This is a genomic window from Shewanella sp. DAU305, assembly GCF_026802235.1.
Classification (GTDB): domain Bacteria; phylum Pseudomonadota; class Gammaproteobacteria; order Enterobacterales; family Shewanellaceae; genus Shewanella; species Shewanella baltica.
The window spans coordinates 3,344,947-3,402,617 of record NZ_CP113808.1 but is presented as its reverse complement, the minus strand read 5'-3'; the positions used below and the strand labels follow the sequence as shown (position 1 = coordinate 3,402,617).

Genomic DNA, 57,671 nt, shown 5'->3' with positions numbered 1-57,671 from the left:
TTAGCATTGATTGGTGAAAAGTTAGGCCACAAGGTTTACATCGTTTTAGAAAAACTGTCTGAACTGAAAATGGTGTTAGCGGAATCTAAACGTCTTGGTGTAACACCGCGTTTAGGTCTGCGTGCGCGTTTAGCGTTCCAAGGCAAAGGCAAATGGCAGGCGAGCGGCGGTGAGAAGTCTAAGTTCGGTCTATCAGCTGCGCAAATTTTGCTGGTTGTAGAGCAACTTAAGCAAAACAATATGCTGGATTCGCTGCAATTGCTGCATTTCCACTTAGGTTCGCAAATCGCTAACATCCGTGATATTCGCCAAGGTGTGAGTGAAGCGGGTCGTTTCTATTGTGAATTACGTGCATTAGGCGCAAGCGTTAACTGCTTCGACGTCGGTGGTGGTTTAGCGGTGGATTACGATGGCACACGTAGCCAAAGTAATAACTCGATGAACTACGGCCTGACCGAATACGCCAACAATATCGTTAACGTATTGACCGACATCTGTAATGAATACGAGCAGCCTATGCCACGTATTATTTCAGAGTCTGGCCGTTACTTAACCGCGCACCATGCTGTGCTGATTACCGATGTTATCGGTACTGAAGCTTATCAGCCGGAAGATATTCAACCGCCAGCGGAAGAGTCACCACAGTTATTGCATAACATGTGGCATTCATGGTCAGAGATCAGCGGCCGCGCCGATCAACGTGCCTTGATTGAGATTTATCACGATAGCCAAAGTGACTTACAAGAAGCGCATTCGCTATTCGCTTTAGGTCAATTGAGCTTGGCAGAACGTGCTTGGGCTGAACAAGCTAACCTGCGTGTGTGCCATGAAGTGCAAGGACTATTGAGTGCGAAGAACCGTTATCACAGACCTATCATTGATGAACTCAATGAAAAGTTAGCCGATAAGTTCTTTGTTAACTTCTCATTATTCCAGTCATTACCGGATGCTTGGGGTATTGACCAAGTGTTCCCAGTATTGCCGTTATCGGGTTTAGATAAAGCCCCTGAACGCCGTGCTGTGATGCTCGATATTACCTGTGACTCTGACGGTATTGTTGATCAATACGTTGATGGTCAAGGGATTGAAACCACATTGCCAGTACCAGCCTGGAGTGCGGATAGCCCGTACCTGATTGGTTTCTTCCTTGTGGGCGCATACCAAGAAATCTTGGGTGATATGCATAACCTGTTTGGTGATACTAACTCTGCAGTTGTTCGCATCGAAGATAACGGTGTGACTAATATTGAATCGGTATTGGCGGGTGATACAGTCGCTGATGTATTGCGTTACGTTAACTTAGATGCAGTGGCCTTTATGCGCACTTACGAAGAGTTAGTGAATCTGCATATTGCCGAAGATGAACGCGCACAAATTTTAGAAGAACTGCAAGTTGGCCTGAAAGGCTACACTTACTTGGAAGATTTTTCTTAAGATATTTTTCTTAAGATCTAGTGTGTTAAAATAAATCAGCCTAAGGTAACTTAGGCTGATTTTTGCTTTCTGGACGATATTTATTTATCGTTCGTGGGAGCCAAATTGGTATAAAGGATGTCGACAGCAAGGGCGCATAGCGTTTAATGGGGTTAAGGATTTGATGTTTTTTGAAGGCTCAGAAAAGAAACTTGAGATCATCGTGGTGGCGTCTGCGCCGAATTTACGCGAACTCGATGTGAGCTTTTGGTCAGCCTTAGTCAATTGTGCCCATGCCGAGATTTTGTCGCAGTTAAGTAATGCTGACTGCGATGCCTACCTGTTGAGCGAATCCAGCTTATTCGTGTGGCACGACAGATTTGTCATACTCACCTGCGGCAATAGCACTTTAGTGGATGCCGCTTGTTATTTTATCGATGCGCTTGGCGTATCTGCGATGGCGCTGGTGAGTTATCAGCGTAAAAACGAATACCAAGCCCACCTACAAGCCAGCAGTTTTGCCGATGATGTTGGCAAGTTGCGTCAGCGTATCGCGGGTAAGGCAATGAGAGTGGGGCATTTAGACAGTCACCATCATTATTTTTTCTGCTCTGACAGTGATTATCGAGTACCAAAGGATGATCAAACCAGTGAGCTGTTGATGTACCACATTCGTGGCAAGTTAGCCGATTATCTAAATGGTGGCTCGCAACGCAAAGATGAAATTTGCGCCGCACTCGAACTTAACGATTTACTCCCCGAATTTGAGATTGACGCCCATTTATTTGACCCCTCAGGTTTTTCGATGAATGGCCTCTGGGGCAAATATTATGTCACCTTGCATATCACGCCTCAAAGCGAGAATGCCTGCGCCAGTTCCTATGTGAGCTTTGAAACGAATCTTGATTTAGCCCAGTATCCGCAAGATCTCTTGGGACGGCTATTAGCGCTGTTTTCTCCCGTCAGCTGGGACACCATCCGCTTTAATACCGACGACTTAACGCAGGGATTTCCTGCCCATTTATGCTTAGGGCGTGGCTCATTAACGACCGAGCAAGGTTATGACATTAGTTTTAGTCACTATCAGCAGCTTGAGGCTGAAGTGCTGATCCCTGAATTCATGTAAATTTTTGGCATTTGCTTAAGGAAAACCCATGACAGATCTGAGTGATATCCGCCGCGAGTATGCTAAAGGCGGCTTAAGACGTGCCGACTTACCGCAAAACCCGATGGACTTGTTTGAATTGTGGATGACGCAGGCGAGGGATGCTGAGCTTAGCGATCCAACCGCCATGTGTGTGGCGACTGTGGACGAACACGGCCAACCTTTTCAACGGATAGTGTTACTTAAGCGTTTTGATGACACTGGCTTCGTGTTTTTTACCAACTTAGGCAGCCGCAAAGCCCAGCAGATAGCCGCCAATAATAAAGTCAGTTTGCATTTCCCTTGGCATCCTTTAGAGCGCCAAGTCTCGGTTCTCGGAGAAGCGCAGGCGCTGTCTACCGCCGAAGTGCTTAAGTACTTTATGACCCGTCCTAAGGACAGTCAAATTGCCGCTTGGGTGTCGCAGCAGTCGAGTAAACTCAGCGCGAGACAAGTACTTGAAGGTAAATTCTTCGAAATGAAGGCTAAGTTCGCCAAGGGCGATGTGCCTTTGCCCAGTTTTTGGGGTGGTTACTTAGTCAGACCTTCGAGTATCGAATTTTGGCAGGGTGGAGAACACAGGCTGCATGATCGCTTTATTTATACTCGCCATGATGCTGAGTGGGAAATCGATCGTTTAGCGCCATAGTAGGGCGAATAGTACGGCATAGCACTGTGTATAATTGAGCCAGTGAACCTAACACCAACAGAGTTAAAAGACATTGAGTGATTATAAAATTTGGGTTGACGCGGACGCATGCCCCAATCCCATTAAAGAAATCCTGTTCCGCGCGGCGGAGCGTAAAGCTTTGCCGCTGGTGCTGGTGGCCAATCAAATGATCCGTATACCTCCATCGCCTTATATTAGCCAAATTCGTGTCGGTGCGGGTTTTGATGTGGCTGATCAATACATTGTCGACCATGTCGAGCCGACACATTTAGTGATCACCGCGGACATTCCCTTAGCGGCTTTAATCATCGAAAAGGGCGCCTTGGCACTCAATCCCCGCGGCGAGCTTTATACCGTCGATAACATAAAACAAAAGCTGACGATGCGCGATTTTATGGAAGATTTGCGGGGTTCTGGCGTGCATACCGGCGGGCCGGATTCGTTTTCCCAAGCGGATAAACAGGCTTTTGCCAATAGCTTAGATAAATGGCTAGTTAGAGTATGAAGCATAGTTTACTGGTCGCTAATGGATAAAAAGAGTATCTTTAGCTTAAGTTAGGTGATGTGGGTCACGTTTAACTGGGCAGGATTTTCGCCTGCTGCAGATGTCGATTTGCTTTACTGCATGGCTTTTAAACTCACTCTTTGAGGACAGATACGATGAAAAAATGGATGGGAATTGTCGCCTTATCGGCTATGGCCAGTTTTAGCTGCGCCGCGCAATGGCAAGTGATGGATCAAGATTCGCGAGTCAGTTTTATTTCGGTAAAGAAAGGTGACATTGGTGAAGTCCATCACTTTAAACAACTCAAAGGTACGTTAAAAGATGATGGTCAATTCGAATTAACCATTCCGTTAATTGGCGTCGCCACTGGTATTGATGTCCGCGATGAGCGGATGCAGAATTTATTGTTTGAAGTGTCTTTATATCCTGAGCTCAAACTGTCGTCTCATGTTGACACTAAGATGCTAAAAGGTCTTGGCGTTGGCGAGACTAAAGTTGTTGATATCGATGGTAAAATTGCATTGCATGGTAAATCGCAAACTAAGACTTTTTCGGTTATTATCACTAAAGTTTCTGATAACAAGCTGTTAGTGAACAGTTTTCAGCCGATAATTGTGAATGCTAATGAGTTTGATCTTGTCGCTGGGATTGATAAATTACGTGAAATTGCGGGTTTATCGAGCATTAGCCAAGCTGTTCCTGTGTCATTTGTACTAACCTTAACTCAGTAACTTCAATAAGATTGGTGTAGATCAATACGTCGGTTATCGAAGATAGGCTAGAGTTGAATAAGTGGCGTATGCTGGATCTCGATGAGAAGCCGAACTTTCGGCTTTTTTGATATTTCCGATTGTGGTATTAATAGCACCACAGTAGATATTAAGTTAATGAGTTTAAAGGGTAAAAAATGGTCACAGATAAAGATGGTTACATGCATTTGGTCCAGTATTTAACTGAACATCTTGGCTTATTTGAAACACCAAATTCTGAGGTGATTTCAGACGATACTGTGATGGAATTATTTGAAGAGCAATTGTCGGCGCAGATCATTATGGTGTGTGGTCAAAATCCGTCATTGTCTTTCACGCAGCGCAACATGATTATCCGCGAAGTGGATGCGATAGTATATGATTTAGAAGAGATTTTAGCTTCGGTTGCCAATCATAAAGCCACGCCCGCGCAGACGTTATTTATTACTGAATTTTCCGGTTTAATTAAGAATTTGTTCGATCAAGAAATCGCTAAACAGCAAGTCAGCGCCTAGTCAGAAGGGCGCTCTAGCTTTGAGTGGCAAGCGTGCTGGCATTAAAATTAAGGTGTAATTTCAGCTCGTTGTAACAGTTAGTGTTAACAGCCTATTTTAACCGTGATGTTTTTGCCGCTTGATTGCCACGCTTGAGTGCCATGTGTTTCCTCACCTTGAATCTAGTCTTAAGTCGCTGCGCGAGTTAGCGTTAAGCTTAAAACAATTGGTGTGAGGCTATATCTGCTATCCGTTTCCCTTCGAGTTATTCTACTTTTCATCACTTTTCATCACTTTTCAGTCTTGTATTGCCACTTCGCTTTGTGACTTTTTCTGCTGGCTGACACTTAGCTCGAGTGATTTTAAAACTTGAGTGGTGAGGACTAAATCGGCTTAGCGTAAAATAAACCACTCTCTTTTCCAGCATTTATGTCATTGTCTGTGTATCTTTAGTGTGTGAGCTTTAACTATTTTCCCCTTCGTGTATTGATAAGGAGTGTTCAATGCTAACGATCTCTTCGGGCCATGCCCATGATATATTGGCAGTCGTCGCTTCTGGTCGTGTTAACCATGAGGATGTTGAAGGCTATCTAGTTCCCGCCATTGAAGCTAAGCTGCAAGATCACGCCAGTATTCGCCTCTGGTACGAGTTTGCCCCTGAATTTGAAGGCATATCCGTCGCTGCCCTGTGGGACGATGCAGTACTTGGTTTATTTCATTTAAGTGATTTCTCAAGAGTGGTGATGATTGCTAACCAAGCTCAAACAAGCGCTATGGTCAATGCGCTTGCCTGCATGCTGCCGTGCCCTGTAAAGGTATTTGCTGCCGATGAGCAAACCCAAGCTAAGGCATGGCTTGATCAGTAAGCCGTCTGCTTTATTGTGACGCGAAGCTTGTACTAAGCGGCCAATGACACTGTATGTGTGTGCCTTGGTTTAACTGGCTGCTGATGGTCAGGCTGCCATTGAGATCGTTTTTGAGCCACAGATTGATGCAGGTTAAGGTTCCGAGGCAGAGTTCTTGCTCCAGTTCCTGCCGCAATTGTGTGAGCTGCGCCTCCGTCATACCAATGCCATTATCGATAATACTGATCTGCAGCACGTCGTTCGATTTGTCGATGGCGATGGTGATTTCACGCTGTTCGTTGTGAGTCTTAAAAGCATGATTCAAAGTGTTAGTGATTAAGCGATAGAAGAGTTGCAGATATTGCCAAGCAGGGCCATCGATGATGATGTTTTCCTCGCAATTGAGCACTATCTCTACGTTTGCTTTCGTTAATTGCACTTTTAGCAAACCTAAGAGATGGCGCATAAATTGCGCCAGATGTAATGGGCGAATATCGTTTTGATGATTGGTCAGCAGCTGGGCAATATGCCGTAATTTCTCTGCCTGAGTTACCATGATTTCGGTGATCTGAGTTCTGTAATTTGCCTCGTCCGTTTGCTGCAGTTGGCAAACTTTGGCGAGTAGCTGATCTTGCTCATGCATGATCTGCGTCATCATTTCAGCTAAGAAGTTTTGCATTAGCTGTTGGCTTTGTTCACGGCTGAGATTGAGTTGATGATGCTTCTCAAGCATTTTAGTTAATGCTTCTTGCTCTTGGTAAAGCTCATTATTATGTTGATTGATAAGGCGAACTTGCTCTTGTAGATGATTGAGCGTCTCGACTTGCCCTAAGAGTAATTTATCCTGTTCTTGCTCTTTAATCTTTTTCAACGTGATATCAAAGGCGATAGCGCCGACCGCAATCACAGTATCGTCATCATCTTTTATCTTAAATTTGGTCACGATATAAATAAGATTCCCCAGTGGCGAGGGGATGGCCTCTTCAAAATTAATGGCTTCGTTATTGTGCAGTACGCGCCGATCATTTTGTTGATACTCGTGGGCAAATTGGCTGGGAAATACCTCAAAATCCGAGGCGCCAATAATGCGTCTGCGTTCTATGCCTAAAATTTCACAATACTTGTCATTCACCAGAATATATTTACCGTGCAGATCTTTGACATAGATAAGGTTTTGGGAAAATTTCAGCAAAGCCCTTAGTTGTTCCTTATGTCGCTTTAATTCAAGTTGGAATAGGTTCTGACTCTGCAATTGTTGCTCTAGGGCAAGATTACTGGCATCTAAACTTGCCATCGCCACTTCAAGTTGTTGAGTGCGCGACAGGAATGTCTTGGCTAATAAGCCAATTTCGTCGTGACTGTCTTTGGCTTTAAGTTCGATAGAGGCGGAATCATTACGCTTTAGGGCTTGGACGATTTCAATAATCGGGGTAATAAACAGCCGATGTTGGAGTAAGAATAGGAGGATCAAGCCTAAAAGCTGGATGCACACTAAATAAATACCAACCTTTTCAACTAAGTGTTTGGCGGTATCTTGCAGCGGCGAAATCGGGGTGACAACTAACACTTTCCAATAGGTATTGGGCATCAAAAATACCGAAACCAGGGACGCCGTTTTTAAAATGGGATCATGGGCTAAGGTCAATGAGGTCAGTAATTTTGGGGTGGTGAAATGGTTTAAGGCATTGTTATTTACAATGGCGGCTAACATGTCGCGCTCATCTGGATGACTTAGCCGGGTCAAATGTTGCATCTGTTCTTGGGTAAAGACGCGCTCGGCCACGGCTTCTTCGATAAAGGCTTTATCCGTATTGTGTAATGCCGCTTCGATGCGGCTGAAGTCTGGCTGCTGGTCAACGAGATGATTAAAAGTGACAAAGGTGTGGCTGGTATTGGCTTGATACTGAAGATTATTATTGCCATGGGGATAGGCGAGTACTTGATTTTGATGATCTAAGGCAATGACATAACCCCTGACATCGACCATAGCATTGCGTAGTAGGGCATTGAGCTTTTCTAAACTGATATCCACAGTGGCGGCACCAATAAACTGATGGTCCATCCACATAGCACCAGAGGCCGTGATCATGGACTCATGGGTGGTGGGATCGAAATAAGATTTTGACCAGAAAATTTTGCCCGCAGGGAAATAGCGCGTCGGGCGATACCATTCTTCGGTGTGATAACTAGGAAACGTGTCCTTGTTATAGCTATCAATCGCGACTAACTCGTCGTTTACATTGTGGGCCCAGAATAGGCTATCGCGAAATTTTTGCTGATTAAACGCGCCGGGCTCCGGCCAGACGCCACCGCCAGAGATGATGCGTTGCTGGTTATCGAGCGTCAGCAAGCTGGGGATGGTTTTCACCAGTTGCTCATGATCATAGCGATAAAGTTTTGCAATACTGGAAATGGAGCCGACAACGGTTTCGACCTGTGAAGTCATTTCCTGCAGTTTGGCGATGATTAACTGGCCATAGTTCTGGTTTAACACGGCTTGTTGATCAAGCACTTGTTGACGCTGAATGCTCAGAATGACCCAAGCTGTGCTGCAAATCAAAATAGCGGCAATGACGAGTTGGATAAGGCTAAATTTGAAGGGCAAACTGTTTTGCCATTGGGTTAAGGCAGTGTGTGGCTCAGATGTCGAACTTTTTCCCATAATCACCAGTTTCCAAATCACCACTTTTCATTGAGCCAGTGTAGCGCGTTCTCGCTGTTTTGCTATTGGCATATGTCTAAGTTGCGGGGATTGAATGGGATTAGCGGCGGGGATAGGTCGTAAACTGTGAATAAAATCGCTAATAAAAAGGCAGGGTTGATCCCTGCCTTATCTCAAAGTCGTTATTTATAAAGAGAAGGTTTATTTGAACCACTCAGGATAGGCACAATAAAGAGTAACCAAGCCACTAAGAAGCCACTGAAAGCGACTACCATCCATTCGGCCATGGTTACACCCATAAAGACCCAAGGCACATCAGTACACATGCCAGTAGGCATCATAATGGAGGGGAACCATTCGTGTAATGGCATCCAAGCTGGGAATTCAGGTAAGAATGAACATGTTGAGAACGGCGATGGGTTGGTTTGCATGTCTACCAGCGATAGCGCCAGCTTTAATCCCCAAGTCGCACTGACTGCCCAAACAATAGCCGCGAGAATCCTTACGATGCGATACTTTGGCGCCGTCATGCCGATAAGGCCGGCTGCCAATAAACCAAAGACAGCAAGTCTTTGATAAATACACATAACACAGGGGTCGAGTTTCATTATATGTTGAAAATACAGTGCGCTTAACTCTAAGCCTAAGGCTGTGCCTGCGAGAATAAACCAAGATGAACGGGAATGGGCAAAGCGAGTAATAACAGTCAAAGTGAGCTCCATATCAACAAAAAACGCCCTCAGACATGGGGCGTTTTTTGGACTCTACTTATTTAATAAAGTTCAGTCAATAGAGAAGATTAATGTCCAGACACTGTGCCCAACACTTCTTTTGCACTGTGATGGATGATTGTATGGGAATCATAGAAATATTGTGTGGCTTGTTCTAAGAATCCGGTTTGGATCGCCATAACGCCCACAATGGATAGCACGATAGTGTAGGGCAATGCCATCCATACCATTCTGCCATAGGATAAGCGGATCAGCGGTGCTAAGGCTGACGTCAGTAAGAACAAGAACGCCGCTTGACCATTAGGTGTCGCCACCGAAGGTAAGTTAGTTCCGGTATTAATCGCAACGGCCAGTAAGTCGAATTGATCACGGGTGATTTGGCCGTTAATTAATGCCGCCTTCACTTCGTTGATATACACAGTGCCGACGAACACGTTATCACTCACCATAGACAGTAATCCGTTGGCGATATAGAAAATCACTAATTGGGTATTGCCTTCATAACCCAGTGCCCATTGGATAACGGGGGCGAATAAATGTTGATCGATAATTACGCCAACAACCGCAAAGAACACCGCTAATAATGCGGTAAAAGGCAGTGCTTCTTCGAAGGCTTTACCGAGGGCATGCTCATCGGTTACGCCGTTAAAGGCTGTGGTTAAAATAATCACAGAAAGACCAATTAAGCCCACTGAAGCCAAATGCAAGGCAAGACCTGCGATCAACCAGACACCCACTAGGGCTTGGACGATTAACTTCATGTTGTCTTTGTTAGTACGGCGCGCATCTTCATGGGCGGCATATTCACATAAGATCCGATGAACGGCCGTTGGCAATTTAGCGCCATAACCAAAAATACCAAATTTTTCAACTAAGTAGCAGGTTAAGATGCCAGAAATCAATACTGGGACTGTAACAGGTGACATACGTACGGCGAATTCACCGAACTGCCAATTGGCCTGTGCAGCAATGATCAAGTTTTGAGGTTCGCCCACCATAGTACATACGCCGCCGAGTGCAGTACCGACACCCGCATGCATTAACAGATTACGCAGGAAGCCACGGAATGCACCGAGTTCTTCTTCGTTTAACTGATCTTCGCCCGCAGCATTTTTACCTTCGGAGGTATGATCGTGATCGGCGCCGAAATCTTTTCCAGAAGCGACCTTGTGGTAAATAGAATAGAAACCCACAGCGACCGCGATAATCACGGCAATAACCGTTAACGCATCTAAGAAGGCAGATAAAAACGCCGATGCCAAACAAAACATTAGTGACACTAAAACTTTAGAACGCACTTTGGTAATAATTTTCGTGAAGCCAAATAGCAGCAATTGCTTCATGAAATAAATACCAGCGACCATAAACACCAAGAGTAATAATACTTCGAGGTTGGCTTCTATTTCATGTAAGACTTGGCTTGCCGATGTCATGCCAATAGCGACAGCTTCAATTGCTAATAATCCGCCAGGCTGTAATGGATAACATTTTAATGCCATTGCTAAGGTAAAAATAAATTCAAGCACCAATACCCAGCCGGCCACGAAGGGGTCGACATAGAAAAAGAGTAGTGGATTGATAATTAAAAATGACAGTATTGCGGTTTTGTACCACTTAGGAGAATTTCCTAAGAAGTTCCCAATAAACGCCTGACTCATTGTCGCCGGCATGGCAGCCTCTCTTCTAATTATGTTAAAAATTGCACGTGTTTAATATCAATACCTGCGTTTGTTAAATCAGTCTAGCCTAAAGAGAAAGCTAATGTAACGAGATACTGATACCCACATTTCAAAAAGCGGAGCTAATCGGCAAAATTGACGTTTGTTGCCTTGATCTTGGTCGTTTTTTTGAGCGATTGTGTGACATTTACACGGCGATAACACAGTGAATTTAAGTGAATGGTTTCCATTTTTTACCGCTCTGGTATGATCAGTGACCATTACGACGCACAACAACTGGATAAGTGGGCTGATGATTATCAATGCCAAAGGACCTGCAAGTTTTGCAGAGAAGTATATTGTGAGATCCATTTGGGATAATAAATTTCCACCAGGGTCCATTTTACCGGCTGAACGTGAGCTTTCGGAATTGATAGGTGTGACTCGCACCACTCTGCGTGAAGTGCTACAGCGCTTGGCTCGTGACGGTTGGTTGAAAATCCAACACGGTAAACCAACGCGAGTTAACAACTTCTGGGAAACCTCAGGCTTAAACATTCTAGAGACGATTGCCGATCTCAATCCCGAAGGATTTCCGGTATTGGTTGACCAACTTTTGTCGGCCCGTACTAACGTTAGCGCTATCTATTTCCGCGGTGCTTTGCGTTATAACCCAGATACAGCTGTGGATGTGCTCGCCAAAATTCACCAACTTGAAGATACGGCGGAATCCTATGCCGAATTTGACTATTTATTGCACCACACCTTAGCTTTTTCCTCAGGGAATCCACTTTACGTATTGATATTAAATGGATTTAAGGGATTGTATAGCAGAGTCGGACGCTATTATTTTACCAGTTCCGATGCACGTTTATTGGCTTTGAACTTTTACAAAGAGTTAGAGCTACTGGCTCAGGCGAAAAATTATCTCGACGTCCCTGCGCTGATGCGCACCTACGGCATGAACAGCGGTAAGATGTGGTTACAATTACGCGATGATATGCCCGCGTCTATCGCACAGGATAATTAATTGCTGCGATTGATGTCGCATTAAAATAGCGATAAATACATAAAAGCCGTTTCCAATGGAAACGGCTTTTTTATTCGGTTTATTATTCTGGTTTAGCCGCTTCAGGGCAGGATGCTAATACGGTTACACTCGCATCCTCATTTTTTTGCTCTAAGGTGACAGTGAAACCCCATAATCTATGTAAATGCTTTAATACTTCTTTATGGCTGCTGGCTAAGGGAATATCGTTATTTGGTACATAACGTAAGGTCAAGGATCTATCACCGTTGATCTCTACATTATGCACTTGGATATTCGGCTCAATATTCGACAAGTTATATTGCTGCGATAATAACTGGCGAATATCTTGATAACCTTGTTCATCGTGAATCGCCGAGACCGACAGATAATTGCGTTTCTCATCATCATGGATACCAAACAACTTAAATTGGCGGATAACTTTTGGTGAAAGATATTGGCTAATAAAACTTTCGTCTTTAAAGTTTTGCATTGCAAAGTGTAAGGTTTCAATCCAATTGCTGCCGGCGATGTCGGGAAACCAAGCTTTATCTTCATCGGTCGGATTTTCACAAATACGCCGAATGTCGGTAAACATCGCAAAACCTAAAGCATAGGGATTGATGCCACTGTAATAGCGGCTGTTGTAGTCGGGTTGGGCAACCACGCCCGTATGGCTTTGCAAAAACTCGATCATGAAGCGGTCAGTGACCACGCCATCATCATATAAGTGATTCAAAATAGTGTAGTGCCAGAAGGTGGCCCAGCCTTCATTCATCACTTGAGTTTGTTTTTGCGGGTAAAAATATTGCGCCATTTTACGTACAATGCGGATAATTTCCCTTTGCCATGGTTCCAGTAAAGGTGCATTTTTCTCGATGAAATATAAGATGTTTTCCTGCGGTTCTGCGGGGAAACGACGTTTCTTCGATTGTGACTGTTCATGTTGCTGGGTAGGAATGGTGCGCCATAAATCATTCACTTGGCTTTGAAGGTACGCCTCGCGATCTTTTTGTCTTGCTTGTTCTTCTCGGAATGAAATTTCAGAGGGACGTTTATAGCGATCGACACCGTAGTTCATTAGCGCATGGCAGGAGTCGATGACGCTTTCGACCTGTGCTACGCCATGTTTTTGCTCACAATCACTGATGTAGTTTTTGGCAAAAACAAGGTAGTCAATAATCGAGCTGGCATCTGTCCATGTCTTAAATAAGTAGTTGTTTTTAAAAAAGCTATTATGTCCGAAACAGGCGTGGGCGATCACCAGCGCCTGCATTGTGATAGTGTTTTCCTCCATAAGGTAGGCAATACAGGGGTTAGAATTAATCACAATTTCGTAGGCAAGCCCCATTTGGCCGCGCTTGTAACCTTGCTCGGTTTCGATAAAACGTTTGCCAAAGGACCAATGGGTGTAACCAATGGGCATACCTATGCCCGCATAAGCATCCATCATCTGCTCAGCGGTGATGACTTCAATTTGATTTGGGTAAGTGCTGAGCTTATACAGTGCTGCTACCCGTTCAATTTCCTTGAGGTAGTCCTGCAGTAGCTCGAAGCTCCAGTCGGGACCATCGCTCAGTGGTGTCCAAGGTGTTGATTTAGTTATCCCCATAGTGCCCCCTTAAACCGCTTGTTTCTTGAATAGCTCCCTAAAGACAGGATAAATATCTTCGGCTTGACGTATGTGCTGCACGGCGATGTTGTCGTAATGCTGTTGCAGGGATTCATATTCACGCCACAAGGTCTGATGGGCGCGATTGGTGATTTCGATGTAGCTGTAGTAGCGCACCAGTGGCAATATTTTTTGTTCTAACAATTGCCTACAGGTTGGTGAATCGTCAGCCCAGTTATCACCGTCGGATGCTTGGGCTGCATAAATATTCCACTCATCGGCGGGGTAGCGGGCTTGTTGAATTTCATGCATTAATTTCAATGCACTGGACACTATGGTGCCGCCCGTTTCTTGGGAGTAAAAGAACTCGTGTTCATCGACTTCTTTAGCTTGGGTGTGGTGGCGAATGTAGACCACTTCTAAATTTTTATAGGTACGGGTGAGGAACAGATACAGCAAGATATAGAAGCGTTTTGCCATATCTTTGGTTGCCTGATCCATAGAACCAGACACATCCATCAAGCAGAACATCACGGCTTGGCTAGAAGGGATTTCCCTTTTGGAATAGTTATTAAAGCGTAGATCGAAGGTATCGATAAACGGCACTCTGGCAATCTTTTGTTTTAACTCCTCAATTTGGGCTTTTAAATCCAAAATCAACTCGGCCTTAGTGCCTGGAATATTTTCCAGCTCGGCAAGTTCTTGTTCTAACTCTTTTAACAATTTCTTTTTACTGGCTGACATCGCAATACGACGTGCCAGTGATGAACGTAATGAACGGACAATATTGATGTTAGCGGGGACGCCATCATTGGTGAATCCCGCACGGTAGATTTGGTATTCCACCAGTTTATTAAGGCGATTTTTTTGTAGATTGGGGAGTTCTAAGTCCTCAAACAGTAATTCTAGATACTCATCCTTAGAGATTTCGAACACAAAATCATCGTCGCCTTCACCCGAATTTGAGGCTTCACCTTTGCCCGAACCGCCGCCAGAGCCACCAGGTGGCCGGTCAATTTTATCGCCACGGGTAAATTGGTCATTACCGGGATGCACTCTGTCCCTGACACCGCCTTTGCCTTGGTGAAACATAGGTTCACTGATATCCCGGGTGGGGATACTGATTTTTTCGCCTTTATCTACATCCGTTACGCTGCGGCGAGTCACTGCATCGCTGACGGCTTTTTTTATTTGTTGCTTATATCTATTGATAAAGCGTTGGCGGTTGACTGTGCTTTTTCCTTTCGCATTCAACCGTCTATCGATAAAGTTCGCCATACGCACCTCCCAAAACCCAGCGAAGGCTTTGGCAACACCAAAGCCCTGTACTTAGTTAGCGCAAGTTTAAGAAGATTTACGAACCCGTAAATACCACTCAGACAAGAGTCGGACTTGTTTCTTGGTATAGCCTTTCTCCATCATGCGATTGACGAAATCATCGTGTTTACGTTGATCGTCGTTCGATGTTTTGGCGTTAAAGGAAATAACAGGCAGTAAATCTTCTGTGTTGGAGAACATTTTCTTCTCGATCACAGTGCGTAGTTTCTCGTAGCTGGTCCAGAGCGGATTATTACCCTCATGGTTCGCGCGGGCGCGCAGTACAAAGTTGACGATTTCATTACGGAAATCTTTAGGATTGCTGATCCCCGCGGGTTTCTCAATTTTCTCTAGTTCAGCATTGAGGGCGGCGCGGTCGAATAGCTGACCTGTTTCTGGATCGCGGTATTCTTGATCTTGGATCCAAAAATCGGCGTAGGTGACATAGCGGTCGAAGATATTTTGGCCGTATTCAGAGTAAGACTCTAAGTAAGCGGTTTGAATTTCTTTACCGATAAACTCCACATATTTAGGGATCAAATAACCTTTTAGAAACTCCAGATAGCGTTCGGCAGTGTCGCCGGGGAACTGTTCTTGTTCAATTTGCCGTTCGAGCACATAGAATAAATGCACTGGGTTGGCGGCGATTTCTGAATGGTCGAAGTTAAATACCCGCGACAAAATCTTAAAGGCGAAACGGGTGGATAGCCCATTCATGCCTTCATCGACACCCGCGTAATCACGGTATTCTTGGTAAGACTTAGCCTTAGGATCGGTATCTTTCAGGCTTTCACCGTCATACACCCGCATCTTAGAGTAGGTGGAGGAGTTTTCAGGTGGCTTGATGCGCGACAACACACTAAATTGCGCTAGGGTTTCTAAGGTCCCTGGCGCGCAGGGCGCTTTTGATAACTCAGAGTTGATCAGCAGTTTTTGATAGATTTGCAGTTCTTCCGAAACCCGTAAACAGTAGGGCACTTTGACGATGTAAACACGGTCGAGGAAGGCTTCGTTGTTTTTGTTATTTTTGAAGGTTGACCATTCGGACTCGTTTGAGTGAGCCAGAATAATTCCGCTATAGGGCAGGGCCGATAGGCCTTCAGTACCGTTATAGTTGCCTTCTTGCGTCGCAGTTAGTAGTGGATGCAGCACTTTAATCGGTGCCTTAAACATCTCGACGAATTCCATCACCCCTTGGTTTGCGCGGCACAATGCACCCGAATAAGCGTAAGCATCGGCATCATCTTGGGAGAAATGCTCGAGCTGACGAATATCCACTTTACCGACGAGAGATGAAATATCTTGATTGTTTTCATCTCCGGGTTCTGTTTTCGCTATCGCCACTTGGTCCAGAATCGATGGAAAAACTTTCACCACGCGAAATTTGGAGATATCACCACCAAACTCATGCAGACGTTTTACCGCCCAAGGCGACATGATGGTTTTGAGATAGCGGTTGGGAATGTTGAATTCATCTTTTAACAGCTGACCATCTTCTTCTAAATCGAATAGACAGAAGGGATGATCGTTGACAGGGCTACGTACCCCATTTGCGCTCAGAATATAAATGGGCACTTTTTGCATCAGGGCTTTGAGTTTTTCGGCGAGCGATGACTTACCGCCGCCCACAGGGCCCAGTAGGTATAAAATTTGTTTGGATTCTTCTAATCCTTGAGCCGAGTGCTTTAGATAAGCCACGATTTGCTCTATGGCATCTTCCATGCCGAAGAAATCTTTAAATGCGGGATAGCGTGAAATAAGTCGATTTGAAAAAATACGGCTAAGTGTTGGATTTTTTGCGGTATCAATGACTTCTGCTTCACCGATTGCAAGCAATAGTCGCTCTGATGCTGACATGTAAGCGCTGCGATCTCCTTTGCAGATATCCAGAAACTCTTGCAAAGAATATTCTTCATCGAGTTTTTGTTCGTAGCGCTTTTGGTAATGCTCGAAAATGCCCATATAAACCCCCTGAAACGCCAGTGATGTCATGGAACGGATAACTGGCTAGCCAGCCTCCTACTCTAATCTTAGACATAAACTCACTATCTGTGTCAAAAAAATATCAAATAAAACAATAACAAATAGTTGCAAACGCAATTATTGCACTTGTAGTTTACGGTGGGGCAATCAGCGGGATAAGGGATGGACGGCAAACGAGGGGCATAAAAAAAGAGCCACTAGGGCTCTTTTTACTGGGATTAACCCACTGCTCATTCAAGCAGTGACAACGTTAGGTTAAATGAATTAACCAGCGAAGTTTTGGTTAACGAAGTCCCAGTTAACTAATTGCCAGAAGTGGGCAAGGTAGTCAGGACGCACGTTACGGTAATCGATGTAGTAAGCGTGTTCCCACACGTCAACTGTCATGATTGGCGTTACTGAGCTGTCAGTCAGTGGCGTTGCAGCATTGCTAGTGTTGACGATAGCAAGTGTGCCATCGGCTTTTTTCACTAACCATGTCCAAGCGCTACCGAAGTTGTTTACTGCTGAATCAGTAAATTGTGCTTTAAATGCGTCGAATGAACCGAAAGCAGCATTGATTGCATCAGCAACTGGGCCTGTTGGCTCGCCGCCAGCGTTTGGTGCTAGGCAGTTCCAGTAGAAAGTGTGATTCCACACTTGAGCTGCGTTGTTGAATACGCCGCCAGTAGAAGTTTTGATGATATCTTCTAAAGATTTACCAGCGAAATCAGTTCCTTCGATTAAGCCGTTTAGCTTAACAACATAAGTGTTGTGATGCTTGCCGTAGTGGTATTCAATGGTTTCTTGAGAAATGTGTGGTTCTAGTGCGTTCTTTGCATATGGTAATGCGGGTAATTCGAAAGCCATTAGTATCTCTCCATGGTCTTAGGTTATCGTTTTTAAACGTGCTCACTTAGGACTATTGTACCGATAAAATTTGTGATGTGAATCATTGTTTAGCTAATTGACTAGATAGACGCCATCGAAAAATCAAATGTCGGCATAACCTTACAAACTGTGGGATTTTGTTCTGCCTCTAGCTGACGTACAATAGTCGCATTGAGTCAATGTCATCCTACTTAGGAATCAAAATGGAAACAGTAGAGAAAATTAAGCAGCAGATCACGGAAAACCCTATCATTGTTTATATGAAAGGTTCTCCTAAGTTGCCTAGCTGTGGCTTCTCGTCACAGGTAGCTCAGATCATGATTAACTGCGGTGAGCAGTTTGCATTCGTGGATATTCTTCAGCATCCAGACATTCGCGCAGAATTACCTAAGTTTGCTAACTGGCCGACTTTCCCACAATTGTGGATTGAAGGTGAGTTGATCGGTGGCTGTGATATCGTGGTGGACATGTTCCAAAAAGGCGAATTACAACCTTTGATTAAAGCCGCTGCCGCGAAGATCAAGACTGAAGAATAAGCGTTAATGCTTTTTTTATAAGTATTAATGAAAAAGCCGCCATGATTAATATCACGGCGGCTTTTTTGTCGCTGTTTTTCAAAGAGCTATCGCTACAAAAAACATTACAACAAAGACTTCAATAAAACGGCGACTCCTCAAACAACGACTAGTGAGGGGTGACATCTGACTCATTGTGTTTATCGTGTGGCTTGGTTGCAGGCAATAATAAGTTCATGGTAATCGCGACAATGCCGCACAAGCTGATACCGGTCAGACTGAATGAACCTATGCCAAATGCCATGCCGCCGATACCAAATACTAAGGTGACACCGACAATGCTTAAATTACGCGGCTCAGACAAATCCACATGATTGCGAATAAGGGTGTTGAGACCAACGGCTGCAATTGAGCCAAATAACAAACACATAATACCGCCCATGACTGGGACAGGAATGGTTTGCATCAGCGCACCTAATTTGCCGACAAAGGCCAACGTGATGGCAGTAATGGCGGTCCAAGTCATGATTTTCGGATCAAAATTGCGCGTTAGGGTTACAGCACCAGTGACTTCTGAGTAAGTGGTGTTTGGCGGGCCACCAAAGGCTGCCGCCGCAATCGTGGCAATACCATCACCTGTTAGCGTGCGGTGTAGTCCCGGTTTTTTCATAAAATCTTTACCTGTGACATTGGATATCGCCAGAATATCGCCGATGTGTTCAACCGCCGGAGCGATTGCGACTGGGATCATAAAGGCGATGGCATGCCAGTTAAATTCGGGTGCGACAAATTTAGGAATCGCAATCCAACTGGCGGCAGTCACAACCGCAAAGTCAACAATACCAAAGGCAAGGCTTAAGCCGTAACCTACTATAATCCCCGCTAAAATCGGCATCACTCTCAGTAAGCCCTTGGCAAAAATCGCCACAGCTATAGTGGTGCAAAGTGACGCGAGTGAAATAAATAGCGCAGTATTGGTGTCAACGAGAGTCAAGCTGCCATCGCCACTTTTACCTAAGGCCATATTCACAGCGACAGGTGCTAAGCCAAGGCCGATGATAATGATCACAGGACCCACTACCACAGGCGGTAACAGCCTATGGATGAAGTCGGTGCCGCGCACTTTGACCAAGGCGCCGAGCATGACGTAGACCACGCCCGCGGCCATAATGCCGCCCATGGTGGAGGGAATGCCCCAAGTTTGCACGCCATAGAGTATGGGGGCGATAAAGGCGAAGGAAGAGGCAAGGAAGATAGGCACTTGGCGTTTAGTGATCAATTGGAACAGTAGGGTGCCGATACCTGCGGTAAACAATGCCACACTGGTGTCGAGTCCTGTCAGTAGCGGCATTAGCACTAGGGCACCGAAGGCTACAAACAGCATTTGCGCGCCCTGTAGGGGGATAGCGAGTCGTCTCATTTATTATTCTCGTTAATTTTAGGGTAAACCGCCAAATGATATCAGTTTGTTGGATTTTCAGCAGAATAAAATCGCCCGTTTTGCCGACTCGGATCACTGTTTGGCTTTTCCGTGCCATGGTTGGCACTGAAATGGGGCTAAATTTTGCCAAGACTCGCTTAAGGCGCTAACTATGGTACAATTTGCCCCATCTGACGTTACTTCAACTACTCAAAGATGCTGAAATTCCTATTGAAGCCGAGCTTAATTGCATTTCTATATTGTCTGTTCACGATTAATAGCGTCAATGCTGTTGAGGTGAGTAAATTAGATGAGGCCAATGTGCCTGTGTCTTCGCGCGCGGTTGCAGAACGCGACAAAGCCCTAAAAAGTGCGCTTGAGCAAGTCATTATCAAGAATACTGGGACGGCGCGATCCCTCGACAACAGTCTGATCCAATCACAGCTCAGTAATCCTGATACCTTGCTGAGCCAGTATGGTTATATCGAGCAGAATGGCCAATTACTGCTAACTGCCAGTTTTGAACACCGTCGCATCGTGGCGCTACTGCGTCAGGCGCAATTGCCCGTTTGGGGAACACAACGCCCGCTGACCTTATTTTGGGTCGCAATGCCAGGCGATGGCGACACTATGATATTGGGTGACTCGTCTGCGTTAGCCGAACGTAAACTCTTTAGTGATTTTTCCGATGCCCGCGGTATTCCGGTATTGCTGCCAATCTTAGATCTTGATGAGTTGATGGGAATTAACCCTAACGATATCAAAGGTATGTTTGCCGATATCGTGGCGAGTGTCTCTGGCCGTTATCAAGCTGACTTTTTGGCATTGGTGGCGATTGATGCTGCTGGCAGCCAAGTTCGTTACCGTTTAAATCTCTATACTAAGGCTACCATTGACTCTTTGACGCCACCGTTATTCAGTTACAACGGCACCGCTGAAAATTCGACTCAGGCGATTGAAGCCATGATGGCGGCGTTAGGCGAATACTATTTTACTAAGTATGCCATTGCCGACACGGGCACGCAGCAAGGCGCGAGTGTCACTTTTGTGAATATTCAAAAAATGGCGCAACTAGTTGAAGTCGAAAAATATTTGAAGCAACTCAGCGCGATTAAAAATGCCACGTTAACGCATATTCAAGGTCATACCGTGACCTTCTCGCTAGATTTGTTTGGCTCAGAAACGGATTTACAACGTTTATTAAGCTTAGAGCCGCGAATTTCTGTGGTTGCACCTGTGAGTGCGGGGGAGTTTAGCCCAGTCTCTAACCAAACAGGCAAGCCTGTGTATGAATGGCGCTTACCTTAAGATGTTATCGGCCGTGCTGAGCCATGATAAGCACGGCATTGTTTTTATTTGATATTGAGAAGACCGAGTGCCCTTAAACTCACCTCTGCAACTCTCGTTACCTGTGCATTTGCCAGACGACGAAACCTTTAACAGTTATTACCCTGCCGCTGGTAATGATGAGCTTATTCAAAAACTGAGAGCCAATGCCGAAGGGCAGGGTGAAGCCGCCATTTATTTGTGGGGCCCAGTCAAATCGGGTCGAACCCATTTAATGCACGCCGCTTGCGCCCACGCTAATGAAGTAGAGCGTCGCAGCTTTTATATTCCATTAGGCATACATGCGAGTATCTCGACCGCCTTGCTTGAAGGACTAGAACAGTTAGATTTAGTTTGTATCGATGATGTCGATGCCATCGCTGGTCACCCCGTCTGGGAAGAAGCGATTTTTGATCTCTACAACCGCGTCGCCGAACATAAAAATTGTGCCTTAGTGGTCAGTGGCAGTTCGTCTCCTGCGGATGCGGGTTTTCTGTTACCTGATCTCGTTTCACGTATGCAGTGGGGTTTGAATTATCAACTGCAACCTATGGCTGATGATGAGAAACTTGCTGCACTGCAACGCCGCGCCGCCATGCGTGGCCTGCAATTACCGGAAGATGTGGGACGTTTTTTGCTGAACCGAATGGCGCGAGATTTACGTACCTTGTTCGATGTATTGGATAAGTTAGATAAAGCCTCATTAGTGCACCAGCGCAAGCTCACCATTCCCTTTGCCAAAGAGATGCTGCATCTTTAAAAGCATGATTGGTTAGAGACGCGGTTTGAGTGGTTTTGAATTAGCCTTGAGCGATGTAAACGCTAAAAAATGTAAAATCCCTAAAACCTAAAAATCAAAAGCCCGTCATGCTGAATGCAGACGGGCTTTTGTTTATCTACAACTTAAACACTCTATTGCTGAGGATGACGGTGACGGTCGCCACTTAAGTGAAGTTCAGGCTCAAAGCGTGGCTGTACATCGTTTGTCGGTGCATTGTTTTGGCCTTTGAGCTGCGCATTCGCAGGCGATGTGGCTAATGTTTGACGCCAGCTTTGACCTTGGGTCATGGCAATCGGCTCGGGCAGGCTTTCAATCAAACTGATCCCATCAAGCTCTGGCAGAATTTCATCAATCACCAGTGCAGCACGATTCTCTAGGCTGTCTTGTGCAATTCGACCTCTTTGTCCCCAGTCAATAATCAGCGTATCCGCAGTTAACACCGCAGGTTTATTGGTGACGGCGACATCACGTAATATTTGATAGCGATAACTCATCATGGCTTCTTCAAATAGCATAGCCGTGTCTTCACGGGTACTGGAATAGGCATAGAAGTCGCTGGCGATATCGGTAGAAAAGAATGTACTCACATCCGATGGTTGATAGGCCTTCTGTACATTACTCGCCGCAGCGCCGAGGAAACGGACATTGGCAAGCCCCATCATTTCAGTGCTCATTAATGGATAGCTGGTGCTGACTTGATCAGATATCAGGCTCTTGTTGGCATTGCGGCGACTGTAATCATCTAGCAGTCTTGGCCCTGTGAGTGAGGCATGTACGCTGCGGGGGAAGAAGTCATTGGCATGGGCTAGCTCGTGATACAGCAAGGAGGCTAGATCGGGATTGATTTGCGCTAATGTTCGGTCTGCTCTGACGGTGATAGGTACGCCAAGTGACGCATACTGATTGTCTTTCACATAACGCCAAGGCATCACAAAGTTAAGATCATCACCGAAATTACTGCGGTAATCCGGCGCCTCATTAATGGTGTCACGCTGGCTTGGCGTAAGCCATAAATCGTCGGGATCGAGATAAATCGCTCCTGTAACTACCCAATAGAAGGAAGGGCGCACGTCATAGCTAATCACCACGGCCGTGACGGATTGTAACAGGCGAGCAAAATCGCTGTTGGGGTCCATCTGAGCTAAAAAGGCGGCAAAGTTATCGCCCATCCAGTCGTGGGAAACCAGTACACGATTAAGAATAGTCTCGCGATTTAGATCGCTTGAGGTTTGGCCTATCAAAGGTAAGGTATTGATAGTGCAACTATCATTGAGCTGATTAGAGTAAACACAGCCCGCTAGCACATTGGCGTAAGGCGAGGCGGGACGATAGGCGTGAGTGCGCGCCACTGGAGTATCGAAATATTGCGAGCTGATCGCCGGCGCCGCAGTTGTTAGCACAAAGGCATCATCACTGAGTGGATTACCGTTGATACTGGCGTTCACTTTGAGCCGAGTGATTGTATCTTGGGCGACCGTTGGCGCGGTAAATAAAGGCCTAAACGGATCGCTTACATCGACCATTAAATCTGGGCCAGACGCCACGCACCAAGAGATATTCGCAGCGCTTAATCCTGATTGTTGTCCGAGCCTTAAGCTGACATTGTTACCTTCAACCACTTGGTGATCCTGGCGGACGTTCAGTACACCCGTCGATGCGGGATCGACATTAATGCCGATTTCTCCGCTGACATCTAGATTACTTCCCGTGACATGTAAGCTAAAACGGTAGCCGCCTGCAGTGGGAGTATCAAAGGCTAATACAGGGCTGTTTTGACTGACTAATTGTATGATAGGTCCATCGATTTGCTGCCAGCGAAAGGTTAAGTTTTGGCTATCACGATTTAGGATGTTGGCAATGATGGCACTGGATTGACCTGCCACATAAGTCGGTTCAGTTTGAAAACGGATTGAGGATGATGTGGTAACAAGAAGCGGCGAAATGCTATCTGTGCAGCGTGGCAGTGAGGTGGAGGGGGGCGTTACTCCGCCATTATCTGTGTTGCTGTCTCCACCGCCTCCGCACGCCACGAGTAGGCTAGAGCAGGCCATTAATCCCAAAAGCTTCAGTGGCATCGATATCCCCATTACAGCATTCTCCCTTGTTAACTCAGCAGTGCGATTAGACTTTTTGTGACTCACGGGATACTAAGGACCCACGATGAGAAACTGATTATAGCACGAGGAGTAAGTTGCAAAAAGTCAGTATAAGTATAATAAATGTTAATCCTGCGCGGTTTAACTGTTTATTTAACAGCTCGTTTGACTGTTTGTTTAGCTGGGCATTGAACTGAGGTTGAAGGGGATATTTGAACGCAGATCTGCAGCGGAGTTTGGCGTTGCGATATAAAAATGCCGTCATACCCAGTAAGGTAAGACGGCACTGATATCACATTGTATGCAATGGCTTATTCTTTAGACTTTTTCTTCAGGCCTAATCCCAGTTCACGACCACGGATCCGAGCGTAGAAGGGGAAGGCAATCAGCAGTACACCAATCAACAATACTTCGATTAATGCAAAAGCGAAGGCATCGGTAGTAACATAAAGCAGTGTCAGTCCATGCAGCATATAAAGGCACAGAACAAAACTCGCCCAAGCATAAGTATATGGATTACCTTGGAAAACCCCTTTTGCAGGTAGTAATAATGGCACTATCCATAATAGGCTAAATAGCAGAGTGTATTCACCGCTAATCCCTTGGCCAACAAACCAGCCGCCTAATAGCAGAACGAGCGCGAAGTAACCTAAACGGCTAAGGGTAAATAAGGTGTTGGACGTCATATGTCTACCTAACGATTAAAATTAAAGCGATTTTTGTTTTAAAATCATGGGTTAAAGAATAGCGAGCACATTCTCTGGAGGACGGCCGATGGCAGCGCGTTGATTGGCGAGCACAATCGGGCGTTCGATGAGTTTAGGCGTGTTCACCATGGCCTCAATCAATTGCTGCTCCGTCAACGAGGTGTCAGCAAGTTCCAAGGCTTGATATTCCGCTTCCTTGGTGCGCATTAATTCGCGAGCACTGATGCCTAATTTAGCCAGAATATCGCCGATGACTTCAGCCGTAGGGGGCGTTTTTAAGTATTCCACTAGGGTAATATCGCAACCTTGTTGCTCAAGTAGAGCTAAGGTTTCACGGCTTTTTGAACAACGTGGGTTATGGTAAATCGTCGCTTGGGTCATAGTGCTAGAGGCTCAATACGGGCTGAAATAACGATGGAGCGGATGATAACAGAAAAAATAGCGCCCCGTCAGTGTGTTCGGGGCGCATAAATGGGCTATTAAGTTAAATCAATTTATAAAACAACTGATTACTTAAGTGCTTCCATCTCTTTATCGGCCATTTTGAATTGGCGAATACGGGCTTCAATACGTGCAAGCTGTAAGGGATTACTTTCGGATGCACGGTAGGCAAAGTTAAGCTGATCGATAGCGCCCTTATAGTTAGCCCCTAATGCCATGAGCTCAGCGGTGGAAAAATATTCCAATGCCTGATTGCCTGTTTTTTTATAGACAGCGCTCAGCAATTGATAGGGCAGCTGATTTTGCTTATCGAGGAATATCATATCTTCTAGTAAAGGGATTGCCTTATGGGCTTGGTCAGCTTCGAGGTAGATATTGGCTAAGTTGGCGTTGATCACTTGCGATGTTGGCTTCATTTTTCGCTGGGCTTCAAGCATCGCAATCGCCTTCGCGTAGTCTTTACGTTCGGTTAGTAAATCGGCTTTAGTATCGATATAAAACAGGTTGTTATCATCAATTTTCAACAGTTCATCGACGATTTTTTCCGACTCACCAAACTTCTTCAATCTAAACAAGGCCAGCGCTTTGCCATAGAGCGCTGCCTCTTTAAAGCTGTAGGTCTGTTTGTTCAGTTGTCTGTCAAACATGCTTAAAACCGCTTCGTCGCTATAACTTGAAAAACGGACTTGAATACGGGCTTTCGCCAGCTGGAAATTCAGGTTGTCGGGAATATAACGCTTAGGATACTGCTCGGCGCGGTTACGGGCTTCGGTGATCCGCGACTCAGGTAATGGGTGAGTTAACAGCATTTGTGGCGGTGTGGTGGTAAAGCGATAACGAGTGGCTAACTTACCAAAGAAATCCGCGGCGGCGTTGGGGTCAAAGCCTGCATCCACCAAAATTTGCATACCAATGCGGTCGGCTTCTTTCTCATGTAAACGGGTATAGTTGATTTTTGATTGCGTTGCCATCGCTTGGGTCGTTGCCAGCGCAGCCATACCAGCTTGTGGCACAGCGATGGTTAATAAAATGGCGCCGAGTAAACCCGCAATCGTCGCTGGATTGCTCTTTTGCTGTGCTTCGAGCGAACGCGCAAGGTGACGTTGGGTAACGTGGGTAATTTCGTGACCGAGTACTGAGGCGAGTTCGCTTTCGTTATCGGCATTGAGAAATAAGCCTGTGTGTACGGCAACATGGCCGCCGAAGAAGGCGAAGGCGTTGATTTCATCATTTTGTAATAGGAAGAAATAGAAGGGTGTTTTTACCCCTGTGGCATGGGCGACCAGTTTGTTGCCAAGCTCAGTAAGATATTGACTCAACACGGGATCATTTAACATAGGCGCCGAAGAGCGAATGATGCGCATATAGGCATCACCGTAAACCATTTCTTTTTCAAGGCTGAAGGTATTAACTGCAGCCGTACCTAAGTCTGGTAAGTCATTGTTAGCAAAGCTTTTGGCGGCGAAGGTTAGCAGCATCAAAGAGAGTGCGCCTGCAACAAAAGGTTTTAATCGAGTCAAAAAAGTCAAATTACGCAAGCGGATCCTTTTATTTCTAATTATCTCAACTAAAGGCAGAGATACTGCACTTAGCTTGTAGTTTGAGGTGCAACTTAGGATAATAGCCCAAGTTCGTCTATAGCAAGTTCATTATGATTTTTATTGATTTAACGTTATTTCGCTGTCCTGTTCCTTTAGTCAAAGTGAAGCTTGCATTGAAGCCAATGCGAGACGGCGAGCAATTGCATATCTTACTCTCTGACTCAGGCTCGAGGCGAGATGTTCCCCAATATTTAAAAAAACAAGGTCACGTCGTGCAAGAGTTGCGTAATGATGTGAGTCTGTTAGCCTTGATGATCACCAAAGTTGATCTATCTCAGGGATAAATTGAGGATTTTCATGTTTAAATCCTGTCCGAGTCGCGGCCTAACCTCATGTGGGAGCCAGATGAGTGTACCTGATTAGTGTACCTGATTAGTGTGCCAGATGAGTGCAAGAGTCTCGCTTAGATACGATTTTTGAACTTTGTGAACTCAGTTTTTATAACTTAGCTGACAAGTTGAAGTAAAAGTAGGATTGAGTAGTGTCGTAAATAACTGCATGATAAATAAACTTTCCTGAGCGTTTGGGAAGCCTAGCCAATCATCACTATTGGAATGATCCATGTTTACTGTTTTTTCTCGTTGGTATCAAGAGCGCTTTAGTGATCCACAAGCGGTGACCTTAATGGCTATCCTTGTTGGGTTCGCGCTAGTGATTTATTTTGCTGCAGGTTTACTTGCCCCCTTGTTAGTCGCGCTGGTGTTGGCATTTCTATTGGAATGGCCCGTGGCACAAATGCTTAAATTGGGCATTAATCGCACCGCTGGTGCGTCCTTAGTTATCGTGTTGTTTTTAGGCATTGTGGTCCTACTGACATTTGGCTTAATTCCGAGTGTGTGGCGCCAAGGCGTGAGCTTAATTACCGATCTGCCGAGCATGATAGATAAAGGGCTGCTGACAATACAAACCTTGATCAATCAATACCCGCAATTTATCAATCCCGAGCAGTTAGATCTGATGGTCGGAGAGCTTAAAAAGCTGCTCGATACTCAGCATGTGCTGGATATTGCTAAGCAATTAATTGGCTATTCAGCATCCTTGCTCGTCTTGATGGTGTATGCGATTTTAGTCCCTTTGTTGGTGTTTTTCTTTTTAAAGGACAAAGATCAACTGATCAGCGGCAGTAAGCGCTTTTTCCCCGCCAATCGTCAGTTAGCCCGGAAAGTATGGTTTGAAATGCATCAGCAAATTTTCAATTATATTCGCGGTAAAGTGATTGAAATCGTGGTGGTTGGCGTCGCGACCTATATCTTGTTTGCCGTAATGGGACTGAGATATTCAGTGTTGCTCGGAGTTTTGACTGGGTTGTCGGTATTGATCCCCTATGTTGGTGCAACCTTAGTCACCTTGCCGATCACCTTAGTGGCATTTTTTCAGTGGGGTTTTAGTTCTGAATTTGGCTATTTGATGTTGGGTTACGGCATTATTCAGGCGCTCGACGGTAATTTACTTGTGCCGATTTTGTTCTCCGATGCGGTGGATTTGCATCCGGTGATCATCATAGCCGCGGTGTTAGTCTTTGGCGGTTTATGGGGCGTGTGGGGGGTATTCTTTGCCATTCCATTGGCCTCGCTGGTCAAAGCCGTGATTAACGCTTGGCCTAAAACTGAGGTTGAAACTCTCCATGGACTCGATGCGAGTTGATGACGACTCGCTGAACGGTTTGCTTAGCTTGTCCTTGTGAGCATTGAGTTCCGTCATGGAACTCAATGCCTGAGACGAGTAGGGCGTTCAGGCGCACATTTAGGCACATATATAGGCGCCATGTTTCGTCTCCATTACACATATTCATCAATCTTTCGCTATATTTCCTGTTTATCGTTATTGCCTTCGGGTTTGTCATTTGTCTTCAAGTCCCTTGAATAGAGCCCATATTGTCTAATTCAGGCTTTTATTTTGTCCTTAGTCGCTTTGGGGATTTACATTATGTAGCCTCTAGGTTAGGCATATGTAAAACTCTTATATAAGCATGTGGTTACATGATGCAGCGCACATTTTACCCTTGAGTATGTTGATAAAGTTGGGGTGCTTAGCATGGGTTTGCTTATTCGTTCATCCTTAGCTAAGTTATATCGAGTCGTGCTATTTACTTTTGGTTGCGAGATGGAAGTCACCCTGACAAGAATTTCCACTGACAATCGCCATTGGAGGATACTATTGTGAGCAAAAAACTATTAAGTGCGCTTTTCGGGGCTAGTCTCGCAGCGTTAGCGCTGTCGCCAACCGCATTTGCTGCAGATCAAAAATTGTCTGATTTCCACGCTGAGTCGGGTGGTTGTGAAAGCTGTCATAAAGATGGTACACCTTCTGCGGATGGTGCCTTTGAATTTGAACAGTGTCAAAGCTGTCACGGTTCTCTTGCTGAGATGGACGCTGTTCATAAACCACATGACGGCAATTTAGTCTGTGCAGATTGTCATGCGGTGCATGATATGAATGTAGGTGAAAAACCTACCTGTGAAAGCTGCCATGATGATGGCCGTACACCTGCGACTATTCTGAAAAAATAACCAAAAAATATTAGAAACGTTGGCGTAAGCCTTCAAGTCTAAACAAATAACGCCAGCAAATGCTGGCGTTATTTTTATCATTAAACTAACCGATTACTCGTCTTTTGGCTGACCTTGGATGATCTTCTTGCCAGAGAACATGGCTGAAATAATCCCAGGTTGACGTTTAACTTCGGTATAAACCACTGCGAATACATGCAGTAAAATCAGTAGCAAAAGTAGATAAACCGCATAAACGTGAACTTCACCGGCGAGTCCTTTCAGCGGTTTAAGCGCATCCGCTTTCTCGGTATTCACCCCAGTGGCATCATAGGGTTTTAAGCTTGCTGGATCGACATTGGTATCGGCCAGATAGCTTTGTACAGCACTACCTAACGGTGGGTAGTAAATATCTGTTCCTGCGCGTAAAAGCCCAGTTATCATGATAGTGACTAAGAGCAACATAATGCCGAGGACAGCAAATTTACCTTTAGGATTATGGCCTAAATACTGCGGATTTTTACCCGCGGCCAGTTCTGACTTGTAGGTCATTAACTCATTTTTGCTATTGGCATTGGGAAACATATGGCTGAAACGCGCATATTTGTTACCGACAAAACCCCACACAAGGCGAATGATAAGGTTGATTGCAAACGCATATCCTATCCACACGTGTAAAGTTTTTAAGCCAATTTTGCCTGTTAACTCAGTGATGCCTAACTCAGTGCGATACATCATGATGCCACCCACTAAGATGAGTGCGAGCACGAGAATGACATTTATCCAATGGAATAATCGAGTCGGTTTGTCCCACACAGGGTAGGATTTGACTTCAAGCGCGGTGGGTTTACTGCTGGACATGGAATTTCCTTATTTTTTGTGTTGATATGATCTTACGCTTTTATCTAAAAGTTTCAGTAATTTTTTTCAGTTTCAATTAAGACTTCTGATTGATAGTGGATTCAACGAAAGTGTTAGAAGTTTTTGATTTGCGTACGGTAAATATTTTTCACGTAAGTCTTTTTAATCTGTTTTATCTAATGCTAATATCGTCACCACGATAGACTTGGAAGTCTATTGAACGGATGTTGAAGTTGTATTGAGAGGATCTTAGGTTCTCAAAGTGAATAATCGTTAATCAGACAGGGAGTGAGCAGGATGTTCAAAATATTACATTGGATTGTAGTGTCACGATCGCAAGTATTAATGGAACTGCTAGCAGGACGTTGGCCACAGGAGTTTCTCGTTAAGTTGACGCAAGTCAGCCCAGATGAGATGTGTGAACAAATCAAGGATAATCATGCCTCCATGGTAGTGATTGATTTAGCGACTGTTGATCTTCAAAAAGCCCATCAATTTCAGCGTTTACTTGCCCGTGAACAACCAAGTGTACGAGTCGTCTATTTACAATTCCCTAAACAAGTGGATGCGCGCTTTTTGATGCAAGCTGCCACGACCGCAGGGGTGTTTTATCTCGATGCGGGTTTAACTGAGATTAGCCTAGGATTCTCGAATATTTTACGAGGCCATAGGGTGATCCCAATTCAACTCGTCAATGGGGTGAACGATGACTTTGGTTTGTTCGAAGATACTGAACCGCTGACGATTCGTGAGCGAGAAGTATTACAAGCCCTCTTAACGGGTAGCACTAACTTAGATATTGCCAATCAGTTGTTTGTCAGTGAAAGCACGATAAAAACCCATTTGTACCGAGTATTCCGTAAGATCGGTGTGTCGAGCCGTGGTCAAGCGATCGCGTGGGCGCAAACCTATTTGCACGATGTGGTGGTTTAAGTCTGTATTAGCACTGATAGAAGACACTGATTTGGCAAGGGAATACTGATCTAGACATAGATGTGTTCGTTTGGATATTAGTACCTAAGTTAAGTGTTATCTCAGAAATGATAAAAGGGGCTTGTGCCCCTTTTTTTTCTAAAAACCTGTCTAATCAAAACGTTAAATTAACGTCCTAACCAAGCCGCGAGTTTAGTCTTGTCGCTAATCGCTAGGGCGACAGTGTCCTTAGGCGCGGCAGTTATCATCAATTCACCCGTCATCAATTCATCCCGTCTAAACCAATGTAGATTCAAGGATTCACCCAGCGGATATTGCTGTAGCTGCGACTCAAATTGCGCGCTGACTTGCAAGTTATCGGCGGCGATTAAGGTATCCCCCGCACTTAATCCCGCAAGGTGAGCAGGGCTGCCTTGGGTAATAGTCAACACTTTCAATCCCATCGGCGCCGCTTGAGTTTTCGCGCCAAAGGCAATGTCATAACCTTTCGCTTGCCCGCCGCCCACATCCTGCGGACCTTGGCTGGCTCGAAGGTTAAACTCGACGCCAAATTCGGCAAGTAGCGGAGCCAGTGGAATATCGTCGGTGTTATCTAAGTAGGCAAACAAATCGTGGCAATCACGGCCTAGGAGTCGCTCGACAATCGCTTGGTGACAGCCGTCAGTCGTGCCTTTGTCTTGCAGAGCATATTCCTGCCATAAAATCTGCATAACATGGTCGAGATTGTATTTGCCTTGGGTTTCACTGCGCAGGGTTAAATCTAAGTACAGCGCAAAAAGCGCGCCTTTGGTGTAATAACTAATGATGGCGTTTTGCGCGTTTTCATCCTGCTTATAGAACTTAGTCCAAGCATTAAAGCTTGAATCTTTAACACTTTGTTTAAAGCGTCCTTGGCTGCGATAGACGCGGGTGAAGGTTTCACTCAGCATATCTAAATAGCTGTGTTCATCTACCAGTCCGGCGCGATAGGTAAGGAAGTCATCGTAATAGGAGGTGATGCCTTCATAGGCCCACAGTTGCGGCGTATAGGTTTCAGCCTCAAGTTTATAGGGTAAAAAGCACTCCGGCTTAATCCGCTTCACGTTCCAGCTGTGGAAATACTCGTGGCTGCACAGGGATAAATAAGTGCGATAGTCGTTATTGACTGGCGCATCGAGCGACAGCGGTAAGTCCTTGCGTGAACACATTAATGCGGTAGAAGCTCTGTGCTCTAAACCACCAAAGCCATTGTCTAATACTGTGGTCATAAACAAATAGCGTTTGAAGGGGGCTGGTGTACCAAAGAGGTTGATTTGATATTCGCAAATGGCTTTTAAGTCTTGGCAGAGCCTTGGAATACAAGCGCGGTGGCGGCCATTGAGTACGATATCGTGGCGTATGCCGCAGGCATCAAAACTGGCTAAGGTAAATAAGCCCATTTCCACTGGATGATCGATAAGTTCGTCATAGCTTGTGGCATTAAATTGACCGAAATAAAAGTCGTCACCACTGATGCGGGTCATGCTCGTGGCAACGCGCCACTCACCTAATGTTGATTCAGAGGCATTTGATTCCGTGGGCGGTAGCATAGTGACAGTGTGGGTTTGTTGTTCAAAACCGTGGGCGGATAAAAACACGCTACTGCCGTTAAAGAAGCCGTGGGTCATGTCCAAATGCGCGGTGCGCACCGATAGATCCCAAGCATACACTTGATAAGTCAGAATGATTTCGTTGCTATTATTGTCAACTGACCAAGTTTGCTTATCTAGCTGGATTAGCTTGAGCGTTTGGCCATTAGCATCATGTGCCTTGAGTTCAATGATGTTTTTGGCAAAGTCACGCACCATATAACTGCCAGGCAGCCAAGCGGGTAGGCTAAAGACCTGCACAGGCTTGGGCTGGGATAATGTCATAGTGACTGCGAATAAATGGGCTTTCGGATCGACGGGGATTATCTGGTAATGGATCATATTTATCCTGCAAAACCTGAGTGTTTTAATGGTGGCCATGCTGCCAAAAATGCCTGCAACTGGCAAATGAAAAGCAAAATATCTACAGACACAAAGCGTTGAATTACTAGTATACTATGCCAACTAACCCAAGGAGGACGCCCCATGGCCGAAGAAACGATTTTCAGCAAAATTATTCGTCGCGAAATTCCCGCGGATATTCTGCATCAAGATGAACTTGTGACAGCCTTTAGAGACATTTCCCCTAAGGCGCCAACCCATATTTTGATTGTGCCGAATCATTTGATCCCAACGGCGAACGACATGAAAGCCTCTGATGAGCCGGTGCTTGGCCGTATGATGACTGTTGCGGCTAAATTGGCGGCGGAAGCGGGTATCGCTAAAGATGGCTACCGACTGATCATGAACTGCAATCAACACGGTGGACAAGAAGTCTATCACATTCATTTCCACCTTGTGGGCGGGGAGCCTCTGGGGCCCATGTTGAGCCAAGGCAAATGAAGGTAAATTCGGATTTTTTCCCGCTGACCCAAATGGCGCAGCGGTTTGTGGATCAACTCGCTCAGTGTCGTCGTCTCGGTTTAACGGTATTGGAGGCGAGCGAGCACCATGTGTTGATTGAGTTGCCCTACAGCACTGAATTAATTGGTTATCCTGATACGGGGGTTATCCACGGTGGAGTCATTACCACTTTAATGGATACCGCCTGTGGCAGTGCTGTTGTTAGCGCGATATTCCATAAATTTAAATTGTTAGAAATCTCACCTACGCTCGATTTGCGGGTGGATTATATGAAGCCCGCTCAGCCCCATAAACCTGTGTTTGGGTTTGCTGAATGCTACAAATTGTCTTCCAATATTGCCTTTACCCGCGCGATTGCTTATCAAGACAGTATCGACGATCCTATTGCCCATGCTGTTGGTTCCTTTATGCGGATCAGCCCAGAAATGGTGGGTGATGCCTTTAGACAAGCGCTGATGGGTGAAGCCGTGCCTGAGATAGGATACACTGATGAGCGCAAATAATTCGGAACTTGGCACAGCCAGTCCCACTCAAAAAGCCCAAGTAAAAGCGCCTATCGATGTGCAAGGCATTGTTAAGCGCGCCACTGAGCTTAACGATTTCGGCCATTTACTTGAGCACGTCCCCTATGCCAAATTTATTGGGATGAAGGTGGAACGTTTTGGTGATGAACTGATTTTTAAACTGCCTGCTAAGGACGACAATATCGGTAATCCTGTGTTGCCCGCGATTCATGGCGGCGTCATTGCAGGTTTTATGGAGATGTCAGCGATAGTGCAGTTGATGGTCTTTATGCAAACAGCCAAAGTGCCTAAAGTGGTCGATTTTTCCATCGACTATTTACGTGCAGGACTGCATAAAGATAGCTTTGCAGAATGTCGTATTACCCGACAGGGGCGACGAGTGGCCAACGTGAATATCGATTGTTGGCAAACCAATCGTAAGCAGCTCATCGCTACGGCACGGGCGCACTTTCTGATTGATTAACTCGTTTTAGTGAGCAGTGTTTGACTGATGATTAAGTCTGTCTTGTTAAGCATAAGTTCAGCACAGTTCGATTAGCTTGTCGTTTAATGGGAAATGGTGCGCGCTGGCCGCGCATTTTGTCGCGTGACTGGGAGAAAGAGATGAAACAAATTTATACAGGACTATTATTGGCCGCGGCGCTGACCTTAGGCGCTTGTGCCTCACATACCGCAGGTATTTCAGTGAGTTCGCTTGGTGAAACCCGTGTCGATAATACCAGTTTTGCCCGAGATATTGCGGTTGAAAGTGTGGATGCACGCCGAGTCGGCGATTTAGTGCAGGGTTCAGCGCTGATTGTCAGCAAATCGTCTACCGATATGCGTGTGCAGTATAAATTCACTTGGTACGATGCTAGCGGCTTTACTATCGAAGATGAAGCGACAAGCTGGAAATCGGTGAAGCTGCATGGCAAGCAACAATTGCAAGTCGCCGCCGTGGCGCCCAATGCCCAAGCGGTTAAATTTGATGTGTACGTGCGCGAAACCTTTTCGAATTAAGCCTGAAGTTCGCCCTGAGAATGCCAGCTATGCTGGCATTTTTCATTTTATGAGGTAAATGTGTCATCCCATCCTATTACTCATGTATACTAGGCGTCGCCAAGGGGTGTTTGCAGCGAATTAATTTACGTTGATTACTGCAAACTGAGATGTCAGCTGACGAACCCTTAGAACCTGATCCGGCTAATACCGGCGTAGGAATGGGCCAATCAACAGCACACTTCTGAATCGCTTATTCGTTGCCGGATCTCAAACTATGTATTTGAGGTCCTATGTTAAACAGTAAAACGCTAAACAGTAACACGTCAAAACGTCATTCCCCGTTTTTAACCGTATCGCCCAGCTTGTTTTTAACCCGAGCGCCGCTGGCATTAGCCATTGCTGCCGCGCTGAGCACTTCTGCATTTGCACAAACCGATGCTATTGATAAACCCGATCCCAGCACTGAGATGGAAGTCATGGTGGTGACGGCGGATTTTCGCAGCTCAAGTTTAGAAAAAATGCCCTCCAGTATTACCGTTATCGACAGTCAAAAAATTCAAGATGAAAGCGCGCAGCACTTTGAAGATCTGCTTAATTCAATCGCCAACTTTAACTGGTCAGGTGGAAGTTCACGGCCGAAATATTTTCAAATTCGCGGCGTAGGTGAGCAAGAGCAATACCAAGGTGCACCTAATTCTTCTGTTGGTTACATCATAGATGATATCGATTTATCCGGTATTGGCATGGTGTCGAGCATGTACGATCTACAACAGGTCGAAGTGCTACGTGGACCACAGGGCACACGTTATGGCGCTAATGCCTTAGCGGGACTGATTTATCTGAAAAGCAACGACCCCACCGATGTGTTTGAACATGGTGGCGAAGTATCGTTAGGCGATGATGATTTACGCACGTTTAGCGGTTTCAGTTCTGGCCCATTAACGGATTCTGGCAAGCTGCTTTATCGCGTTTCACTGCAGCAACATCAACAAAATGGCTACCACGACAACCTCTATTTAGGCCGTGACGATACCAATGGCCGCGATGAGTTCAGCGGCCGCGCTAAGCTGCGCTGGTATGCGACTGACGATTTGCAGTTTGATTTAACTGTGCTGCACGCCGATTTTGATAATGGCTACGATGTGTGGAGTTTAACCAATTCACCGACCCAGACGACATCGGATCAACCGGGTGTCGATAGCCAGCGCACCACAGGCGCAGGCTTTAAAGCGACCTATTCTGGCGCCGAAACCTTTGAGCTAACCTCGTTAACGTCCTTTGCGAATACCGATCACCATTACAGTTACGATGGCGATTGGTCGAACCCAGAGTATTGGGCTTCTAAGCAATGCAGTGATGACGATGGCAATCTGGCGCCGTGCCAATATGATTATTTTTGGGATAAAACTGGCCAACGTAAAACTGTGTCGCAAGAGTTTCGCTTAAGTTCTACCGAGCAGGGCCGAATCTTTGCGGACAGTACTGATTGGTTGCTTGGTGTGTACGGCATGAATCTGAAAGAAGATAACCAATTGTATTCTGAGTACAATGCTTGGCCGGATGAAGTCTTAGACTCTGAGTATGAAGCGACGAACTATGCCTTGTTTGGTCAGCTCGATACGGATCTGGGCTCAGATTATGCCTTATCTGTTGGCCTACGTTTGGAGCGCCGCAACAGCCATTACTCAGATACGAATAACGATAATTTCGACCCGAGTGAAACCATGTGGGGTGGCCATATTGCTGTGAGTAAAGTGCTGAATGACTCGCACAACGCTTATGTCCGTGTTGCGCGCGGTTACAAGGCGGGCGGTTTTAACATGACTTTGCCTGTCGAATTGAACGATAAAAAAGAGTTCAGTACTGAGACGCTTTATAACTATGAAATCGGTCTGAAATCCCATTGGCTAGCAGGGCTTATCGATACTAATTTGGCGCTGTTCTATATGGACAGGCAAGATCAACAGGTGGCTGCATCCCAGCAAGACCCTGATAAACCTCAGCGTTTTATCTTGTTCACCGAAAACGCTGGTAGTTCTAATAACTATGGTGCTGAGTTAGATGCGACTTGGTATGCCACGGATAATCTACAAATTTACTCAAGCTTAGGTTGGTTAGAAACGGCCTACGGTGACTACCAGTATCAGGATAAATACGGCACTGAGGTCGATTTAACTGGCCGCGATCTGGCCCATTCACCACACTTAACCTACAGCCTTGGCGGGACTTATCGTACCAATTCGGGCTGGTTTACTAACCTAAACCTGAGCGGTAAGAGTGAGTTTTACTATTCCGACAGCAATGAATCCCGTTCTGAGCCTTACACTATCGTCAATGCCCGTGTGGGTTATGAGGCGAGTGCATGGTCAGCCTATTTATGGGGCCGTAATTTGTTCAATGAAGAATACGGTGTGCGCGGCTTCTACTTCGGTAACGAGCCTGATAATGGCTGGGCTGAAAAGCAATATATTCGTTACGGCGATCCGCGTCAGATTGGCGTAACCTTTAACGTTAAGTTTATGTAAAAGCTGATGTAATGGCACATATCACTATGAGCCTATTGGGTTAACTCATGACTAAGCTGTAGTCCAGTGTAAGGGCTGCAGCTTCTCTCAAATTTAAGGAATTAAAATGAAACTGACCGCAGAAATTAGCATGTATCCCTTCAATGAGAACTACCTCGATCCGATTAAGTGGTTCATTGGCCGGGTGGATAGCTATCCTCATATCGAGCGCGTGACGAATGCGATGGCAACTCAAGTGTGCGGCGATTATTTAAATGTGATGACTATGCTGGCTACCGAGATGCAAGCTGCCCATGAGAAGTGGGGCAAGGCAGTATTTGTGTGTAAGTTTATCGGGGGTGAGCTTAATTTAGCCCACAGCGAATAATGCTTTACCGTCACATACGCGATAAATAGGCAGTGAGAACAACACAATGACAGATTTATGGTTAACCATGGTCGAGAGTATGAATGCGGCCTTTGGTGAAGTCCATGTGATGACCGCATGGGAAGCCTTGGCGGTATTGCTAGCCATGGCATATCTACTGCTGGCGATGAAGGCGAGCGTCTGGTGCTGGGCGGCGGCTTTTGCCAGTACCGCCATTTACACTGTGTTGTTTTGGAAGGTGTCGTTACTGATGGAGTCAGTGCTGAATATCTATTATATGGCGATGGCGCTCTATGGATATTGGCTCTGGACCCAAGGCGGCGATAAACATCAAGGGGTTAAAGTGACCACTTGGCCGTTGAAAACTCACTTGAAACTGATCGCGGTGACAGGCGTTATTTCGTTATTAGTCGGTCACGGCATGGCGACGTATACTCAGGCCGCATTCCCATATTTAGATGCGGCCACGACCTGTTTCGCTGTGATGACGACCTATTTAGTCGCGAAGAAAGTACTTGAGAATTGGCTCTACTGGGTCGTTATCGACATAGTGTCAATTTACCTTTTTCTCAGTAAAGGATTGATGTTGACCTCGCTATTATTTGTACTCTATGTGGGCCTTGCAGTAGTAGGGTATTTCCTTTGGCGCACTGCATTAGCCGACGCCCGTGAGGCCAATGCCTTGAAGTTACTCAGTTAATGCTCGATGTAAACGCTGCTAAGCCATACTCAGCGGGCGAATCATTCAACGCACTCTTGCCCATACTCAAACGAGCTGGGCTTGAGCAAGTGTTAAGTATTTGCGAGCTTTCGGGCGGCTTGAGTAATCATAATTATAAGATCACTACGCCTGCAGGCAGTTATGTGCTGCGGGTCAATGCCGATGCGGCGGACAGTTTTTGCACCCGCCAGCAGGAGCGTTTTTACTGGCAACAACTCGCCCAAGCTAAACTTGCCCCAGCACTGCTGTGGGTGAGTGAAGATGAGCGCTATTACCTCAGTGATTTTATTGAGAGTGACCTTATCGAAAGTGCTGTAGCGAGCGTTGCAGAGTGTGCAGTAATTGAACACAATGTGATTGATAGCGAACGCTTTGAACGTAAATGCTTCATCCATTGGTCTGCCTTAGAGCGCCAAACCAGTGCCGCTGATTTTATGCTGGGGCAAGTGTCTTTGGGCATTTTACATCACGGCGATTCACAACAAGCTTATTTAAATCATGAGCTTAGGCTGATGCCAATACAGCAAGATAAGCATCCCAACTCAGCTGCGCATTTACTGCTGGAATTATTGCTGCAATTGCGGGAACTGCCCACAGGTCCTTATGCCATCAGTATCACAGAGCAATGGCAGGAATATCACCAGCAGATGCTTGCCTATCAGGCTTCTCTTGCCCTCACGCACGATTGGAGTGAGCGAGTGGCTAAGCTGCTTAACATCCAAATCAACATCAAACATTGGTGTGATGACTTAGCGGCCTGTTTAATTAAGCCGCAGTTTTGCCATCGCGATCTTAATCCCCACAATTTGTTGTTCAAAAACAACCGCTTGTATTGTATTGATTTTGAGTATGCGACGGCGTCGCATCCCCTGTGTGAGTTAGCTGTAGTGTTAGCGACCCATGCGTTAACGCCAGCCCAGCAAAACGAGTTAGTGACGCAGTATCTGAGTGAACATCCCTATGTCACGTCCCACGCCGTAGCGGCCGTGCCTGCCGCCATTGACATGTACTGGGTATTTGCTTGCTACTGGGCATTATTGATGGCAGCGCAAACGGAGGCCAGTCGTAGCGCCAATTATCTCGCATGGTTTGATTGTTTTTGGCCACTCATCACCCAAGCATCATAGCGATTAGCTGCACGATTGGCGATTTAAAGCAGGCAAAGTATTAACATATTAAAAACCTTTATTAGACAAACTTGTTTGATATAAGAGGCAACTTTATATAGGCTCAAGCGTCATATTAGCAACAGTTCTAGGATGGATGATTCAGAATGAAAAAAGGCGTGATGCTACTTGTGTGTCTCTTAGGCTTAAGCGCCTGTTCCACTAAATTCAGTTACCATTTTCTCGATTGGGCTATCGGTTGGGAGCAAGAGGACTACGTTACCTTAGATAAACCACAGCAAAAGGCATTTGACGCCCTCATTGAAAAATTTGTCCTGTGGCATCAATCCAAAGAATTGTCCCACTATGTGGTGCAATTAATCGAAGTCGAAAGCCTCATCAAAACCAATACCTTAACACCAGTATTATGGGCCGAGCATGTGGAGATTGCTAAGCGGCATTGGTTTCGTTTGTTTGAGTTTGCCTTGCCAGAATTACTGCCCATCATCATGTCCTTGTCCGATGAACAGGTGAAGCAAATCCTCGCCAAATTACGGGAAGATGAGCAGGAGCTCGTCAAAGAGTTTGCCGGCAAAACTCCAACGCAGTTACAAAAAGAGGCCGACGAAAACCTTCAAGAGCAATTTGATGACTGGCTTGGCAGTGTGAGTGCAGAACAAAAAGTGCTTATTCATCAGTATAATCAACAGCGTTTATCCACCTTAGATATGTGGCTCGAATACCGCCACGAATGGTTACGTCAGTTTGAAGTTGCTCTTGGGCAGCGGGCAGATAAAGCGCTATTAACTGAGCGTTTGACCCTGTTGATGACGCAGCCCGATGAGCTTAAGTCTGAGCAACATAAAGTGTTTTTGCGTAAAAATACTGAGGCATTTGGGACCTTACTGCTGGCGATGAACACGAGTTTGTCGGAGAAGCAGTCGAAACATTTTTATAAAAAGTTGGGTGGACTCATTCAAGATCTTACCGAGCTTAATCAAGAAGCCATTGAAAAAGAGGCGAGTGCAAAAAAAGCCTAGGCCATGAAAGATTTATTGGCTTGCTAGGGTCTATTCCTGCAAGCCAATAAATTAGTCAAAGAGAGACACTATGCCACTTGCATCCCTTTACCAAAAATTGCTCAATATGAGTCGCTATTTCGATGGCGTAGCGCCATTAGCCCTCAGGATTTACCTTGCGCCAGTGTTGATGCAAGCGGGTTATAACAAGCTCGCCCACTTTGACGATACGGTTGCTTGGTTTGCCAATCCCGATTGGGGTTTAGGCCTGCCAATGCCGGCGGTAATGGCAGGATTGGCGGCGGGAACCGAGTTCTTTGGCGCTATCTTATTACTGCTTGGGCTTGCGACGCGGCTGATATCTATCCCTTTGATGGTCACTATGTTGGTCGCCGCATTTACCGTGCATTGGCCAAATGGCTGGTTAGCGATTGCCGATGGCAGTTCTTGGCTTGCCAACGACAGAGTGCTTGAGGCTGGGGATAAACTGGCGAAAGCCAAAGAAATATTGCAGGAGCACGGTAATTACGACTGGCTGACCAGCTCAGGCAACTTAGCTGTACTTAATAATGGCATTGAGTTTGCGGCAACTTATTTCATTATGTTGTTGGCACTCTTCACCTTAGGCGGCGGTCGTTACACTAGCCTAGATTATTTTATCGCTAAGCGCTGCGGGGTTAAGTAAGCCTTTTATAAAGAGCCCTCGATTTTTAAGCACAGTCAAAGCGTTAAATCCCACCCATGCGGTGGGATTTTTTTATGCCTCTTTGCCTGCAATTTGCTATGCTTGAACGCAATTTATATCGAACTAGGATAAGAACTTGGACGCTATTGAACTTTTGCTCACCCGTCAATCGACCCCGCGATTAATCGCTCCCGCTCCCGATGCGAGTCAATTAAAAATCATCTTAGATGCTGCCATTCGTGTGCCAGATCATGGTGCCTTAGCCCCATGGGAATTTATTATTGCCACTGACCAAGGGTTAAACACCTTAGCCGATATCTTTGTTGAGGCGGCTAAAGCCAGCGGCGCCGATGAGGATTTCGTTAATAAAGCTAAGGGCATGCCAATGCGTGCGCCTATGGTGATTACCGTGGTGGCGAAAACGCAGCAACATCCTAAAGTGCCCGTACTTGAACAACAAATTGCAGCGGGCTGCGCAACGATGGCGATGCAACAAGCGGCTTTTGCCTTAGGCATTGGTGCTGTATGGCGAACGGGTGATTTTGCCTTCGATGCCAATGTGAATGTCGCCTTAGGCCTTGAGCCACACGATCAAATCGTCGGCTTTTTGTATGTCGGTACGCCAGCGGTTGTGGCACCCCAAAAACCGCTAAAGGACGGCAGCCAATACGTCCGTTATTTATGAAAAAGCTTATAGCTATTTTTTTATAAACATTGTCTATTTCTAGTGGAGAAATCCTATGCAAGTGGCGCGTACTCCTAGATTAATTCTGCGGCAGTTAACCCCAGCCGATGCTTCATTTATGTTAGTCTTGCTCAATAGCCAAGGCTTTATTGAGAATATTGGGGACAGAGGAGTACGTACGCTTGTGCAGGCCAAGGATTATATCCTCAATGGACCGATGAAAAGTTACGCCGATTGTGGTTTTGGCTTTTACGCCGTCGTGCTTGCAGAGAATGGATTCACTATTGGCATCTGCGGTTTAATCAAGCGGCCGACGCTTGATAATGTCGACATAGGTTATGCATTTTTGCCGCAATATTGGGGTAAAGGTTATGCATTCGAAGCCGCGAAAGCCGCTTTTGACTTAGGTAAAAGCTTAGGTATTGAGCGTATTGTGGCGATTGTGAGCGCCCATAATGGTGCTTCAAAGGCATTGCTGAACAAACTTGGATTACAGTTTGAGCAGTGTTTACAGCTCAGCCCAGATGATGAGCCTGTTGAACTGTTTAGCTAGTCATAACTTATTGTTTATATGAGTTTTTATTTTATTGTAATTCGGCGTTCTTTACTCTAAAATTCCGCAAAATTTACTGTCGAGATATGGCAATCATATCTCTTATTGACGCCCCTCGAAAATCAGGCTCACTTAATCCCTCCTTGAGCCCTTGAGTACAGCAAAAGCGTAGCCCTTTTATTGGATGTAGCATAATGGTTTCGCAATTAAGTGAAGCAATGCTGGACGTGATCGCTGATGCCTTGGTAGACAAAGGCTATATCTTTTTATCTGACTTAGTTCCTCACAATATTAGCCAAGTGCTATTGGAAAAAATTCAATCGACGCAAGCACATGAGCTAAAAGCTGCGTCCATTGGTCGTGGCGCCGAGCAACAATTAAATCCCGATATTCGCCGCGACAGAATACAGTGGCTAGAAGAGCACAATGAGCCCGATGCCCAATATCTTGAGTTGATGACGCAACTCAAAAATGGCTTGAATCGTCGCTTATTTATGGGGTTATTCGATTATGAAAGCCACTATGCGGTATATCAGCCTGGGGCATTTTATAAAAAGCATGTTGATGCGCTAAAAGGCAGTCAAAACCGCATCTTAACCACAGTGTTTTTCTTAAATCCTGATTGGAAAGCGGCGGATTGTGGCGAGTTGATTATCTATGATGAAGCTGACATTGAGATTGAACGCATCGCACCTAAAATGGGCCATTTTGTGATTTTTCTCAGTGAGCGCTTTCCCCATGAAGTGACTAAAACCTTGGCCCAGCGTAATAGCATTGCGGGTTGGTTTAGGGTCAGTAACAGTGTGCATGGCTTTTAACTTTAGCGTTTAACTATGATTTTTAACTATGGCTCTAACTTCAGTTTTTAACTTCTACTGATATCAAACACCTAAATGCCACCCACAGGTTTAGGTGTTTTTGCTCTTGATTGTCGCTTTGGGTCATCACTAATCACTAATCGCGACTGCGCAATGTCATTGGCTATTTCTCGGATATTGATTGGCCATTTCGTGACTTATTCTTCCGCTGCAGTATTTATCCCAATCTGATTTAACTGCCTTCTACTCATTTTTTCAAATTTTTTTACACTCTTAAGCTTTAGGTAATCTAAGCCGCCGACAATGGGATAAATTTGTCCAATCATGCTGAAAATAGGGTATTTTTTTATTCTCGTTTAATGTTAGGCTAGATAAAAATGTGCGCAACAACACACTTTTCTATCATCTAACGGAGGCGAGACTGTGGGCTGTGAAGATAACTTAGGTTGTTTAACGGGTGAGCATATTGTGCTTGAGCCCTTATCTCTGTCCCATGTGGCGGCATTGAGTTTAGCTGTGACAGATGGTCAACTTTGGCGTTTGTGGTTTACTAGTGTGCCAGAACCCGCCGAGGTCAAGTCCTATGTGACTAAAGCCCTCGAAGAAAAAGCGCGGGGTCAGAGTTTTCCCTTTGCAGTGCGGGATAGAGTGAGCGGTGAAATTGTCGGCTGCACGCGAATTTGCAACTGGGAGCCTGAAAATCGTCGTCTTGAAATTGGCTACACTTGGTATGCAAAACGTGCCCAGCGCACGGGGATCAATACCGAAGCTAAGTTATTGCTATTGACCTTTGCCTTTGAAACCTTAGATGCAATTGCCGTTGAGTTTCGGACTCATTGGCATAACCAAGCCTCCAGACAAGCGATTGCGAGACTGGGTGCTAAGCAAGATGGTGTGTTGCGTAATCACAAAATTCTTAAAGACGGCACAATTCGCGATACTGTGGTGTATTCCATTATTGATGCTGAGTGGCCAGCGGTGAAAAACAGTCTGCAATTTCGATTGCGACAACGACCGCCAACACTCTAACGATAAAAAGGAAAGGCCCATGGCAAGCATTATAACTCGAGCAGATGTGACTCATGCCCATGAGGTTGCAGTGTTATTCAATGAGTACCGACAGTTTTATGGGCGCAGGGATGATGTAGCGGCCGCGGAGCAGTTTATTCATGCAAGATTGTTAGATGAGTCATCGGTGATATTTATTGCCAAAGATAATCAAGGGCTTGGATTAGGCTTTGTGCAACTGTATCCCAGCTTTTCATCGTTGCGTATGGCTCCAATGTTGATCCTCAATGATGTGTATGTGACTCAACATGCTCGATGTGTCGGAATTGGGCGAGCGCTAGTGCAGCAGGCCGCCAGTTATGCCAAAGCGCATAATATGAGTTATTTGATGTTAGAAACACAGCAAAAAAACCAGCGCGCGCAGGGCTTGTATGAAGGCTTAGGCTTTGTGCGTAACCAAGATTTTTATATCTACGAGCTTGAGATCCACCGAGGGCTTGAGTAGGTTTATTTATGGCGATTAAAAGGAAAAGTAACATGTTAACTCAGGTAAAAACGTTAGTATTTGGTGGTTTAGTATTGAGTGCCAGTACTGCAGTTTGGGCTGATGAAGCAGAAAAAGCGTTTAGTAAAGAAGCCATTGAATGTGCCGCTTACTATCAAATTAGCTCAGAAGCCATTGGGGCGATGAACGCACCGCAAATGCAGGCCGTGGGTGAGCGTTTAAAAAGCTCTAAAATTGAGTCTGAGAATTTAGCCAAGAAATACAGCTCTGAAGCTGAGGTGACTCAAGCGGTTGCCGCTGCTAAAGCGCGTCAAATCGAAAGCTTAGGGGGCTCAAGTAACTTAGGTGCGTTAATGGGTAAATATAAAGAAGAATGTAAAAACCTATTAGCCGATCCGCAAAAGCGTTTAGATTATTGGACTATGGCGACTATGTAGTCGCAGGTTATAGTCAGCACAGGTTTTTAAGCATGTGATTTTAAGCATGTGATTTTAAGCATTGTGATTTTAAACATGTGAAGAAAGGGAGCCTAAGGGCTCCTTTTTGCGCTAAGAACTTAGCACTGGGTTACGCGAGTTAATTTTTATCAGGCCAATGTGAATTGGTTGCGGTCCTGTTGACTCAATGATTCTTAGCCAGCTAGGTTATTTTTGTTAAGCTGAAACTCAACAGGGGTTTTCAGGGTCTTATCGCTAGGGTTGCTATTCTCGTTTTGTTTACGCATTGATTTGCAAACACCATCAAATATGAGCACTAACTAGGAGCAGTATGGTTTTAACATTAATGGCAGCGACTGTCTTGAGTGCTGGAGTCTGTGGATACCATTTAATCTATGGTAAACGTGTTCTATTGGCGCCGTTGTTAAAGGCAAATGTGTCCCAGCAGAGCAAGCAAATGTTGCGCTGTTTATTTCACTGCCAGTCAGTGTTTTTTGTGGCCTCAACTGCGGTACTTTTAGCCTGCGCACTTAAGGTGATCCCAGGCATGTATGCCTTTAGCTTATTGTTATTTCTTGGGATGAATTACGGGATCTTCGCGATTTGGCAGTTTTACATTGCCACTTTGAGCCCGCCAAATAGTGGCCAGATGATCATAGTGCAAGCCTTAATTTTCTTGCTGATCGGCACTTTGGCTATGCTGGGACCACTCTTGTCCGTCGCCTAAATCGCTGATCGCTTTTGGATAATCGTCGCGCTTAAAGCGTTAACGGCTTGAAGAAACAAAAAGCGAATTATTGGCTCGACTTAATCCCGTATTGGGCGGCGAGTTCGGCCAGTTTACCATTGTCGATAAGCAGCTGAACCCAGTGTGAAAGCTTTTTAGCATCGAGTGATGATCTGAGGCTAAGTAAGATGCCGTTATCGTACTCTTGGTCCCAGTTGTCTGATATTAAAAGTAAATGCCTGTCTTGTGGATTCACCTTTAAATAATACTGCAAATAGGAATGAGTGACGGGCGCTATATCTGCCCGTTCGCGCAGAATGCTTTCGATAGAGGCTCTATTGTTGCTGACGAACAAGGGGCGAAATTGCTTTGCCAACTTGTCAGCATTGGTTTCAAAGTGGGCAAACTGATAGTGATAGCCCTTAACGAATGCGACTGACTTATTAGTTAAGTTTTTGAAATAATTTTGATTATGGGCTTTGGCCTTAAGCGCAATAAACACTTCCCCATCTCTCATGTGTAGTGGAATAAACTGATCCGCTATTTTCTGCCATCCCCAAGCGGGGTTCTCAAATATCATCATGTCGAAGCGACCTAAGGCATAGGCTTTATATCTGTGCTCAACACTGGTGACGGTAAATTCAAAAAACACTTCTTGTTGTATTTGATTCAATGCATTGATGATATCAAGGGTGAGGCCTGTGTAGCGGCCGTCCTGTTGTAGATTCACATAGGGAGAAAATTGATAACCACCGACATGAATGGTCGGTATTGTGTTGGGCGCTGTTGTATTGGGTACTATTGTATTAGTTGCTGTGGGCGACTGATTGTTATCTTGGGCTATTGCGGCCGAAAATACGCTAATCCCTAAAATGAAACTAAAGAGTAGACGATACAACTGTCTTATTACCATGGTCACCCCTAATCATGCCAAAGGTTAATGATTTTTTACAAGTATACACAATTTAATTTACTCAACGCTGTCGATATTGTGCGAATTTTGAATAGGTCATAGTAAGCTAGCGCAAACAGGATGAGGGAGAACTCACATTGAGCCAGATCAAATCTCAAGTGTGTGGCTGGGTTGAACAGGGACATGTCACGCAAGAGCAAGCGAATACGCTTTATCGGCAGGTCACAGTGTTGCCAGATGCGTCGAGCTGGCGTGGCTTAATCGCTAACTTATTACTCTGGTTTGGCGCCTTGAGCTTTGCCTCTGGGGTGATTTTTTTCTTTGCCTACAATTGGCAATCCCTCGGACGTTTTGCCAAATTTGGCCTTATTGAAGTAGCGATAGTGCTCGCCATCGGCGCATTTGCTTGGCTCTATTATCGTGCCAATTCCCTTTCTACTGCTTCCCATTCCCTTCGTCACAGTCATAGTCATAGTCATAGTAATCACAGTAACCAATGCAACGACAGCAACGACAGCAGATTTGGTGCGACGACAGCTAATGGTGTGTTATTGGCCGCGAGCGTATTGGTGGGCGGTTTATTAGCACTGGTTGGACAAACCTATCAAACGGGCGCCGATCCTTGGCAGTTATTCGCCCTGTGGGCGTTAGTGATTTTGCCCTTCGCTTGGGTGGCGGGATTCGATGGTTTATGGCTGCTGCTGGTGGGACTTATTAACCTAAGTATAGGGATATTTTTAGATTCCTTTTCCCATTTATGGGGAGCCTTCTTGGATGAGCAAGGCCAACTGCTGATCTTTATCTGTTTGAATTTAGCTATCTATTACGCTTTTGTATTGTTAGATCGCAACATCGCGGGGCGCTGGCATGCGCCAATCCTCGAATATGCGTGTTCACTGTTTGCGATGGGCTGTTTTACTTGGTTAATCACTTGGCTGATTTTCGATGATTTCTTTAAAGGTGATGGCTTTAGTACTTGGATAGTTTGTGGCTATCTTGCCCATCTGGTGTTGGGATTCGTTATTTTTCGCTATCGCTTACCGCGCATTTATCCCTTGGCCTTGGGCGGTTTTAGCTTGATTGCCGTGGGTGCTGCGTTACTGATTCGGCTTATGTTTGAGGACAATGATCCCATAGGTGGTTTTTTGTTTATTGGGCTTTACATCATTTTGGCGAGCACAGGTTTGAGTATTTGGTTAAAGGAACTCAGTCGCAAGCTTAAACCACTGTCAGAATCTATGTCAGAATTAGAGCCTGTCTCTGAATTAGAGCTTGAGCCCGCAGCGAGAGCGACCCAAGGGAAAGTGGGAGACATTCATGAGCAACAATAATGGCTTACCGGATGGCGAAAGAGTGACCAGTGCTTTAACGGGTTCAGTAGTGACTCCTTTAAAGTCTCCTTCAAAAGAGGATGCCGCTTCAATTGATGCATCGGGTGAATCCAGTCTGATAACACTGTGGCAATCCTTGTATGCCGAGGGCAAAGTCAACACGCCCAAAATGCCAGAAAACCAAGATATTCCTTGGTATATTGCCGCTATGCAGGCCTTCGCCGCTTGGATAGCCGCTTTGTTTCTATTGGGTTTTATGATGGCGGCATTTGGCGCCATTTTTGAGCGGGTAGGTGAGGGCGTCGCCTTATTTATCGGCTTAACCTATTTAGCCGTGGGCATTGGGTTGTATTTTTTGCCGCGGCAACAGATCTTCATTGAGCAATTTGCTTTTGCCGCCTGTTTGAGTGGTTTAATCAGTGTGGCTTGGGGATTCTATGATTTAATCGACAATGATTTTAGCCTCAACTGGTATCTGTGTATGGCGGGTATTCTCTTGCTGTTGTGGGGTTTAATTGCCCATGGATTAGCCCAGTTTGTGTTCGCGTTTGGCTTAAGTTGGTGCGTGATTGGCCTCATGGCTAAGTTCGAATGGCTCAATGTCTGCCCAAGTCTGTTTGCCTTAATCATTAGCCTAGTGTTGTTCAATATCAATCGGTTCGGACGTCATTACCGCCGCGCGCGCATGCTTATCTACGGTTTTGCACTGGCATTAATTACATTGCAACTGATGCATGCCTTTAGCATGGACAGTATTTTTGAAGCCTTATTCAGTCCTTGGCAGCAAAGTCTGTGGTTCACGCTTAGCCATCTGTCGATTATTTTCGTTATTTGCGGATTGTTATTGATAAGCGTTTTTCGCGAACGCCAACAATCACTCAGCTCAATGGCGGCGATAGGCTGTTTTCTCGGTTTAATGGTTATTAGCGGTTTATCTTTACCTATGCAGGGATTATCGACGGCTATCCTATTGATCTTGCTTGGCCACTATTGCAATGAGCCTTGGTTAAAAGGTATGGGAATTGTGTCGGCGCTGCTGTTTGTCAGTGGATATTATTATTCATTAGAAACAACACTACTGCTGAAATCTGCTTATTTGATGGGTTTAGGCGCGCTGCTGCTGGTGGCAAGGATGCTGGTGTGGCGGTTATTTCCTGCCAATGAAAATGCCAAGGAGACTATGTGATGGGCAATGTGATGGGAAAACTGGCGGCTTCACATAAATGGGCGCTGGGCATAGTACTGTTCACGACTGTTGCGATTCTTGCTGGCGTGAATTGGCGCATTTTCAAATTCGAACAACTGCTTAATCACGGCCAAGTCGTGCGCTTTGCATTAGCGCCAGTCGATCCGCGCTCGTTAATGCAGGGGGATTACATGGCGCTGGAATATGCCATTGCCCGCGATGTGCGTAGCGCCTTAGCGCCGCAACAAATGCAGGGTCAGTTGTTGCTGGCACTAGATGGGCAAAAAGTGGCACGTTTTATGGATTTTTATACTGACCAAGCGCTGGGTAAAGATCAGCTGCGGGTGCAATTTCGTGTTCGTGGTAATCAAATCAAGCTCGCATCGAACAGCTTTTTCTTTGAAGAAGGGCAAGCCGATCATTTCAGTGCGGCTAAATACGGCGAGTTTAGGGTGAACGCCCAAGGTGAGTTACTGCTGGTCAATTTACTCGATGAAAAACTTGAGCCCTTATAACCCCTGCGTCAGGGCTTTCATCCATTGACTCTGCTTATGTTGTTAAGAACGATTTATCCCCATCACATTGATTATTCCTGGCCGCATTTGTAATGGGCGGCCAGTATTCCCCGTACTGCTTTCTTCCTAGCTCTGATCGCTAAATCGCACCAATAATATCAATCTTAAGTTGCAACTTTAGCGCAACCAATTTGTAACCTTGGTCGCCTATAGTATCGTCAGTCTTCGAGGTGACATCATCTTGAAGCATCTAAGCACATCAATTAAATCGCAATTCAATACAAAATATTAAAACAATACATTTAGGGGTCTCAATGTTTAACACTAAAACTGTGCTGGCGTTAGCCATCAGCAGCGTTTGTGGGCTTGCCCATGGCGCGGATAATTTGATCATTTCAGAATACGTCGAAGGCAGCAGCAACAATAAAGCCATCGAATTGTATAACCCAACTGCGGGCGTTATTGACTTAAGCCAATACCAATTGCGTTTCTATTTCAATGGCAGCACCAACGTCGGTACGACCATTGCGCTCACTGGCTCATTAGCCGCGGGGGCGACTTATGTAGTTGCCGATAACGATGCGTCTGCCGATATTCTTGCACTGACCAATCAACAAAGTACCGCCAGCTTCTTTAACGGCGACGATGCGATTGAACTGACTTATCAAAATCAAGTGATTGATAGTTTGGGTCAAGTTGGTGTCGATCCCGGTGCCGAGTGGGGCAGTGGTGACTTATCCACTCAAGACAACACCCTGCGCCGTAATCCTGATCAGCTTATTGCCGATCCAATCAGTGATGATGCGGTCAGCTTTAGCACTTGGTTAGGTTTTGCGAAGGATGATATTTCTGATCTCGGTAAATTCAGCGCCGGCACGCCGACCGATCCCGTCGACCCGCCACCGAGTTCTTTAGTGTGCGGTGAAGAAGCCACAGCAATTCATGCGCTTCAAGGCGCGGGTGCTGCCAGTCCTCTTAATGGTCAAACCTTAGTGGTTGAAGCGGTTGTCGTCAGTAATCAAGAAGCCGGTCTTAAGGGCATTTTTGTACAAATGGCTGATAACGAAACCGATAGCGATCCCCAAACCTCGGAAGGGGTGTTTGTGTATACCGGCACTGCGCCTACTGCGTATGTGGCGGGCGATCGTATTCGTTTAAAAGCCAAAGTCACTGAATATCAAGACTTAACTGAACTAACGACTGTATCAGATCATAAGTTGTGTGCCACTGCACAAGCATTGCCAACAGCGGCTGTGGTGACCTTACCGGTTAACAGCAGTGATGATTTTGAGCCATTTGAGGGCATGCGTGTTCGTTTCAGCCAAGATTTAGTGGTGAACGAAGTCTACAATCTAGGTCGTTACGGCGAGATTTCATTAGGCAGTCAGCGCCACTTTATTGGTACGCAAGTGGCTGCACCGGGCGCGGATGCGCTGGCAGTGAGCGCAGCCAACCAACGTGACAGTATTTTATTGGATGATGGTTTAACGGCGCAGAATCCAGATCCTGTGCAATTCCCCGCTCCTGGTCTGAGCGCATCAAACACTGTGCGTGTCGGTGATAAAGCCACATCGCTTACGGGTGTAATGCACTATGGCTTTAATTTGTATCGCATTATGCCAATCGAGACGGTGAACTTTGTGGCGGAAAACCCACGTCCAATCGTACCCACATTGGTTGAGGGCGGTAATCTAAAAGTCGCTAGCTTTAACGTACTTAACTACTTCAATGGTGACGGTCAAGGTGCAGGTTTCCCAACTGCGCGTGGTGCCAATACGTTGAGCGAATTTGATCGTCAAAAGGCGAAGATTGTCAGCGCCATGGTGGGTATTAGTGCCGACGTATTTGGTTTGATGGAAATCGAGAACGATGGCTTTGGCGCTAATTCGGCCATTGCTGATTTAGTCGCAGGTTTGAATGCCGCAGTGGGTGAAGCGCGTTACGCTTATATCGCGCCAACAGGCATGAATGCGATTGGCACCGATGCCATCACAGTCGGCTTGATTTATCGTAGCGATAAAGTCACGCCGCAGGGCGCTGCACGTATTCTATCCAGTGCCAATTCGCCATTAGATAGCGATCAAAAGCCCTTGTTTGACGACAGTAAAAACCGTCCAATGCTGACCCAAGCCTTTAGCGTGAACGGCAGTGAAGAAGGCGTGGTCGTTGCGGTTAATCACCTTAAATCTAAGGGGAGTGAATGTGCGGGCGATCCTGATCTGAATGATGGTCAAGACAACTGTAATATCACTCGTACCCGTGCGGCGACTGCTGCAGGTCAATGGATCAGCGAGCAATATCCAGATCAAGGTGTACTGCTGATTGGTGATTTGAACGCCTATGCGAAGGAAGATCCATTAACGGCGTTAGGTAACGCGGGCTTTAGTGAGCTGTTTGCCAAACTTGAAAAGCCGAACCCTTATTCCTATGTGTTCTCGGCTGAATCGGGTCAGTTGGACCATGCTTTAGCGAATGCTGCCTTGTTGGATAAAGTGGTAGATGTGACTGAATGGCATATCAATACCGACGAACCGCGCGTATTGGATTACAACGAAGAGTTTAAGACGCCTACTCAAATCCAAGACTTATTCGCCACTGATGCGTATCGCTCATCGGATCACGATCCTGTGGTGATTTCACTCTTGCTCGAAGCGGAAAAAGTCGCGCCAGTGGCTAGTTTCACCCAAGTGGTGAATGGCGCTGCGGTGCAACTGACATCCACTTCAACCGACAGCGATGGACAAATCGTGTCTGCCGAGTGGAGCTTTGGTGATAACACAGTGGCAGTGGGTGAGGTAGTGACTCACAGTTACAGCCAAAGCGGTGAGTATCTTGTCACGCTAACTGTGACTGATAACGACGGCCTAACTCATAGCACGTCACAAACGGTGTCTGTGGTTGTTGGAGAGGTAAAACAACCGCCTGTTGCGCAAATTCAGCGTATCAATTTATTGTTCGTCGATATGTTTATCTCGACTAGCTACGATACCGATGGCGTAATCAAGCAACATAAATGGACGTTCGACAATGGCACCCGCGCTAACGGTCAAGTGGTATTGCGCCTTGCCCGCCGTGGACAACACACAGTTGAACTGACCGTTAAAGATAACGACAAGTTAACGGATACCACGACGCTGACGTATCGTTAAGCCAGTCCTTTTATTCCGCTGATTTTAAGTGACGCCAAGCCCGCAGCCGCGGGCTTTTCTTTTTGCCCCAAAGCAAGATAACTTTGTCGTCAGTTTACAGCATGAATTGTCATTGTTTCCCCTGTGACTCGCCATAAACTCGTCCCTGAGGGCTCGACGACGGCATCCATGCCGCCAACGGTCACAGTTGCAACAATGCCAATCTTAACTAACACTTCAGCTGTTCGTTTAGCTAAAAAGATATTTGCCCCAAAGTGTGTTTCGTAGTTTGAATGCTTTAATCAAAATCAAAGTCGTGGGGCTTCACCCCACACCCGACCAAGGAGGACTGCTCGTCCTATCCTCCTTGGATGCTCCAAGACGCCCCCAACGGAGTTGAAAGCCCCTTGGGCATTTAGCGTCCTTATGCTATCGCGTCAGACGCTCGTCCCTGATTCGACTGACGCTATCTCGGCATATATGGACCCATCCGGTTTGCAAGACATTCGATAGCGATTTTGAGAAGAGTTCATTGCACCCATATATTCGGCCTGTTATTGAGGTATGCCTCTGGCCCTGATGGATATCTGCTTCTACTGTCCTTATCATCCTTGCGGCTTCATTATGAGCCTATGCCGAGCTAAGGTTTTCAGTAGATCAGTCTGACTGTCTCATCATCAATTCAAGTGTCTTAGCAACTTGCTGGTTGGTTAATTATTAACGTTTATTGAATCTATTCAGCACTATACTGGAAGTCGATATTCTTCGTCATGCGCCGCGATAACCCATGCCATTCTCGCGAGTTTATTGGCGACGGCTACACAGGCTCGGTTAAAACCTCGGCGTTCTGCTAACTGGATTGCCCAGCAACTAAATTTATCCTGTTTATGACAACTGTGCTGTAACACAGCTCTGGCGCCGTGGATGAACAGGGTACGTAAGTAAGCATTTCCCCGCTTGCTTATTCCAAGGAGGTTATCTTTACCTCCACTGCTGTGTTGCTTGGGAACCAAGCCACACCAAGCTGAAAAGTGTCTACCATTACTGAAATCTTTACCATCACCTGCGGCGGCATAAAAGGCGGTAGCGGTGACTGGACCAATACCTGGGATAGTTTCTAAACGCTGGCAAATCACATTGTTTTTAGTTTCAGTGAGCACTTGAACGTCACAACCCTTAAGCCGTTTTTCTATATCACTAAACTCTTCATATAACTGATAAAAAATGGCCCGACCTTTGGTAGTCAGCGCATTGGTTTCATCCGCTAAAATATCTGGAAACTGTACTTTAAAAGCCGATTTACTTTTGGTTATCACAATGCCGTATTCCGCTAACATCCCTCTGACTTGATTGATTAAGGCGGTTGATTGTTTAGTTAATCGTTCGCGCATGCGGTGGAGCAGTTGCACATCTTGCTGCTCAACGCTTTTGGGTTTTACAAACCGCATGTTGGGTCGCTGCGCAGCTTCAGCGATGGCTAGCGCATCGTTGTAGTCATTTTTATTACCTTGCCGAAAAGGCACCACAAATTGAGGTGCGATTAGCTTGACGTTATGGCCCAACAGCTCAAATTCTCTGGCCCAGTAATTTGCTCCACCACAGGCTTCCATCACAATCAGACACGGCTCAATTTGAGCAAGAAAGGGAAGTAAGTCCTTGCGTCTAAGCATTTTCTTTTTGATTAACTTGCCTGCTTTATCGACACCAACAGCATGAAAAACAGACTTTGCGATATCTAAACCAATTGTAGTAATCTTCATAAGTGGCCCCGTCCTCTTTCTGATGAGTTTTAGCGACTACATCGTGGCCCACTGTGAGGTCGATTAAAAGTGGATGGGTCCATTCCATTATCCATGGCGAGACTCACGCAATTTGTCTATTCGCCCTGCGGCAACTCCGAGGGGAGGTGTATTCCTTGGAGTTTTGAGTCGTTAGATAGTCCTAAAAGTGGACACCCAGCCTAAATAGCGCAGTTGTTAACCTCCGACTATGCTTTGGTTAAGCATTGAACAAGGAGGTTTGTATGCCTCGCCCTCGCAGAACTCAGATAAGTGTTGAAGACACACCCTATTACCATTGCTGTAGTCGCGTTGTGCGGCGTGCGTTTTTGTGTGGTGACGATGCCTATTCGGGAAAAAATTATGACCATCGCCGCGCTTGGGTAGAATCGCTACTGTTTGAACTCGAAGCGGTTTTTGCTATTGATGTGGCGGCTTTTGCTGTGATGTCCAATCATCTGCATGTGGTGCTGCGGGTCGATATCGACAGCCCCAATCGTTGGACTGACCACGAAGTACTTGAGCAGTGGCATAAGCTGTTTAAAGGCGATGAATTAACGCAAAAATTCGCCAAAGGTGAGTTAGTTGAAGCGCATGAGGTTCACAGATTAAAGCATTCAATTGCCATTTATCGCAGCCGTTTATGTGATATCAGTTGGTTTATGCGCTGCCTCAACGAACCCATCGCAAGACAAGCGAATCAAGAAGATAACTGTACAGGTCGTTTCTGGGAAGGACGCTTTAAATCGCAAGCCCTACTCGATGAAGCCGCCGTTTTAACTTGTATGGCCTATGTTGATTTGAATCCTATTAGAGCGCAACTGGCTGATACACCAGAACAATCCGACCATACCAGTATCCAGTTGCGTATTCGGGCTGCATTAAAAGGTGAGCAACCTAAAAATCTACTGCCTTTTATCGGTAATGAGCGCGACAACCAGCCCAATGCCATTGCGTTTTTATTATCGGAATACCTTGAATTGGTCGATGATACAGGCCGAATTATTCGAAGTGATAAACGTGGGGCAATCAGTGTAAATAGCGCTAAGTTACTGGCAAGATTAAATATCCCACATGACAATTGGCTCAAGCTCACTGCTGAGTTTGGCAAGCTATTTCATGGTCCGGTGGGTAAGCTGCAAGCACTCACTGATTACTGTGAACATCTAGAAAAGCGACGACGGCACTTTGCCGCAAGCTGTCAGCACTTTCACAGCAACTAACTGTAATCCTGCTTAACTAAACCAATCTCTGTCCATGTGTTTTATTGGGTGGGTTAGCATGTCTTAAATCCACTATTTTTTAATGAGTAAGCTCATTTTTATGCCTCAGCTTTAGTCCTTCAATTTTTGATGACTCTCATTTAAGCAATTTTAGCTCGTACAGTTGTAGACAAACCAAAAGTGCATTATGTTGTTGATCTAAAATGGATGGCCAGATTTTTCTCAATATTAAAGTCCGTCATAAAAATCTAGGCTCAAAACTAGCTAGCATTCGGCTGGTGAATCGCAAGCTTGTAACCTCATTGCCCTAAAAATTATCTCCTATATCTAGCGTTCAACTGCGTACCACTAATGGCTGAAACTGGATCGTTATACCGTATATTTTCAATCGCTTGGTATTGAGTGATTTTAAGTTGATATCGGCGAGTGTTATGATAAGTGTTTGATTGTATTGTGTTTAAATTTAAAACCTTAAAGGTTGCTGTTTTTAGATAATAGGTTTTGAGAACAAGCATGCGCGTTTTTATGATGGATTCTTGTATATGAAAAGCGATAGAAAGCTGTTAGCTTTTAGTTAATAAATATAATTAAGAGTGCGCGTTTTTACTGGTCTAATGAGGTAAATACGTATGCGAACAATGCAAGTATTAGGTTTTTAAATCACCATCAAAATCACAAAAAGGACTTTGTTTATGCGTTTGTTAATTTCATTACTCATTGTTTTTACCGTTGCTATATCTGAGGCTTCTGCATCTGAGGTTTCTGCGTTAGATAAAGTGACTATTGGAGAAAATTTCATTATACATTCTGACATTATTGGCGAAGATAGACCTATTTCAGTGTATATACCAAAGGGAGTAAATACAGGTGATTCTCTATATGTTATCTATTTACTTGATAATGAACACCACTTTCATACCGTCACGGGCATAGTGCAGTCTCTAGTCGACTATGAACAAATACCCAAAGCAATGGTTGTTGGTATTCAAACAACAAATCGTCCTCGTGACTATCTCCCTAAGATAAACGGTGAGCCACAAACCGAATTCCAAACATTTGTAAAATCTAAATGGCCTGATTCAGGGCAAGATAAATTTTTAACATTTCTTAATGATGAGCTCTTTCCATATATTGATAAAAATTATACTACCTATCCTCACAGAACAATTATTGGTCATTCAAATGGTGGGACATTAGCACTTTCAGCTTTATTTGAGCGTCCAGAACTTTTCAATAATTACTTGGTTATAAGCGCCAATGGATGGTGGAGTTATGATGAAATAATTCAAAACTCAAAAAAACTAACAGAAAGCAACCGTACTAAACAAAAACTATTTCTTTCGGTTTCCGGTGAAGGTAGTCGATTCTATACGGGTACATTAGAGCTATTAACCAACATGGAAAGGAACAAACCCGTTAATCTAGACTGGAAATTTGAACACTATCCAGAGCGTACTCACATGAGCGGCATATTACCTGCGATAATGAGCGGGCTAGAGTATTTGTATGCTGATGTTAATTTTAAAATCACCCCTGAATTGGCTAAATATGCGAACATATCAGTCGTTAAAAGTTACTATTCAGATTTATCTAAGCAGTTTGGCTTCACTGTTTC

54 protein-coding genes and 1 riboswitch (2 of these 55 only partly in view) are annotated in these 57,671 nt (G+C 45.4%); of the genes, 38 read left to right on the top strand and 16 right to left on the bottom strand.

Annotated features, from left to right (window positions below):
- From speA to OX890_RS14305, 7 genes are all read left to right on the top strand, one after another.
- On the top strand, nucleotides 1–1,434 hold the 3' portion of the coding sequence (gene speA, locus OX890_RS14335; protein ID WP_126492171.1) for a biosynthetic arginine decarboxylase. 480 nt of this gene lie to the left of the window's left edge; the window shows 1,434 of its 1,914 coding nt (coding positions 481–1,914); the start codon falls outside the window, past its left edge; the stop codon is at nucleotides 1,432–1,434.
- A gap of 163 nt (nucleotides 1,435–1,597) precedes the next feature.
- Nucleotides 1,598–2,539 (top strand): adenosylmethionine decarboxylase, encoded by a 942-nt coding sequence (locus tag OX890_RS14330; RefSeq protein WP_126492169.1) that lies wholly within the window; start codon nucleotides 1,598–1,600, stop codon nucleotides 2,537–2,539.
- Between the two features lie 28 nt (nucleotides 2,540–2,567).
- Complete coding sequence (pdxH, locus tag OX890_RS14325; RefSeq protein ID WP_006081276.1) at nucleotides 2,568–3,206, top strand: pyridoxamine 5'-phosphate oxidase; 639 nt, start codon at nucleotides 2,568–2,570, stop codon at nucleotides 3,204–3,206.
- A 73-nt stretch (nucleotides 3,207–3,279) separates the two neighbouring features.
- Nucleotides 3,280–3,732: a YaiI/YqxD family protein gene (locus OX890_RS14320; protein ID WP_012587870.1), complete on the top strand. Its 453-nt coding sequence runs from the start codon at nucleotides 3,280–3,282 to the stop codon at nucleotides 3,730–3,732.
- Nucleotides 3,733–3,887: 155 nt separating this feature from the next.
- Nucleotides 3,888–4,463 carry a YceI family protein gene (locus tag OX890_RS14315; RefSeq protein ID WP_126492167.1) on the top strand — a complete coding sequence of 192 codons (576 nt, stop codon included), beginning with the start codon at nucleotides 3,888–3,890 and terminating at the stop codon, nucleotides 4,461–4,463.
- A 176-nt stretch (nucleotides 4,464–4,639) separates the two neighbouring features.
- A complete protein-coding gene (locus OX890_RS14310) occupies nucleotides 4,640–4,996 on the top strand; it encodes a DUF3802 family protein (RefSeq protein WP_006081279.1) in 357 nt (118 codons plus the stop codon).
- A gap of 482 nt (nucleotides 4,997–5,478) precedes the next feature.
- Complete coding sequence (locus OX890_RS14305) at nucleotides 5,479–5,841, top strand: STAS/SEC14 domain-containing protein (protein ID WP_063883572.1); 363 nt, start codon at nucleotides 5,479–5,481, stop codon at nucleotides 5,839–5,841.
- A 10-nt stretch (nucleotides 5,842–5,851) separates the two neighbouring features.
- Here the strand turns inward: OX890_RS14305 and OX890_RS14300 are convergent, their stop codons facing one another.
- The 3 genes from OX890_RS14300 to nhaB form a co-directional block, all read right to left on the bottom strand.
- Entirely contained in the window at nucleotides 5,852–8,482 is a 2,631-nt protein-coding gene (locus OX890_RS14300) for a PAS domain-containing protein (RefSeq protein WP_126492165.1), read from the bottom strand.
- Between the two features lie 182 nt (nucleotides 8,483–8,664).
- A complete protein-coding gene (gene dsbB, locus OX890_RS14295; RefSeq protein ID WP_012587866.1) occupies nucleotides 8,665–9,192 on the bottom strand; it encodes a disulfide bond formation protein DsbB in 528 nt (175 codons plus the stop codon).
- An 89-nt stretch (nucleotides 9,193–9,281) separates the two neighbouring features.
- The gene (gene nhaB / locus OX890_RS14290; RefSeq protein ID WP_006081283.1) at nucleotides 9,282–10,883 is read right to left on the bottom strand and encodes a sodium/proton antiporter NhaB; all 1,602 of its coding nucleotides are present in this window, start codon (nucleotides 10,881–10,883) and stop codon (nucleotides 9,282–9,284) included.
- 301 nt (nucleotides 10,884–11,184) lie between these two features.
- On the opposite strand from nhaB, the gene fadR reads away from it, so the two are divergent.
- Entirely contained in the window at nucleotides 11,185–11,901 is a 717-nt protein-coding gene (gene fadR, locus OX890_RS14285; protein ID WP_006081284.1) for a fatty acid metabolism transcriptional regulator FadR, read from the top strand.
- Between the two features lie 82 nt (nucleotides 11,902–11,983).
- On the opposite strand, the gene OX890_RS14280 is transcribed toward fadR, so the two are convergent.
- The 4 genes from OX890_RS14280 to sodB all read right to left on the bottom strand — a co-directional run bounded on the left by OX890_RS14280 (nucleotide 11,984) and on the right by sodB (nucleotide 17,659).
- Nucleotides 11,984–13,510, bottom strand: a complete 1,527-nt coding sequence (locus OX890_RS14280) for a SpoVR family protein (protein ID WP_126492163.1) — start codon at nucleotides 13,508–13,510, stop codon at nucleotides 11,984–11,986.
- A gap of 9 nt (nucleotides 13,511–13,519) precedes the next feature.
- Nucleotides 13,520–14,788: a YeaH/YhbH family protein gene (locus OX890_RS14275; RefSeq protein ID WP_006081286.1), complete on the bottom strand. Its 1,269-nt coding sequence runs from the start codon at nucleotides 14,786–14,788 to the stop codon at nucleotides 13,520–13,522.
- 66 nt (nucleotides 14,789–14,854) lie between these two features.
- Nucleotides 14,855–16,789, bottom strand: coding sequence for a PrkA family serine protein kinase (locus tag OX890_RS14270; protein ID WP_006081287.1), 1,935 nt, complete (start codon nucleotides 16,787–16,789; stop codon nucleotides 14,855–14,857).
- Between the two features lie 285 nt (nucleotides 16,790–17,074).
- Nucleotides 17,075–17,659, bottom strand: a complete 585-nt coding sequence (sodB, locus tag OX890_RS14265; RefSeq protein WP_006081288.1) for a superoxide dismutase [Fe] — start codon at nucleotides 17,657–17,659, stop codon at nucleotides 17,075–17,077.
- A gap of 224 nt (nucleotides 17,660–17,883) precedes the next feature.
- Between sodB and grxD the strand changes: the two genes are divergently transcribed.
- Nucleotides 17,884–18,216, top strand: coding sequence for a Grx4 family monothiol glutaredoxin (grxD, locus tag OX890_RS14260; protein WP_011846572.1), 333 nt, complete (start codon nucleotides 17,884–17,886; stop codon nucleotides 18,214–18,216).
- A 148-nt stretch (nucleotides 18,217–18,364) separates the two neighbouring features.
- Here the strand turns inward: grxD and OX890_RS14255 are convergent, their stop codons facing one another.
- Nucleotides 18,365–19,615 (bottom strand): uracil-xanthine permease family protein, encoded by a 1,251-nt coding sequence (locus OX890_RS14255; protein WP_006081290.1) that lies wholly within the window; start codon nucleotides 19,613–19,615, stop codon nucleotides 18,365–18,367.
- Between the two features lie 216 nt (nucleotides 19,616–19,831).
- Between OX890_RS14255 and OX890_RS14250 the strand changes: the two genes are divergently transcribed.
- Together OX890_RS14250 and hda are read left to right on the top strand one after the other, a co-directional pair.
- The gene (locus OX890_RS14250; RefSeq protein WP_012088917.1) at nucleotides 19,832–20,923 is read left to right on the top strand and encodes a DUF2066 domain-containing protein; all 1,092 of its coding nucleotides are present in this window, start codon (nucleotides 19,832–19,834) and stop codon (nucleotides 20,921–20,923) included.
- 67 nt (nucleotides 20,924–20,990) lie between these two features.
- Nucleotides 20,991–21,701: a DnaA inactivator Hda gene (gene hda / locus OX890_RS14245; protein ID WP_006081292.1), complete on the top strand. Its 711-nt coding sequence runs from the start codon at nucleotides 20,991–20,993 to the stop codon at nucleotides 21,699–21,701.
- A 152-nt stretch (nucleotides 21,702–21,853) separates the two neighbouring features.
- On the opposite strand, the gene OX890_RS14240 is transcribed toward hda, so the two are convergent.
- From OX890_RS14240 to OX890_RS14225, 4 genes are all read right to left on the bottom strand, one after another.
- Complete coding sequence (locus tag OX890_RS14240) at nucleotides 21,854–23,809, bottom strand: hypothetical protein (protein WP_126492161.1); 1,956 nt, start codon at nucleotides 23,807–23,809, stop codon at nucleotides 21,854–21,856.
- A 320-nt stretch (nucleotides 23,810–24,129) separates the two neighbouring features.
- Complete coding sequence (locus tag OX890_RS14235) at nucleotides 24,130–24,504, bottom strand: DUF2069 domain-containing protein (RefSeq protein ID WP_006081294.1); 375 nt, start codon at nucleotides 24,502–24,504, stop codon at nucleotides 24,130–24,132.
- 51 nt (nucleotides 24,505–24,555) lie between these two features.
- Complete coding sequence (gene arsC / locus OX890_RS14230; protein ID WP_006086336.1) at nucleotides 24,556–24,906, bottom strand: arsenate reductase (glutaredoxin); 351 nt, start codon at nucleotides 24,904–24,906, stop codon at nucleotides 24,556–24,558.
- A 128-nt stretch (nucleotides 24,907–25,034) separates the two neighbouring features.
- Nucleotides 25,035–26,504, bottom strand: a complete 1,470-nt coding sequence (locus tag OX890_RS14225; RefSeq protein WP_126492160.1) for a M48 family metalloprotease — start codon at nucleotides 26,502–26,504, stop codon at nucleotides 25,035–25,037.
- Nucleotides 26,505–26,617: 113 nt separating this feature from the next.
- On the opposite strand from OX890_RS14225, the gene OX890_RS14220 reads away from it, so the two are divergent.
- The 3 genes from OX890_RS14220 to cctA all read left to right on the top strand — a co-directional run bounded on the left by OX890_RS14220 (nucleotide 26,618) and on the right by cctA (nucleotide 29,077).
- A complete protein-coding gene (locus OX890_RS14220; RefSeq protein ID WP_006081297.1) occupies nucleotides 26,618–26,851 on the top strand; it encodes a sulfurtransferase TusA family protein in 234 nt (77 codons plus the stop codon).
- A 277-nt stretch (nucleotides 26,852–27,128) separates the two neighbouring features.
- The gene (locus OX890_RS14215; RefSeq protein ID WP_126492158.1) at nucleotides 27,129–28,211 is read left to right on the top strand and encodes an AI-2E family transporter; all 1,083 of its coding nucleotides are present in this window, start codon (nucleotides 27,129–27,131) and stop codon (nucleotides 28,209–28,211) included.
- A gap of 515 nt (nucleotides 28,212–28,726) precedes the next feature.
- Entirely contained in the window at nucleotides 28,727–29,077 is a 351-nt protein-coding gene (gene cctA / locus OX890_RS14210) for a tetraheme c-type cytochrome CctA (RefSeq protein WP_006081299.1), read from the top strand.
- A 93-nt stretch (nucleotides 29,078–29,170) separates the two neighbouring features.
- Here cctA and OX890_RS14205 read toward each other — a convergent pair whose 3' ends face one another.
- Complete coding sequence (locus OX890_RS14205; RefSeq protein ID WP_126492156.1) at nucleotides 29,171–29,917, bottom strand: cytochrome b/b6 domain-containing protein; 747 nt, start codon at nucleotides 29,915–29,917, stop codon at nucleotides 29,171–29,173.
- A 297-nt stretch (nucleotides 29,918–30,214) separates the two neighbouring features.
- On the opposite strand from OX890_RS14205, the gene OX890_RS14200 reads away from it, so the two are divergent.
- Nucleotides 30,215–30,850 (top strand): LuxR C-terminal-related transcriptional regulator, encoded by a 636-nt coding sequence (locus OX890_RS14200; RefSeq protein ID WP_006081301.1) that lies wholly within the window; start codon nucleotides 30,215–30,217, stop codon nucleotides 30,848–30,850.
- Between the two features lie 167 nt (nucleotides 30,851–31,017).
- Here OX890_RS14200 and OX890_RS14195 read toward each other — a convergent pair whose 3' ends face one another.
- Nucleotides 31,018–32,799, bottom strand: coding sequence for a M61 family metallopeptidase (locus OX890_RS14195; RefSeq protein ID WP_268649434.1), 1,782 nt, complete (start codon nucleotides 32,797–32,799; stop codon nucleotides 31,018–31,020).
- 144 nt (nucleotides 32,800–32,943) lie between these two features.
- On the opposite strand from OX890_RS14195, the gene hinT reads away from it, so the two are divergent.
- The 17 genes from hinT to OX890_RS14110 all read left to right on the top strand — a co-directional run bounded on the left by hinT (nucleotide 32,944) and on the right by OX890_RS14110 (nucleotide 45,982).
- A complete protein-coding gene (hinT, locus tag OX890_RS14190; RefSeq protein WP_126492153.1) occupies nucleotides 32,944–33,300 on the top strand; it encodes a purine nucleoside phosphoramidase in 357 nt (118 codons plus the stop codon).
- Nucleotides 33,297–33,824, top strand: a complete 528-nt coding sequence (locus OX890_RS14185; RefSeq protein WP_268649433.1) for a PaaI family thioesterase — start codon at nucleotides 33,297–33,299, stop codon at nucleotides 33,822–33,824. The genes hinT and OX890_RS14185 overlap by 4 nt, the downstream gene beginning before the upstream one ends.
- Nucleotides 33,811–34,308, top strand: coding sequence for a PaaI family thioesterase (locus OX890_RS14180; RefSeq protein ID WP_172599593.1), 498 nt, complete (start codon nucleotides 33,811–33,813; stop codon nucleotides 34,306–34,308). Before OX890_RS14185 ends, OX890_RS14180 begins: the two co-directional genes overlap by 14 nt.
- 140 nt (nucleotides 34,309–34,448) lie before the next feature.
- Nucleotides 34,449–34,844, top strand: coding sequence for a YcfL family protein (locus tag OX890_RS14175; RefSeq protein WP_041412450.1), 396 nt, complete (start codon nucleotides 34,449–34,451; stop codon nucleotides 34,842–34,844).
- 92 nt (nucleotides 34,845–34,936) lie between these two features.
- A riboswitch (TPP riboswitch) is annotated at nucleotides 34,937–35,062 on the top strand.
- Between the two features lie 54 nt (nucleotides 35,063–35,116).
- Nucleotides 35,117–37,351, top strand: a complete 2,235-nt coding sequence (locus tag OX890_RS14170) for a TonB-dependent receptor (protein WP_172599592.1) — start codon at nucleotides 35,117–35,119, stop codon at nucleotides 37,349–37,351.
- 106 nt (nucleotides 37,352–37,457) lie between these two features.
- The gene (locus tag OX890_RS14165) at nucleotides 37,458–37,718 is read left to right on the top strand and encodes a hypothetical protein (protein WP_126492151.1); all 261 of its coding nucleotides are present in this window, start codon (nucleotides 37,458–37,460) and stop codon (nucleotides 37,716–37,718) included.
- Between the two features lie 46 nt (nucleotides 37,719–37,764).
- The gene (gene pnuC / locus OX890_RS14160; RefSeq protein ID WP_126492149.1) at nucleotides 37,765–38,418 is read left to right on the top strand and encodes a nicotinamide riboside transporter PnuC; all 654 of its coding nucleotides are present in this window, start codon (nucleotides 37,765–37,767) and stop codon (nucleotides 38,416–38,418) included.
- The gene (locus OX890_RS14155) at nucleotides 38,418–39,566 is read left to right on the top strand and encodes a phosphotransferase (RefSeq protein WP_268649432.1); all 1,149 of its coding nucleotides are present in this window, start codon (nucleotides 38,418–38,420) and stop codon (nucleotides 39,564–39,566) included. The genes pnuC and OX890_RS14155 overlap by 1 nt, the downstream gene beginning before the upstream one ends.
- Before the next feature lie 146 nt (nucleotides 39,567–39,712).
- Nucleotides 39,713–40,585 (top strand): DUF6279 family lipoprotein, encoded by an 873-nt coding sequence (locus tag OX890_RS14150; protein WP_268649431.1) that lies wholly within the window; start codon nucleotides 39,713–39,715, stop codon nucleotides 40,583–40,585.
- A 70-nt stretch (nucleotides 40,586–40,655) separates the two neighbouring features.
- The gene (locus OX890_RS14145) at nucleotides 40,656–41,249 is read left to right on the top strand and encodes an HvfX family Cu-binding RiPP maturation protein (protein ID WP_011846585.1); all 594 of its coding nucleotides are present in this window, start codon (nucleotides 40,656–40,658) and stop codon (nucleotides 41,247–41,249) included.
- Between the two features lie 136 nt (nucleotides 41,250–41,385).
- On the top strand, nucleotides 41,386–41,934 hold the full coding sequence (locus OX890_RS14140; protein ID WP_268649430.1) for an NAD(P)H nitroreductase: 549 nt from the start codon (nucleotides 41,386–41,388) through the stop codon (nucleotides 41,932–41,934).
- Nucleotides 41,935–41,989: 55 nt separating this feature from the next.
- Nucleotides 41,990–42,487: a GNAT family N-acetyltransferase gene (locus OX890_RS14135; RefSeq protein WP_071938834.1), complete on the top strand. Its 498-nt coding sequence runs from the start codon at nucleotides 41,990–41,992 to the stop codon at nucleotides 42,485–42,487.
- Between the two features lie 194 nt (nucleotides 42,488–42,681).
- Nucleotides 42,682–43,305: a 2OG-Fe(II) oxygenase gene (locus tag OX890_RS14130; RefSeq protein WP_012587854.1), complete on the top strand. Its 624-nt coding sequence runs from the start codon at nucleotides 42,682–42,684 to the stop codon at nucleotides 43,303–43,305.
- A gap of 423 nt (nucleotides 43,306–43,728) precedes the next feature.
- Nucleotides 43,729–44,334, top strand: coding sequence for a GNAT family N-acetyltransferase (locus OX890_RS14125; RefSeq protein WP_006086351.1), 606 nt, complete (start codon nucleotides 43,729–43,731; stop codon nucleotides 44,332–44,334).
- Nucleotides 44,335–44,353: 19 nt separating this feature from the next.
- The gene (locus OX890_RS14120; protein ID WP_126492139.1) at nucleotides 44,354–44,818 is read left to right on the top strand and encodes a GNAT family N-acetyltransferase; all 465 of its coding nucleotides are present in this window, start codon (nucleotides 44,354–44,356) and stop codon (nucleotides 44,816–44,818) included.
- A 32-nt stretch (nucleotides 44,819–44,850) separates the two neighbouring features.
- Nucleotides 44,851–45,255, top strand: coding sequence for a hypothetical protein (locus OX890_RS14115; protein ID WP_126492138.1), 405 nt, complete (start codon nucleotides 44,851–44,853; stop codon nucleotides 45,253–45,255).
- A gap of 331 nt (nucleotides 45,256–45,586) precedes the next feature.
- Nucleotides 45,587–45,982, top strand: coding sequence for a hypothetical protein (locus tag OX890_RS14110; protein ID WP_006081319.1), 396 nt, complete (start codon nucleotides 45,587–45,589; stop codon nucleotides 45,980–45,982).
- A gap of 67 nt (nucleotides 45,983–46,049) precedes the next feature.
- Here the strand turns inward: OX890_RS14110 and OX890_RS14105 are convergent, their stop codons facing one another.
- Nucleotides 46,050–46,895 carry a substrate-binding periplasmic protein gene (locus OX890_RS14105; protein WP_126492136.1) on the bottom strand — a complete coding sequence of 282 codons (846 nt, stop codon included), beginning with the start codon at nucleotides 46,893–46,895 and terminating at the stop codon, nucleotides 46,050–46,052.
- A gap of 137 nt (nucleotides 46,896–47,032) precedes the next feature.
- Here OX890_RS14105 and OX890_RS14100 point away from each other — a divergent pair, with 137 nt between their 5' ends.
- The 4 genes from OX890_RS14100 (at nucleotide 47,033) to OX890_RS14085 (ending at nucleotide 53,076) form a co-directional block, all read left to right on the top strand.
- Nucleotides 47,033–48,226, top strand: a complete 1,194-nt coding sequence (locus OX890_RS14100; protein ID WP_126492134.1) for a DUF2157 domain-containing protein — start codon at nucleotides 47,033–47,035, stop codon at nucleotides 48,224–48,226.
- Nucleotides 48,213–49,412 carry a DUF4401 domain-containing protein gene (locus OX890_RS14095; protein ID WP_126492132.1) on the top strand — a complete coding sequence of 400 codons (1,200 nt, stop codon included), beginning with the start codon at nucleotides 48,213–48,215 and terminating at the stop codon, nucleotides 49,410–49,412. The genes OX890_RS14100 and OX890_RS14095 overlap by 14 nt, the downstream gene beginning before the upstream one ends.
- Nucleotides 49,412–49,927: a GDYXXLXY domain-containing protein gene (locus OX890_RS14090; protein WP_126492131.1), complete on the top strand. Its 516-nt coding sequence runs from the start codon at nucleotides 49,412–49,414 to the stop codon at nucleotides 49,925–49,927. Before OX890_RS14095 ends, OX890_RS14090 begins: the two co-directional genes overlap by 1 nt.
- Before the next feature lie 314 nt (nucleotides 49,928–50,241).
- Nucleotides 50,242–53,076: an ExeM/NucH family extracellular endonuclease gene (locus OX890_RS14085; protein WP_126492129.1), complete on the top strand. Its 2,835-nt coding sequence runs from the start codon at nucleotides 50,242–50,244 to the stop codon at nucleotides 53,074–53,076.
- A gap of 722 nt (nucleotides 53,077–53,798) precedes the next feature.
- Here the strand turns inward: OX890_RS14085 and OX890_RS14080 are convergent.
- Nucleotides 53,799–54,815 carry an IS110-like element ISSba19 family transposase gene (locus OX890_RS14080; RefSeq protein ID WP_126492127.1) on the bottom strand — a complete coding sequence of 339 codons (1,017 nt, stop codon included), beginning with the start codon at nucleotides 54,813–54,815 and terminating at the stop codon, nucleotides 53,799–53,801.
- A 263-nt stretch (nucleotides 54,816–55,078) separates the two neighbouring features.
- On the opposite strand from OX890_RS14080, the gene OX890_RS14075 reads away from it, so the two are divergent.
- The gene (locus tag OX890_RS14075; RefSeq protein WP_268649429.1) at nucleotides 55,079–56,056 is read left to right on the top strand and encodes a transposase; all 978 of its coding nucleotides are present in this window, start codon (nucleotides 55,079–55,081) and stop codon (nucleotides 56,054–56,056) included.
- A 692-nt stretch (nucleotides 56,057–56,748) separates the two neighbouring features.
- Nucleotides 56,749–57,671 carry the 5' portion of an alpha/beta hydrolase-fold protein gene (locus OX890_RS14070; RefSeq protein WP_126492125.1) on the top strand. The gene runs 280 nt beyond the window's last position, so only the first 923 of its 1,203 coding nucleotides appear in the window; the start codon lies at nucleotides 56,749–56,751; the stop codon falls past the right edge of the window.

What these genes read in the sequence shown, in the direction of transcription:
- OX890_RS14330 (WP_126492169.1), top strand. Translation starts at nt 1,598, where the DNA reads ATGTTTTTTGAAGGCTCAGAAAAGAAACTTGAGATCATCGTGGTGGCG.
- pdxH (WP_006081276.1), top strand. Translation starts at nt 2,568, where the DNA reads ATGACAGATCTGAGTGATATCCGCCGCGAGTATGCTAAAGGCGGCTTA.
- OX890_RS14315 (WP_126492167.1), top strand. Translation starts at nt 3,888, where the DNA reads ATGAAAAAATGGATGGGAATTGTCGCCTTATCGGCTATGGCCAGTTTT.
- OX890_RS14310 (WP_006081279.1), top strand. Translation starts at nt 4,640, where the DNA reads ATGGTCACAGATAAAGATGGTTACATGCATTTGGTCCAGTATTTAACT.
- OX890_RS14305 (WP_063883572.1), top strand. Translation starts at nt 5,479, where the DNA reads ATGCTAACGATCTCTTCGGGCCATGCCCATGATATATTGGCAGTCGTC.
- OX890_RS14300 (WP_126492165.1), bottom strand. Translation starts at nt 8,482, where the DNA reads ATGGGAAAAAGTTCGACATCTGAGCCACACACTGCCTTAACCCAATGG.
- nhaB (WP_006081283.1), bottom strand. Translation starts at nt 10,883, where the DNA reads ATGCCGGCGACAATGAGTCAGGCGTTTATTGGGAACTTCTTAGGAAAT.
- fadR (WP_006081284.1), top strand. Translation starts at nt 11,185, where the DNA reads ATGATTATCAATGCCAAAGGACCTGCAAGTTTTGCAGAGAAGTATATT.
- OX890_RS14280 (WP_126492163.1), bottom strand. Translation starts at nt 13,510, where the DNA reads ATGGGGATAACTAAATCAACACCTTGGACACCACTGAGCGATGGTCCC.
- OX890_RS14275 (WP_006081286.1), bottom strand. Translation starts at nt 14,788, where the DNA reads ATGGCGAACTTTATCGATAGACGGTTGAATGCGAAAGGAAAAAGCACA.
- OX890_RS14270 (WP_006081287.1), bottom strand. Translation starts at nt 16,789, where the DNA reads ATGGGCATTTTCGAGCATTACCAAAAGCGCTACGAACAAAAACTCGAT.
- sodB (WP_006081288.1), bottom strand. Translation starts at nt 17,659, where the DNA reads ATGGCTTTCGAATTACCCGCATTACCATATGCAAAGAACGCACTAGAA.
- grxD (WP_011846572.1), top strand. Translation starts at nt 17,884, where the DNA reads ATGGAAACAGTAGAGAAAATTAAGCAGCAGATCACGGAAAACCCTATC.
- OX890_RS14255 (WP_006081290.1), bottom strand. Translation starts at nt 19,615, where the DNA reads ATGAGACGACTCGCTATCCCCCTACAGGGCGCGCAAATGCTGTTTGTA.
- OX890_RS14250 (WP_012088917.1), top strand. Translation starts at nt 19,832, where the DNA reads ATGCTGAAATTCCTATTGAAGCCGAGCTTAATTGCATTTCTATATTGT.
- OX890_RS14240 (WP_126492161.1), bottom strand. Translation starts at nt 23,809, where the DNA reads ATGGGGATATCGATGCCACTGAAGCTTTTGGGATTAATGGCCTGCTCT.
- OX890_RS14235 (WP_006081294.1), bottom strand. Translation starts at nt 24,504, where the DNA reads ATGACGTCCAACACCTTATTTACCCTTAGCCGTTTAGGTTACTTCGCG.
- arsC (WP_006086336.1), bottom strand. Translation starts at nt 24,906, where the DNA reads ATGACCCAAGCGACGATTTACCATAACCCACGTTGTTCAAAAAGCCGT.
- OX890_RS14220 (WP_006081297.1), top strand. Translation starts at nt 26,618, where the DNA reads ATGATTTTTATTGATTTAACGTTATTTCGCTGTCCTGTTCCTTTAGTC.
- OX890_RS14215 (WP_126492158.1), top strand. Translation starts at nt 27,129, where the DNA reads ATGTTTACTGTTTTTTCTCGTTGGTATCAAGAGCGCTTTAGTGATCCA.
- OX890_RS14205 (WP_126492156.1), bottom strand. Translation starts at nt 29,917, where the DNA reads ATGTCCAGCAGTAAACCCACCGCGCTTGAAGTCAAATCCTACCCTGTG.
- OX890_RS14200 (WP_006081301.1), top strand. Translation starts at nt 30,215, where the DNA reads ATGTTCAAAATATTACATTGGATTGTAGTGTCACGATCGCAAGTATTA.
- OX890_RS14195 (WP_268649434.1), bottom strand. Translation starts at nt 32,799, where the DNA reads ATGATCCATTACCAGATAATCCCCGTCGATCCGAAAGCCCATTTATTC.
- hinT (WP_126492153.1), top strand. Translation starts at nt 32,944, where the DNA reads ATGGCCGAAGAAACGATTTTCAGCAAAATTATTCGTCGCGAAATTCCC.
- OX890_RS14185 (WP_268649433.1), top strand. Translation starts at nt 33,297, where the DNA reads ATGAAGGTAAATTCGGATTTTTTCCCGCTGACCCAAATGGCGCAGCGG.
- OX890_RS14180 (WP_172599593.1), top strand. Translation starts at nt 33,811, where the DNA reads ATGAGCGCAAATAATTCGGAACTTGGCACAGCCAGTCCCACTCAAAAA.
- OX890_RS14175 (WP_041412450.1), top strand. Translation starts at nt 34,449, where the DNA reads ATGAAACAAATTTATACAGGACTATTATTGGCCGCGGCGCTGACCTTA.
- OX890_RS14170 (WP_172599592.1), top strand. Translation starts at nt 35,117, where the DNA reads ATGTTAAACAGTAAAACGCTAAACAGTAACACGTCAAAACGTCATTCC.
- OX890_RS14165 (WP_126492151.1), top strand. Translation starts at nt 37,458, where the DNA reads ATGAAACTGACCGCAGAAATTAGCATGTATCCCTTCAATGAGAACTAC.
- pnuC (WP_126492149.1), top strand. Translation starts at nt 37,765, where the DNA reads ATGACAGATTTATGGTTAACCATGGTCGAGAGTATGAATGCGGCCTTT.
- OX890_RS14155 (WP_268649432.1), top strand. Translation starts at nt 38,418, where the DNA reads ATGCTCGATGTAAACGCTGCTAAGCCATACTCAGCGGGCGAATCATTC.
- OX890_RS14150 (WP_268649431.1), top strand. Translation starts at nt 39,713, where the DNA reads ATGAAAAAAGGCGTGATGCTACTTGTGTGTCTCTTAGGCTTAAGCGCC.
- OX890_RS14145 (WP_011846585.1), top strand. Translation starts at nt 40,656, where the DNA reads ATGCCACTTGCATCCCTTTACCAAAAATTGCTCAATATGAGTCGCTAT.
- OX890_RS14135 (WP_071938834.1), top strand. Translation starts at nt 41,990, where the DNA reads ATGCAAGTGGCGCGTACTCCTAGATTAATTCTGCGGCAGTTAACCCCA.
- OX890_RS14130 (WP_012587854.1), top strand. Translation starts at nt 42,682, where the DNA reads ATGGTTTCGCAATTAAGTGAAGCAATGCTGGACGTGATCGCTGATGCC.
- OX890_RS14120 (WP_126492139.1), top strand. Translation starts at nt 44,354, where the DNA reads ATGGCAAGCATTATAACTCGAGCAGATGTGACTCATGCCCATGAGGTT.
- OX890_RS14115 (WP_126492138.1), top strand. Translation starts at nt 44,851, where the DNA reads ATGTTAACTCAGGTAAAAACGTTAGTATTTGGTGGTTTAGTATTGAGT.
- OX890_RS14110 (WP_006081319.1), top strand. Translation starts at nt 45,587, where the DNA reads ATGGTTTTAACATTAATGGCAGCGACTGTCTTGAGTGCTGGAGTCTGT.
- OX890_RS14105 (WP_126492136.1), bottom strand. Translation starts at nt 46,895, where the DNA reads ATGGTAATAAGACAGTTGTATCGTCTACTCTTTAGTTTCATTTTAGGG.
- OX890_RS14095 (WP_126492132.1), top strand. Translation starts at nt 48,213, where the DNA reads ATGAGCAACAATAATGGCTTACCGGATGGCGAAAGAGTGACCAGTGCT.
- OX890_RS14090 (WP_126492131.1), top strand. Translation starts at nt 49,412, where the DNA reads ATGGGCAATGTGATGGGAAAACTGGCGGCTTCACATAAATGGGCGCTG.
- OX890_RS14085 (WP_126492129.1), top strand. Translation starts at nt 50,242, where the DNA reads ATGTTTAACACTAAAACTGTGCTGGCGTTAGCCATCAGCAGCGTTTGT.
- OX890_RS14080 (WP_126492127.1), bottom strand. Translation starts at nt 54,815, where the DNA reads ATGAAGATTACTACAATTGGTTTAGATATCGCAAAGTCTGTTTTTCAT.
- OX890_RS14075 (WP_268649429.1), top strand. Translation starts at nt 55,079, where the DNA reads ATGCCTCGCCCTCGCAGAACTCAGATAAGTGTTGAAGACACACCCTAT.